We start from the raw sequence: 55,523 nt of genomic DNA on the forward strand, positions 1-55,523 counted from the left end.
ATGCACATTCACGTTACGTGACAATTGGGCGCGGGTTTCGAAAACGCGGCCCGTGTATTGATGAATTTTGATGCCCATCGCGTCAGAAATAGGAATGTCATCTTGCCAGGTCTTTTGCAGCTCTGCGCACCAGTCGGGGCGGTAAATAATACGGTTGTAGTCGTTAAATGACTTGCGCAACTGGTGCTCAGCCATGGGGTTGTTAACGGTATCCGCTTCCTCGACAATGTCGTACCCACACTTTCGATAAAACCCAATGGTATTATCGCGCGAATTAATCACAACATGGGTGGCGCCTTCCTGACGCGCCGCTATTTCCAGTGCGTAAATAATGGCAACGCCGTGGCCTTCGCCCCGATACTCTGGCGCAACGGCCATGAAGCGAATTTGTGCTTCCTCAGGACTGTTAAAGTGTAGCCGTCCTACCGCGACAGCCTCGTCGGCTTCGTTAACCACCATGCGGTGATGACCGACTTGATCGTACTCGTCCTGTTCAGAGCCTAAGGGGCGTTGAAAGGGCTCGCGCAGTACTCGCCAGCGTAGGTAAAAGTAGCGCTCCAGCTCGGTTTCATTCTGTGGTGTGATCACGCGGTACATAACTTTACACCCTTAATTCAAACGTAACAGGACCGTTATTGACCAGTTCCACTTGCATGTCGGCAGCAAACTGACCGGTTTCGACCGGCAAACCGAGCTTTTTCATAGCGTCGCAGAAGTGTAAATAGAGCGCTTTCGCCTGCTCTGGTGTTGCGGCCGATGAAAAGCTGGGACGGCGGCCTTTTCGGGTGTCTGCTGCTAATGTGAACTGCGACACCACCAATACAGAGCCTGACTCGTCGATAACGCTGTTATTCATCTTGCCTTCGCTGTCGGTGAAAACGCGATAATTGGCAATGCGTTGAGCAAGTTTCTCAGCCGCTGCTTCGTCATCTGCGTGTTCGACACCCAACAAAACAAGCAGCCCCTTGTCTATAGAGCCAACGCTTTGGTTGTCGACGGTGACTTGTGCACGAGATACCCGCTGAATCAGTCCTATCATGTTAACCCGAGTTTGTTTAAACGAACCTGTTATGGTCTTTTAAAAACAGCCGCAGGTCAATCAGAAGTCGGCTCTTCCGGTAATTGCTGGTATTCCTCGAGGCTGACCGTTAACACAGCACCTGTGAGGACAATCATCCACGACAGGTAAACCCAAATAATCAGAATGGGTACGGTGGCCAACGCCCCGTAAATGGCTTGATAGGTCGGAAATGAAGTGATGTATAACGAAAAAAGTTGCTTGCTTAGCTCAAATAAAATGGCCGCAATAACGGCGCCAAAGGCAGCGTACCGAAGTTTTACCTGGCGGTTTGGGACCAATTGATACATTAACGTGAAAAATATAAACGACGTAGCGACCGGCACCATCCATAAGGTAAAACTGCGGGCGCCGGAAATATACTCATCAGCGAACTGGCTGAGTGAAATGAGATAAGACGTTGCGGCAAGTCCTGAACCAATCAGTAACGGCCCCAGAGTTAATAGCATCCAGTACACTGCGAAAGAGACCAGCCAGTGGCGCTTGTTGACGTCGCGCCAGATATTATTTAATGCCTTATCAATGGCCGACATGAGGGTAATGGCAACAATAAACAAAAAGCCGACACCCACCGCCGTCATTTTTGACGCATTGGCGACAAATTCATTGATGTATTCCTGCAGCTGTTCGCCAGAGGTTGGCAATAAATTCGCGAACAACGCTTGTTCCAAATTACCTTTTAGCTCTTCAAAAACCGGAAACGCTGAAAAAATGGTAAACATGACAACCAGCAGCGGCACTAGTGAGAGTAGGCTAACATAGGTTAAATGCCCTGCCGTCACGTTGATGCTGTCGCTGTTAAACCGGCGCCCGAAATAGGTTAAAAATCGCCAAGTCTCACCCGCGTAATGTTTCCAGTCTGTTTGTTTCATGCGATTGAGCCGCTTACCTTTCTTTTGCGTAGTCATTAAAGACTATCATGATTGAGGACACGTTAAATGGCAATGGTGATATTGGGTGCTGGCGGCGGGCTTGGAAAAGCCCTGACAAATGCTCTCACCGCCGAATACCCTGAAGAAACCATCGTTACTGTATCGAGACAGGCATTGGAAACGCCGGGTGAACGTATACAACGGATACAAGTAAGGGATTACAGCGAAGACGCTTTGAATACCCTTGTTGATGACTTCCAAAGCCAGGGGCTCAAGTTGGCCGGGCTTATTTCAACGATAGGTATGCTGCACGACGACGATACGTTTCCGGAAAAGAAATTGGGCGACTTAAAGGAAGACAATTTACGCAAGCTTTTCGATGTTAATGCCATTCAGCCAATTTTGGCATTAAAGTCATTCAGTTCAGTTTTAGACAGAAAGCACACGAAGTTCTGGGTGCAGCTGTCGGCGAAAGTCGGCAGCATTGAAGACAACTATTTGGGCGGTTGGTACGCCTACAGAGCGAGTAAAGCCGCGTTAAATATGTTGCTGAAAACAGCATCTATAGAGCTCAAACGAACCCATAAGCGCTTAGTCGTTGCAGCCATTCACCCTGGCACCACAGATACAGTCCTCTCAAAACCGTTCCAAAGCAGGATACCTGATGAAAAATTGTATACACCGGAATTGTCTGCTAAAAGAATTATTAAGGTTATCAAAGAGATTCAGCCAGAGAATACCGGTAAATTATGGCATTGGGATGGAACAGAGTTGCCTTATTAATCGCCTGAGGGGTTGATCTGGTTTCGTTACTTTTCGGTAAGAAACGGTAATAGTTATTTGCTTTTACACTGAGAATATCGGTTAATTGATAGCAAGGCCTTTCAGTGTAAGGAGTTTTTATGCTTTATATATTAGCCATTTTATTTCCGCCGTTGGCTATTTTGTTCACGGGGAAAATATTCCAGGCCATTTTCAATTTAATTATAGCGGTAGTGGGTGTGGTGTTGTTCATTGTGTCAATTGGCGCCTTGGGCATTGTCTATTTAATTGCGATTATTCACGCCATTATTGCGGTACATGACTATCGTCAACGCAAGCGCGATGAACGGTTAATTAAAGCGGCAAGAGGACAAGATAAATGAAACAGTGGATAGTTCCGGTAGCAGCAGTCCTCGCTCTTTCTGCCTGCCAAAGTGCGTATTATGGCACCATGGAAAAGTTTGGTGTTGAGAAGCGTGACATTCTCGTGGAGCGCGTTGACGATGCCCGCGATTCGCAAGCTGATGCTCAGGAAGAATTTCGTTCGGCTTTCGAACGCCTTGACGAAATGTTGAACATTGAAGGCGGCGAACTGGAAGAAACCTACAACGCGCTTAATGACGATTACGAAGACAGCAAAGCGGCAGCCGAGGATGTGAGAGATCGCATCGATGCGGTTGATGATGTCGCCCAGGATTTATTCGACGAATGGAGCGAAGAGCTTGGTGAGTACAGCAATGACAACATGCGTCGCCAAAGTGAACGCCAGCTCCGTGAAACAGAACGTCGTTATGGGGAGCTCCTGCGAGTTATGGAACGGGCTGCCGACAAAATGCAGCCAGTGCTGGATAAAATGCAGGATAACGTGCTTTATCTGAAGCACAATTTAAACGCCAAAGCGATAGATGCCATTCGAGGTGAATTTAACAATCTGCAAAATGACATTTCGTCGTTAATTGCAGAGATGGAAGCATCTATTGAAGAGTCAAATCGCTTTATTGAGTCAATGAAGCAGTAATCAGTTAGGAGACAGTATGACGGTATTATTTATCGGGGGCAGCCGCCGCAAAGAGTCGCTGAATACGAAACTAAAACACCGACTGGTGGAGGTGGCAGAAAAGCATGGTATACAACACAAACTGCTGGATGCTGACGCTTTGGATGCGCCGATTTATCATGGGGATCTGGAAGAAGCTGAAGGTGTGCCTGAGTCAATGCAGGCGTTGGCGAAAGCCATTGATGCTGCCGACAAAGTGGTGCTAGTCAGTCCGGAATATAATTCGTCGGTATCTCCTTTGATTAAAAATGCGATTGACTGGGTTTCACGCCTTGATATGCAGGCATGGAGTGGAAAAACCGTCTTGCTGGCGGCCGCGTCACCGGGCGGTTTAGGCGGTTTACGCGCGGTCAGTCATCTGCGCGATATACTGGCCAATGTAAAGGCATGGACGGCGCCAATGTGTGCGAGTTGCCCCAATGCCAGTGACAGCGCTATTGCGTCAATGGACGAAGAGTTTTTAATTAATTTCCTGCGTCAGGGAGACAACGGTTAGTGATAGATTGGCAATTGGTTCAGGAGTTAGGACCTTATTCCTGGGAAGGCATAGGCACAGCGCTTTTGTGTGGTGCCATTGTTGGTATAGAACGGCAGGTTCGCGGAAAGCCCGTCGGCATTAGAACGTCAGCTCTTATTACTATCGGTACGTATCTATTTTTGGCGGGTGGCTCGTCGGTATTGTCAGAAACGGGCGATCCATCACGCATCATCGGCCAGATTATCACTGGTGTTGGCTTTCTTGGCGCGGGAGTGATGCTGGCGCGTGATGGTGTTGTTGTCGGTGTCACATCAGCCGCTACGATTTGGGCATTAGCGGCTATCGGTATTGCTGTTGGGCTTGGTATGTATGGTGTCGGTATCGTACTTTCTTTAGTTATTGTGGGTGTATTGCTTGGCGTTGACTTACTAGAAGATACCTTTCAGTCACTGACCAAAGGCGTGCACCGAAAGTACAGTGGCTGGCGCCGGCGACGCGGCGACAGCAACGAGCCTTAGTGGTGTTTAACGCGGCAATCCTTTGACATAAGTGTCTATAGCGGTATTACCGTACTCAACCAGAGGGAAGAAGTCGGGCGCCAGTAACCAGTTGTAAATGAGCCCGTCAACCAAGGAAAATAAACCAATAACAGCCATTCTTGCCTCAATAGTTGGGGCAATTTCGCCAGCATCGATTGCTTTCTGGAAGAGGTTTTCAACATCATCAATACACTCATTCCGGCCGCTGACATGTCGAAGTTTTATTGGATTCACTTCGTCGATATACTCGCATTTATGAAGCAGTATGCTTGCAAGCGATTGAACTTGAGGCTCGTTCTGAACTCTTGCCAAAAACTCCTTTGAGCGAGCTTTAATTTCTTCGAGAATTCCAAACTCACTGGTCTCTGAAATTTGCTCGCGCATTTCGTCAATAGGCAACTTAACGCGCCCCATCAACGACTCAATGAGATCCATTTTATTTTCAAAATGGTGGTATATCGCACCGCGAGTCACACCGGCTTTTTCTGCCACGTGCATCATTGACGTATGGGTCACGCCCTTTTCACTGAACAACGCCTCAGCGGCGTCCAGTAATTTAGAGCGAGTTTCCATGGCGTCTTCTTTAGTGCGTCTAACCATTGTGAACTCCAATTACTTAACATTCGTTCATTATTATAACGGATTCTAATTAATCATGCACATGTGTATGTAAAAACTTAGGCAACTAAATTCAAACATTTGTTCCAAATCGGTTGTCGAAATGGTTTTAGACCCCAATAATAAAGGTATACATTTAACAAGAAGAGGTGCGGCATGAAAAACGAGCTAGACACAAAATTAATGCTTGATGCTTATGAAAAAATTCAGACCCACGGCGAAGCGCGTCAGGGACGCCATTATTTAGACGGCATAGAAGCTTATACCGATCATGACGGCTATACCGTTTTTTTAGAAGGTTACGGAGTCACGCTGACGCTTCAATTTCATAGTTCTTACCACTTGAATTATGAGAACGAATCACAAGTCGATAAATTTATTCGAGCGGTAAAAAATATTGCGGACGGTTACGAGACACCAGGGTACGAGCGATGAGCCAGCATAAAGCCTACACGGCGATGGAAGAAGTCGCGCATGCGCTGACCCACGGTATTGGGGCGGCGTTAAGCATTGCGGCTTTAGTCGTCATGATACTCTGGTCTGTCGCCTATGGCGACGCCTGGCACGTCGTTGCGGCAAGCGTTTACGGGGCGAGCCTTATTTTGCTCTACACGGCGTCAACGCTCTACCATGCTTTTCCCTGGCCGAATATAAAAGCGGTGTTTCAGCAGCTTGATCATGCGGCTATTTATATTCTGATTGCCGGTACTTACACCCCATTTGCACTGATTAATTTGCGCGGTGTCTGGGGCTGGACGTTACTGGGGATTGTCTGGGGTATTGCCATTGTCGGAGTGGTGCTTGAGCTGGCCATGACCAAACGTATTAAATGGCTGTCACTGAGCTTATATTTAGGTCTGGGCTGGATGGCGCTTATTGCAATAAAACCCATGATAGATAATGTCGATTTCGGTGGCTTAATGCTACTGGTAGCAGGCGGGCTGGCTTATACGTTTGGGGTCATTTTTTATGTGTGGAAGTCACTGCCGTACCATCATGCTATTTGGCATTTATTCGTGTTAACGGGCAGTATTTTTCATTTCTTCTCTATTTTCTATTTTGTTCTGCCGCAACCGGAGCTTGTCGCTGCCAGCTAAACATCGTTGCGGCAATTTCCAGACACATACAAAAAGCCCCGCCGTTAAGCGGGGCTTTATTCATAGTGGCTAAAAGCACAAGTTAGCCTTTTGATTCGCGACCCAGTCGCTTACGCTCATTCTCGGTCAGCGCACGCTTACGAATACGGATCGATTCAGGCGTAACCTCAACCAGCTCGTCATCGTTGATGAACTCAAGCGCTTGCTCAAGAGTGTACTTAATTGGTGGACTCAGCGTTTGAGCGTCGTCAGTACCTGAAGCACGAACGTTCGTCAGCTGTTTACCTTTAAGACAGTTAACGGTTAAGTCGTTAGAGCGGTTATGAATACCAATAACCTGGCCCTCATAGACTTCGTCGCCGTGTGCTGCGAATAATTTACCGCGCTCTTGCAGGTTAAATAGTGCGTAAGTCAGTGCTTTACCCTGCGCGTTCGAAATGAGTACACCGTTCACGCGCTGACCAATAGTGCCGCCTTTGTGCGGACCGTAGTGGTCAAAAGTGTGGTACATCAATCCAGTACCCGATGTCAGTGTCATGAACTCGGTCTGGAAGCCAATTAAGCCACGGCTTGGTACTTCGAAGTCAACACGGACACGACCTTTACCGTCAGGTGTCATATTGGTCATCTCGGCCTTACGTAAGCCCAGTTTTTCCATGACCGAACCCTGGTGCTGCTCTTCGATATCAACAGTCAAAGACTCATACGGTTCCATTTTCTTACCGTCTTCTTCTTTGATGATAACTTCCGGGCGAGACACAGCGAGCTCGAAACCTTCGCGGCGCATGTTTTCGATTAATACACCTAAGTGTAATTCACCACGGCCTGATACGCGGAATTTATCCGGGTTGTCCGTTTCTTCAACGCGAAGCGCTACGTTGTGAACCAGCTCTTGCTGTAAACGCTCAAGAATTTGACGTGAAGTAACGAACTTACCTTCTTTACCCGCAAACGGAGAGGTGTTGACCTGGAACGTCATGGTCACTGTTGGCTCGTCAACGCTTAGCGGCTTCATTGCCTCAGCTGCGCCAACCGCACAAACGGTATCTGAAATCTTCAGTTCGCCCAAACCGGTTATCGCACAAATGTCGCCTGCATGCGCTGATTCGGCGTCAATGCGGTCAAGGCCCAGATAATTAAAGACTTTACCAATTTTACCGCTACGCTCTTTGCCGTCAGCACCCACAATGGTTACCTGTTGGTTGACTTTCACGCTACCGCGAGTCACACGACCAATACCGATAACACCAAGGTAGCTTGAGTAATCCAGCTGTGAAATTTGCATCTGTAAGTCAGCGTCTGGGTCGGCGTCTGGGTGGCTAACTTCATTGACGATAGTTTCGAACAACGGTGTCATGTTCTCGCCAACCGTGTCCTCTTCGCGAGTCGCCCAACCGTTCAATGCCGACGCGTAAACCACTGGGAAGTCTAACTGTTCGTCGGTGGCACCTAAGTTATCGAATAAGTCGAAGACCTGATCCATGACCCAGTCAGGACGAGCGCCCGGGCGGTCGATTTTGTTGATAACAAGAATTGGGTTTAAACCGTGCTCGAATGCTTTCTGTGTGACGAAACGCGTTTGTGGCATAGGACCGTCAACAGCGTCGACCACCAGTAATACAGAGTCTGCCATAGAAAGAACGCGTTCAACTTCACCGCCAAAGTCAGCGTGCCCTGGAGTATCCAGAATGTTGATGCGGTAGTCCTGCCAGTTAACGGCTGTGTTTTTGGCCAAAATAGTAATGCCGCGTTCTTTTTCCAGATCGTTAGAGTCCATGATGCGCTCTTCAAGCTCACCACGACTTTCGAGTGTACCGGATTGCTGGAGCAACTTATCTACGAGTGTCGTCTTACCATGGTCTACGTGCGCAATAATCGCAATGTTGCGAAGCTTATTGATATCAAATGCCTGAGTTGTCATTAAGAAAGCCTGTGTTTGTCGGTAGTGAGTGTAAACCCAACCCTTCCGACGGGGGTTTATGAAAAATAGCGGCGTATTCTACCTGCTTAGACGATATTAAAAAAGACCTGATTGTTTTTTGTTCGTTATTTTTGTCGAATAAACCGCCACTCATTCTGTTCCGAATTTGTGACTGCCGGTGATCGAATGCACCCTAATGGTGCGTAATGAGCGGTAATGGTGCGCAAGTAAGTTTGCACAAAAATGACACTGAAGTAACTGATTGATTTTTAATAAAAAGTAAATTGGCACAGGCTTTGCTATACTGTGGCTGTTACTTTTTAAAGACGCTGTCTACTGGAGGACAACATGTCAGCTGATAAGATTTTCGATACCATTAAAGAAAACGACGTAAAATTCGTCGACCTACGCTTTACCGATACTAAGGGTAAAGAACAACACGTCACTATTCCGGTGTCGCAAATCGATGAAGACTTCTTCGAAGAAGGTAAAATGTTTGACGGCTCGTCAATTGCAGGCTGGAAAGGTATTAACGAATCGGACATGGTGTTAATGCCTGACAATGATTCAGCCGTACTGGATCCGTTCACTGATGAAATGACGTTAAACATTCGTTGCGACATTTTAGAGCCTGAAACACTGCAAGGTTACAGCCGTGACCCACGCTCTATCGCCAAACGTGCGGAAGAGTTCCTGCGCAGTTCTGGCATTGCCGATGAAGCTTACTTTGGTCCGGAGCCAGAGTTTTTCCTTTTCAACGATGTTCGTTTCCGTACTGATATGAGCGGCTCGTTCTATAAAATTGATGCGGATGAAGCAGAGTGGAACTCAGGTCGTGAGTACTCGGAAGGCAACATGGCTCACCGTCCGGGCGTAAAAGGCGGTTACTTCCCGGTACCACCGGTCGACTCAGCTCACGACATTCGTGGCACCATGAGTTTGGTTATGGAAGACATGGGCTTAGTGGTTGAGGCGCACCACCATGAGGTGGCGACAGCTGGTCAGAACGAGGTAGCGACCCGTTTCAACACCTTGACAACCAAAGCCGACGAGCTGCAGATTTACAAATATGTTGTGCACAATGTTGCTCATTCTTATGGCATGACAGCCACCTTTATGCCTAAGCCTTTAGTGGGCGATAACGGCTCAGGTATGCACGTACATATGTCACTGAATAAAGGCGGCGAAAACCTGTTCGCAGGCGACCAATATGCTGGCTTAAGCGAAACGGCGCTTTATTACATTGGCGGTATTGTGAAACACGCTCGTGCGATTAATGCCTTCGCTAACGCATCAACGAACTCTTATAAGCGTTTGGTGCCAGGCTTTGAAGCACCGGTGATGCTGGCTTACTCAGCGCGTAACCGTTCTGCATCCATTCGCATTCCGCTGGTGTCGAGTGCTAAAGCGCGTCGTATTGAAGTGCGTTTCCCTGACCCAAGTGCGAACCCTTACCTGTGTTTCACTGCACTGCTTATGGCTGGTCTTGACGGTATTCGTAACAAGATTCACCCGGGTGATGCAATGGACAAGGATTTATACAACTTGCCGCCAGAAGAAGCGAAAGACATTCCAACCGTTTGTCATTCGTTAGAAATGGCGCTGGAAGCATTAGATAAAGACCGTGACTTCCTGAAGCAAGGCGGTGTTATGGACGATGACATGATCGACGCTTATATTGGCCTTAAATACAACGAAGTAGAGACATTGAAGAAGACTACCCACCCGGTAGAGTTCGATATGTACTACAGCGTTTAACAACCTTTAAAGGGCGGTTTATACCGCCCTTTTTAATTGCACCAATTTGGTGCGTACGCTATTCTCTCCTTGTGAATACAAATACCTTAATCAATCAGCTTCTGACCGGGATACTCGTTTTAGACGAGAATTTCACCATACGCTATGTCAATTCAGCGGCGGAGTCGTTGCTTGATCACAGCGCTAAGCGACTGCTCGGCGAGCCCTTTTCGACGGCATTTTTTCAATGCTCGCTGGCCAGTGAGACCATTGCAAACTGCTTTCAATATGAGCAGCGAGTGTTAAATACCGATGTGGAATTCACCTTACATTCCGGGCATCGAATTACCGTTGATGTGTGCATTCAGACGATACAGGACAGCGGTCAAACGCAATTGCTGATGGAACTTCGTAAGGCGGATCAGTTGCGTCGCATTAATCAGGAAGACCAACAGCGTAACCAGCTGTATGCAACTCAGCATTTACTGCGTGGTATGGCGCATGAAATTAAAAACCCGTTAGGTGGATTGCGCGGCGCGGCACAGTTGCTTGCCCGTGAGTTAAATGATGACTACCTGAAAGAATACACGGACTTAATTATCAGTCAGTCTGACCGGCTACGGTTTTTGGTTGACCGTCTGTTAGGTCCGATGAAACCCGGTAAACGGGGGTGGGTAAATATTCATGAAATAACCGAGCGTGTCGCAAAGACCCTGTCTTATGAATATGGCGATACGCTAACGATCACGCGTGACTATGACCCATCGCTGCCGGACATCATGATTGTTGAAGAAAGCTGCGAACAGGTGTTTTTGAACATCGCACAAAATGCGGCGCAGGCAATGAATGGTAACGGGAAGCTGACGGTAAGAACGCGGGTCGAGCATCAGCAGACACTGTTCGGTGAGCGTTATCGGCAATGTGCCGTGGTGCATTTTATTGATACCGGCCCGGGTATTTCGGACGCATTGCGGGACACGCTATTTTATCCGTTAGTCAGTGGCCGGGCGGAAGGCACCGGGTTGGGGTTGTCGCTGGCGCAAACCATCGTGCATCAGCACAAAGGCAAAATTGAGGTGAACTCAGAACCTGGGCGCACTCAATTTTCTGTCTATTTACCTTATGTAAGTGAGGGCTCTGGGAATGACTGACGCGAGTTTATGGATTATCGATGACGATGACTCCATTCGTTGGGTACTGGAAAAAGCGTTCGCAAACAGCCGTTATCAAGTGCGCGCGTTTTCCGACAGCGATTCGTTTTTTAACGCGCTTGAACAGCACCAACCCAGCGTCGTCATGACGGATATTCGCATGCCCGGCGATGACGGACTGGCTGTGCTGGAAAAACTAAAAGAGAACTACCCCGGTATGCCGGTCGTGGTCATGACGGCGCATTCTGACTTAGATACGACCGTCAAAGCCTTTCAGGGTGGGGCTTTTGAGTATTTACCGAAGCCATTTGATATTGATGAAGCGTTGACGACAGTAGACCGGGCTTTACGACACCTGGCTGAAAATAGACAACGTTCGCAGCAGCCGAAAACGGCCAAAGTGCCTGAAATTATTGGTGATGCACCGGCCATGCAGGATGTTTTCCGTGCCATTGGGCGACTGTCGTCATCGAGTGTGAGTGTATTGCTCACTGGTGAAACGGGTACAGGTAAAGAGTTAGTCGCTCGTGCACTACATAAGCACAGTCCGAGAGCTGAGGAGCCTTTCATTGCTCTGAATATGGCTGCTATTCCGGCTGATCTCATCGAGTCAGAACTGTTTGGGCATGAGCGTGGTGCTTTTACCGGGGCGGACAAAAAACGCATTGGTCGTTTTCAGCAAGCCAATGGCGGTACGCTGTTTTTGGATGAAATAGGCGATATGCCGTTGCCGGTCCAAACCCGGCTGCTGCGTGTATTAGCCGAAGGGCAGTTTTATCCGGTGGGGGCGCATCAACCGGTAGAGGTGGATGTTCGGGTTATTGCTGCGACACACCGGTCGCTGGAAACATTGGTGGAAAAGGGGCTGTTTCGAGACGACCTTTATCATCGCCTGAATGTGATTCGACTGAAGTTACCGCCGTTAAGAAAACGCCAGAATGATATTCCCACGTTAGCTGAACACTTTTTGGAAACTGCTTCCGAAGAACTTGGTGTTGCAGTGAAAAAACTGTCTAAAGACGCGTTAAGTGTTCTAAAAGCGTATGAGTGGCCGGGCAACGTGCGCCAACTTGAAAATACCTGTCGCTGGTTGACGGTTATGGCGCCGGGCCAGCGGGTGGGTATCGATGACTTACCGGATGATATTGTTCACCGGGAAAACGATAAAAGGGAGCGATTAAAAACTCCCCGCGAGCGCAGCGAAAGTGAACCTTTTGACGACTGGTTAGGTCTATTAGTCGGTGAACTTAAAAGGCTGCCCGATGATAGCGAAGCAGTATTAGAGAGCTATCAAAAAGAGTTTGAAAAAGCCGCGCTTGAGCACGCATTAAACCGGTTTCACGGACATAAACAGAAAGCCGCACTGTGGCTGGGGTGGGGCCGGAACACGCTGACCCGAAAACGGAAAAATCTGCTAAAGTAAAAGTTCTGTAAATTGGGTCGTATATTGAGCGGTCATTTTGGATCATGGATTTATTTCTGGAGAGAACAACAAGTTATGAGACATTCAGTACTACTCATTGATGATGATAGCGAAATGTCCGTCATGCTGACGGAGTTGTTTAAGCGTGAATCTGTCGATCTGACGACCGCTGAAGACGGCGTGAAAGGACTTGATGAAGCATTAAACGGTGACTATGAACTGATTCTACTGGACGTTATGTTGCCGGGAATTGACGGTATGCAGTTGCTGCAACGCCTTCGTCAACAACACCGTGACACCGCCGTGTTAATGCTGACCGCGCGTGGTGACGACGACGACCGGGTTATGGGACTTGAATTAGGTGCAGACGACTACCTGCCAAAACCTTTTAACCCCAGAGAACTGATTGCGCGCGTTAAAGCGCTGCTACGCCGTACGCCAAACACGACTATGCAGAGTGAACGCCTGTCGGTATGTGGCATTAATTTAGATCCTGCCACAACCGAAGTGCATTGTGATGGCTCTGAACTGATTTTAACGCCCACTGAGTTCGATATTTTACGTTGTTTAATGCAGCAGGCTGGGCACATGGTCAGTAAAGATCAGCTGTCGGTAGCGGCGCTAGGCCGAAAAATGGAGCCTTTTGATCGCAGTTTAGATGTCCACATCAGTAATATTCGTAAAAAATTACCGACCAAACCTGATCGTATTCAAACCATTCGTGGTCGTGGGTATCGCTTACTTGCGAGTTTATGAAAACACGACGCACGCGGTGGTATCGGTCATTAACGTTAAGGTTGCTGCTGGTTTTCTGGGCGCTGCTGTCAGTGACTGCCGCCAGCGGCTACCTTTTGGCTATTTGGAACAAACCTAAGGCGGAGCTTTCTCCGCTTAAACCTGAAATATACCAAACCTTGCAACCGCTTTTGAGCGACGCGCTAACCTTTCACTCCCTGCAGCCCGGACGCCTCATTGCCGGTGATTACCGAGTCGCTGCGCAATTGTCGAATACCGGTAGCGAAAAACTCCTGATGGATGAACTGTTGCGCATTAAACACGGTTCAACGTTATTGCGAATGTTAGGTCAGGAACAACCGCAGCAAATTCCCCTCGACGAACGATTGTTGATGGGTCCCTTCGAGCTTAATGGCAATAAAATACTGGTGACACGACCATTAGGCCCAGAGGAATACGTCGATAAAGAGCAACTTGAACAAGAGTCGATGCAGGCGCGGGCACTGACCGTCATTATCGGCAGTGGCGTGTTGGCTATTTTGTTAGGTATTTGGCTTATTCGCCCTATTCGCCGAATGATATTAGGTATGCGCGAAGTGGCAAAAGGCAGTGCGAAGCCTGATTTAAAGCGACTACCAAAGCGCAGCGACGAAGTGGGTGAGCTGGCACGGGCGTTGTCTCAAACTGCATTGGATTTGGCAAAATCGAGAGACGCTCAACGCCGACTTTTAAGCGATGTGTCACACGAACTGCGTTCGCCAATGGCGCGTATGCAGGTTGCTCTGGACTTAACCGAAACCGACGTAAGTCAGGAAGACCCGAACTGGCAGCAACTGCGCAGAGACACGGAGCGGCTGAGCGTCATTATAGAGCGTATTTTGTCGCTATCTCGTTTGGAAAACGGCTTAATAGAACTGAACAAAGAGGCTCTGGACAGTGGCGAACTGGTACAGCAGTTGATAAACGATATGTGCTATCAGAAGCCTGAGGTTGAAGAACGTTTAGTGAAACTCGGTGATGCCTGGCCAGAAGTGGAAACCGATGCGGAGCTATTCCGTTTGGTACTTGAGAATATTGTACGTAATGCGCTGCATTACACTGAGAATAACGTTGAGCTCGCTTGTGAAGTGGGCCGTGACAATATTTGTGTGATAATTCGAGATCACGGTCCGGGCGTGGAGGAGTCAACGCTTGAGAAACTGTTTGAACCCTTCTACCGGGGCGATCCGGCTCGCCATCATAAAGCGGGGGTCGGACTTGGCTTGGCTCTCAGTCAAAGAGCAGCGGTTGTACTTGGCGGGAGCTTGACCGCCAGAAACCACCCTGAAGGCGGACTGGAAGTCGTGCTAGAATTGCCAAAACGGTAATTTGAGCAACACGCATGTCGCTAAACGACCTTGTAAAACAAAAACCTTCCGATGATTCGCCTAATTGGCGAGCATTTTTTGATGAGACTATTGTGCCTTTCTGGGACACAGAGGTTCAGTCGGCGTACTTTAAAACTGAAGATGGACTCACCCTACATTATGCGTTTTATAAACACAGCGCAGATGCACCTTTGGTTGTTATTAGTCCGGGTCGTATTGAGTCGGCGTTAAAATACCAGGAGCTGTTTTGGGAATTAGCACAATACGGGCTGTCCGTCGCAGCTATCGATCATCGTGGTCAAGGGTTGTCGGATCGTTTAACGAGTAATCCACATCAAGGACATGTCGACGACTTTAATGACTTCGTTCGTGACTTTGCTATTTTTTCTTCTGAACTTCAGAAGCTCTTTGGGGATGCGCCTAAAACGCTATTCTCGCACTCAATGGGCGGAACCATAGCGACTTTGTATTGCGCAAATTACCAACACAGTTATCGCTCGCTTATTTTGTCAGCGCCTATGTTCTCAATTGAAACTGGCGGTGTGCCATATTGGTTAGCGAAGCTGGTTGTTTGTGTGGGGGCTCGGGTGAACCGATGGTTTGCCCGACCTTGGTACTTTTTGGGCATGAAAAATTATCAGCGCCTTGCGTTTGAAGACAATGTGCTGACACAAAGCCCGGCGCGGTATGATGCTTTTCGTGATGGTTATGACGCTCAGCCGGAGTTGAAGCTTGGAGGCCCGACGTTTAATTGGCTGTTTGAAGCAATAAAAGCCTCAGAAGTGGCTCAGAACGTGGTCAATAAAATTGGTATTCCGGTGACATTATTCCGTGCTGGTTCTGATCAGGTTGTTTCTAAAACGGGGCAGCTGGCGGTCGCCGCAAAGGCCACAGAAGAACGCTTCACCTTAAGAACAATAGAGGGGGCGTATCACGAGCTAATGATGGAAAAAGACGAGTACCGTGCACCCGTACTGCGCGCTATCGTTGAGCAGACCCTTCCACTATTGCAACAATCTCAGGATCCATGTGAACAATAATGTCGGCTCCCGGAAAAGCTTTCATTAATTCGGTCTCAACGTTATCGGCAATAGCATGGGCTCTCAATAGTGACAAACGGTTGTCAAGCTCAATATGGAGCTGGATAAAACGAACGGGTCCGGCCTCGCGAGTTCTTAAACCGTGAAACCCTTTAACCCCGTCAACAGACAGCGTGATTTCCGAAATCTGCTTTTGATGCTCTTCTGAGAGTTCGCGATCCATGAGTGACTGAAAGGCATCCCAGCCAATTTTTATTGCACCAACAATTAGATATAGTGCTATGCCAATGGCAAAAACGCTGTCTGCCCAGAACCACCCCATGCTGGTCAGTAGCAGCGCAACAATGACCGCCAGGTTCAGCAAAATATCGGACTGGTAATGCAGGTTATCGGCCTGGATGGCTTGTGACTGGGTTTGTCTTATAGCAATACGTTGAATCACTATCAGCACTGCCGTAATCACAATGGCGATAATAGAAACGATAATGCCATAACCCGCCTTAGGCACACCCCCACCTTGCAACAATTGCTGCACACTGTGAAAGACTAATAACATACTGGAGCCTGCAATAAAGGCACTTTGCGCCATAGCTGCCAGAGATTCAGCCTTACCGTGACCAAAGCGATGTTCCTCATCTGCCGGCTGAAGTGCATAGCGAATGGCAAAAAAGCTGAAAATAGACGCGCCGCTATCAAGAATTGAATCCGTTAAGGAAGCCAGCATACTCGCAGATTCGGTTTGTAACCAAGCAAACAGCTTTATTGCAATGAGGGTGGCTGCCACTATAACCGACGAAGCGCTGGCTAAGCGAACCCAGAAAGCGTAGTTTTGCTGATAATTTTTCTGCTTTGGCACGATGTGGACACACATTAAAAAAGAATATTCTGCTATTCTACCGTTTTTCTATAAATGATGAAAATTAGCCATGCTGCATTTAGTTTTATTTGAGCCGGAAATACCGCCTAACACCGGCAATGTCATACGTTTGTCCGCGAACACGGGCATGCGACTGCATTTAATAGAGCCGTTAGGTTTTGAGCTGGATGAAAAGAAAGTACGGCGTGCGGGACTGGATTACCACGACTTGGCAGCTGTGAGCATTCATGAGAGCTGGCAGGCGTTTTTGTCTAACGTTGAATACAATCGCATTTTCGCCTGTACGACAAAGGGCGAGACGCGCTATACCGACGTTCAATATCAGCCAAATGATGTGTTGTTGTTTGGGCCGGAGACTCGAGGTCTGCCAATGACGGTGCTGGAAACGTTTTCGTCGGAAAACTGGTTGCGCTTGCCAATGGCTGATACCAGCCGCAGCTTAAATTTATCGAACTCAGTGGCAATTTTTGCTTATGAAGCGTGGCGTCAGCTTAACTTTGCGGGGGCTCGCTAACGTTATTAAAGACATAATTGTCGAATGCACGCTTTAACGAGCGACCGCGCTGTGTATCGGGAAATGCAACGAAAAGTGGACTCGGCTCCGCAATTAATTCTTGCTTATAGGGCTTTTCAGTCCAGTCAGGTAAGTTGCTTCGGTAATCAACAACAGCGTTGACCCGGCCCATGTCTAATAATGCAAAACAGTCGAGAGAGCTGTCTGCTCGGTAAAACGGCCGTTGCGTATCGACCAGATCTTCAATGAATCGTGGCCCCGATAGGCAAATAGGTCCTTCATTTTGTTCGTCCAGACTAAACAGATAAAGACTGTCGTCATAGCCAACGTGATACTTTGACAAAATGGTATTGGGAATGCGTTGGTTGGCTCGAACGCCTAACAGGGCATCGGCACGAGCCTCCTGAATCATTTGCTTAGCCCGCTGCCAGCTGGTAACAACCGGATGCAACTCTGCCATTTCTGGAAAGACGCGCTTTGCAAATGCCCACAATCTGCCTGTACCGTCTGCGTTAGTTAATCCTTTTTGAACAGGTCCCAAAACAACCACAGGCTTCGATGGGTCAAGTGGCTGTGCGGGAGGCGCTGTATGAACACCATAGGCCTTTTGCAGCTCTTCAATACGGCCACTTTCTTTCAGTTTTTGCAGCTGGTACGTCAGTTGAGGAATAAGCCGGGCGTGCTCTTCGTTTAGGTAATGAAAGCCTTGTTCGATAGAGAGTCGGTGAGTAATAAAGTTAGGGTTTTTGCTCAGCACAGACCCCTGATACTGGAAGTCCGCTATAAAGGCGGCGTCTACTCGACCAGCCTCAACCAGTTTTACTACTTGCTCTAAATCGGTTGGCGTGACAACAGAGGGCGGTTTCGAAAGCTGTTTGACGACGGCAGTAATTGAATCCATGCCGTTAACGTACGCCAGGCTGTCATAGTGCCCCGGGCGACAATAACCGCACTGACGTCGGTCGGTGACTGCCAGGATGTCAAACGTGAATAGTGGAAAAGGAACGCGTCGTAGTTCGTGCCGCTTGTTTTCTAAAGCAGTTGTTCTGCCGAGCTCCCCGGCAATGGTTCCCTCGGCGGCTAACTGCTCACCTCGCACCCGCGGCAGGTCTATATAGTTAAGTTGAATACCAAGTTCACGGTACGCTTCTTCGAGCACAGCGGTAACATAATTGGTAAAGGCACTCTCGTCCGGCGCACGGAAAGTGAGCTTTTCCTGGGCCATTGAAAGGCCCGAAAATAAGGTAGCCAGTAGTGCTACTGATACGACTCGCACGATGAGCTTCATACGTTAAAAATAACCCGAACACGAACAACAGTGAGCTAGTATAACAGCGAACACTCACTATAATAAATGGAGTATTTACGAACGTTTGTTGACACGCATAGTCAGAATCTCTAGCGTTTCACGCGTTGTCACCCAATCGGAGTTTGTTATGGTCAAAAGGTTGTTGTTTTTAGGGACATCTTGTTTATTAGCGTTAGGTACGGCTCAGGCTAACGAGGAGAGTTACCGTCATGTCATGCTGGCAGGCGGGGGGATGTCGGTGTGTTCCAGTATGGCTTCTGATAAATGCGATGACGCGGACTGGATCGATAATGACACCATGCGAACAGACCGTTACCTAAACATTTCTAAGAAGTTTCGCTCAAAAGTAACGGCAGAAGCTGTTTGGCCAACGTATCGTGAAGAGACTCGAAAAGAAGTCATTGATGCATTAGCGCTTATTTATGATCGAATAAAAGAAGATATTGTGCCGGAGCGAGTGTTTCTAAGGGAGTTTACACGGCGGGCGACTCAGCAGCTGTACAACAACTTATCTGACGCAGAGTGGAACCGTATCATTGATTTATTGGAAATGCCGGTGCCGGCCAATATGGAGGAAACGGTTAACCTAGATGATAACTTATCCGGAGAGTCGCGAGCTATTTACCGTCAGTTTGTTGGGATGGCAGAGACTGCCTCTGACGACAAACAGCCAACTATCTACTTCTTAACATCGTCGGCTCGAGACCCTTACGCTGAAATTGACTTTTACACTAGCGTCTTTGAACAGCTTGGCGCAAAAGCAAAGTGGCTTCCCTTGGACTCTGCCGTTATTGAAGCACGCCGAGAAGGGCGTTGTGACGAGTTGGCTGATGTACAGCAGGAAATATTAGGCGCCTACGAGCGAGATCGTGTTTACCGTGCAGATTATGCTAAACAGGTTGAGTTTTGTAAGTCGCCAGAAATGACAAAGGCAATGCTGTCAGATGCCGATGGGTTGTTTATTAACGATGGTAACGCTAACTATACACGCTCAACATTCGTAAAAAGCAACAACCAGATATCGGATGAACTGAAAGAAATAGTGGCGTTAGTGCAGCAAAAAGAGCTGGTCGTTGGCGGTGTCGGTGCTGGCGCCGCAGTTATGACGGCTAAGCCGATGGTGTCCAACGGAACAACGGCAGCTGCTGTGCAGTCGGGAGCCCTTGCTTCTGACCCACCGTTGCACGGCTGTGACTTAGACACCACTTGCCCGCCAAATACTGGCCCAGATACGCTGACCTATCATCCATTAGGTGGTATAAGCTTGTTTCATTTCGCGACGGTCGACTGGGCATTATCGGGGAATGGTCGCCACGGACGCTTGTTGAGATTAGCAGCTGAAACCTCTACTCCTTTGTCGCTGGGTGTTGATGAAGAGACGGCAATGACCATTAATCTCGAATCCGGCGCTTTTGATGTGCATGGCGAGCGCGGTGTGTTCTTTGTCGAAAATGCTCAGTCGACTGATAGCGCTGTTGCCGGAACTTTTCATTATTTAGTGGCCGGTGCTTCAGGCGTGATTTCACCCTTTGGTCTGCAAACGGCTGAATTTGCAGAAAGTGACGACGTTGTGCAAACGGCTCCAACGACAAACTTCCTGACGGATCGTGGCTTAATCGACTCTATGCGTATTTTATGTGGTGAGCGAAACCAAGTCAGCTTGCTGAATAAGAGTTATCGACTGGTCGCGCAAAAGGGTGAGTCGAGCCGTGTTCAAGCCGCCGGCGGCGAATGCCAAATTGTGAACGGTAGCATTGGCATCGCCTACCAGCTGGAAGAGAAGTTATGATGTAGCCTGACGTTATTACGTCAGGTCACATCTTTAATTCAGCAACTATGCCTAAATAACAAATGGGTGTTTGCGGTGTTCAGCATTGCACCTGATGCAATAGCATCAGGCTACGCCGAACTCGCTGCGATAAGCTTGAACTTTGGGTAAATACTCTTTGAACGTGTCGTCATCTTTCAAAAAGGTGATGACATCGTTCAGACTGACAATGCTAACCACTTTTGCTCCGAAGTCGCGCTCAACTTCCTGAATAGCCGACAGCTCGCCTTTTCCTTTTTCCTGACGGTCTAAAGCAATCAATACACCGGACAGCTCAGCACCGTTAGCTTGAACAATGTCCATGGCCTCGCGAATAGCGGTGCCAGCGGTAATAACGTCATCCACCAACATGACCTTACCCTCTAGCGCAGAACCCACCAGGTTGCCGCCTTCGCCGTGATCTTTCTTTTCTTTACGGTTAAAGCAGTAAGGTGTGTCTTGGTTGTGCTGGTCGTAAAGTGCAACAGCGGTTGCCGTGGCAATAGGAATGCCCTTATAAGCCGGGCCAAATAAAACGTCAAAGTCGATACCTGAGTCGACCAAGGCCTCTGCGTAAAAGCGACCTAAGCGAGCCAAGTCTGAACCTTTATTAAAAAGTCCGGCGTTAAAGAAGTATGGGCTGGTGCGACCCGACTTCAATGTAAACTCGCCAAACTTAAGAACACCACGCTCAATCGCAAATTCAATAAACTCTTTTTGATACGCTTTCATTCGTTAACTTCCTGAACTATTACTGACACTAGGCTAAAGCTTTTTTCTGAATATCGATAAGCTCGCGGATGCTATGGCGCGCCATATCGACCAGACTGTTCATTTCGTCGAAACTGAAGGCTTCGCCTTCCGCAGTGCCCTGAATTTCGATGAATTTGCCGGCTTCAGTCATAACAATATTCATGTCGGTGTCGGCTTTTGAGTCTTCGACGTACTCTAAGTCGCTTACTGGGTCGCCATCTAAAATGCCCACCGAAATAGCCGCAACCATTTCTTTGAGTGGGTTCACCTTAACCATGCCTTGCGCGCGCATCCAGTTCAGCGCGTCAACTAAGGCGACACAAGCGCCGGTGATAGAGGCCGTGCGTGTACCACCGTCTGCCTGAATAACGTCGCAGTCGACAGTAATCGTATTCTCGCCCAGCGCTGCCAAGTCGACACAGGTGCGTAGTGAGCGACCAATAAGACGTTGGATTTCCAAGGTGCGTCCGCCTTGTTTGCCGCGGGACGCCTCACGTTGCGAACGTGTGTGGGTGGCTCGCGGTAACATGCTGTATTCGGCTGTGACCCAACCCTGACCTTTGCCTTTTAAAAAGCGCGGAACGCCTTTTTCAACAGATGCGTTACAAAGTACTTTGGTTTCGCCAAACTCAATTAGCACTGAGCCTTCAGCGTGCTTGGTAAAGTTGCGGGTAATGGTTACTGGTCGAATTTGTTGTGCCGTACGGCCACTTGGACGCATGTCATCTCCTTGTTGAGTGAATGTCGCTGTGTAAGAAATTGAACGCAATTGTAGCAGAATTGCACGATTAATGGATCGCGATTCCGCGAACAACGTATTACACTAGAACGAGCAAAAGAATATGAGCGGGAGGCAGTATGTCGCGTTCAGATGATGAAGAATTTGAGCTGTTTCGTCAGGAAATGACGGACGTAACGCCGCTGGCGGGCGAAGAAGTAGCGGATATTAAGCAGGCTTTTGAACCAACGCTGGCGCAAAAAGAACGGCGCCGCGCGGCCGAAGCAGAGGAAGAAGAAAATGCCAACTTCCTGTCGACTGAGTATGTGGACTTGGTCGAGCCGGATGAAGCCATAGAGTTTCATCGCGACGGTGTTCAGGCCGGTGTGTTTAAGCGGCTGAAGCAAGGTCGCTATACTATGGAAGCAAGCCTGAACTTGCACCATCACTCGTTAGCGGAAGCGCGCACAGCATTATTTAATTTTGTGCAGGACTGCCATGCGGCGGGTGTAAGAACGGCTCTGGTGATTCACGGTATGGGTAAGCATTCAAAACCACACCCGGCGCTGATAAAAAGTTATGTGAATAAATGGCTGCGTGAATTGCCGCCAGTGCTTGCGTTTCATAGCGCGCAACGGCCGCATGGCGGCCGCGGTGCCGTGTACATTATGATGAAGAAGAACGCCGAACAGAAACAGAAAAATCGCGAAAAGCATGCGAAAAAATAAGGAAATATAATGATTCAAAGTATGACGGGCTACGCTCGCTACGAACATAAAGCCGACTGGGGCACCGCAACATGGGAAGTCCGCTCAGTAAACCAGCGTTATTTAGAGACCTTCTTCCGTTTGCCGGAAAACTTTCGCTCGCTGGAAAACGCACTGCGCGATAAATTTCGGAAAAATCTGCAGCGTGGCAAAGTAGAGTGCAAACTCTATGTGCACATGGATGAGGCACGCCAAAGTGAGCTGTCAATTAATGAAGAGCTAGCGAAAAGCGTTATTGCCAGCGCTAAGTGGGTGAGTCAGCATTCGGCGGCAGGCCAGTTGAACCCAATTGATGTGCTGAAGTGGCCGGGCGTGGTTAACGCCGACGAGCAAGGTACTGATGCACTGCAAAAAGAAGTACTGAAAGCACTTGATGCAACTATCGCTGAGTTCATAGAGAACCGTAAAAGCGAAGGTTCAGCTATTGATAGAATGCTGCAAGAGCGCCTGGATGGCGTCAGTAAACAGGTTGCTTTTGTCCGTGAACGTATGCCGGAAGTGATGCAATGGCAGCGTGAGCGCTTACTAACCCGTTTTGAAGAAGCGAAAATCGAACTTGACCCTCAGCGCGTTGAACAAGAAATGATTATGCTGGCGCAAAAAGTCGATGTAGCCGAAGAGCTCGATCGCCTGGACGCACACGTAGAAGAAGCTCGCAAAATCCTCAAAAAAGGCGGCCCCTGCGGACGTCGTTTGGACTTTATGATGCAAGAGTTCAACCGCGAAGCGAACACACTAGCCTCCAAATCAATTAACGCAGATATCACCGCTGCTGCGGTGGAGCTAAAGGTGTTAATTGAGCAGATGAGAGAGCAGATCCAAAACATCGAGTAAATTTCCTTACCCTATCTGATATTTTCCTAATGCTTCCAAAGCCCTTTTAAATAAAGGGCTTTTTGTTTTCAGAGCTTCCTGATTTTTCCGTTACGTAGCAGTTTTGTGGTGAGTGCGGCGGTGAGTATGAAACAGTTGTGAAAAACTAGAATGGTGAGTACTTTCTTGTAAAGAGTTTAAGAGAGGTACGCAACCATGGCTACGTTAACCGCAACGAAAATCGCATCATTGGACAGAAATAAACAACACGGGAAATATGCCGATGGCCTCGGTTTGTATTTTGTGGTCCCAAAGAAAGGGCATTCTTACTGGTCTTATCGTTACACTGTCCATGGCAAGCGCCGTGAAATGACGTTAGGCAAATATCCATTTATGGGGTTGGCCGACGCTCGCGGTGAACTATTACTGAAAAAGCGTGAGTTACTCAATGGGCTTGACCCTTTGGTAGCCAGGAAGAGGGAGGCTTGGTCGGGCATTGAAACCATGGACCATTTGTTCGAGGACTGGTTTACGAATGACATTCAACCAAGATTGAAACATCCGAACATTCCTGCTCGATTGTACCGAAAGGAGATGAAGCCGGTAATTGGCGATATGCGAATTGAGCAGGTTACTGCTAGGGATGTTCGAGAAGTGTTACAACGGGTGAAGTTAAGCGGACGGCCAAGCATTGCGAATGACGTTTTGATGTATATGAAGCAGCTGTTTCGTTATGCGGTGAAGCTTGATTTAACCCTGAATAACCCGGCAGCAGCATTTGGTACCAATGATGCCGGGGGCATAGAGAAATCTCGAGATCGCGCGCTTTCTCTCGTAGAAATCAAAGAGGCAACTAAGATTTTCCGGAAGCATATGGACCGCTTCGGTATGGATAACTACATCGCCGTTTGTTTATATCTGGTGCTTGGCGTCCGTAAAACTGAACTGACTGAAGCACCTTGGAGTGAGCTGGATTTAGTTAAAGCAGAATGGGAAATACCGGATGAACGGGTGAAGAAAGGCAAAGGTATTGTGATACCACTGCCAAGCCAAGCGGTTGAATGGTTTCACATGCTGAAAGCGCGTTCATTTGGTTCAGACTATGTTCTACCGGCACGAAGAGGTTCGAATAGACCTTTCATTGGTGGCGACACCATTAATCGTGCAATCAACAAAATGTTTGGTATCGAACAAGGTCGCAAACGCCCTGGGCCTAACTTGATGGGAGATATAGAGCATTTTACCGTACACGATTTACGCCGAACCTTTCGCAGCCAAGTGTCAGCACTAGGCTTCAGTGGTGCTGTTGGTGAGCGAGCTATAAACCATAGTCTGAAAGGCGTTGAAGGCATTTATGACCGTTACGATTACTACGAAGAGCGTCGGCAGGCGCATCAGAAGGTTGCAGATGTAATTGAGCCGCTGGTTTGGGTGGGAATGAATTAAACATACCCCAAAAGGAAACTTGCTAAACTTTTGAATGTCACATACATTGATAGAAGCAGTGTGTAATTTAATGTATAATTTCGTCCCGCTGCTGACCAAACAATAAGGATTATTGGTGTGACTGACTATAAAAAGCTTGAGAACCAGCCGCTTAAGCTGGTACTTGCCGAGTTTCGGTTTTCCCAAATTCTGCAAATTGAGCAATACATTCCGGAGCTCCAAGAAATGCTTCGGAAACAGTACCCTACATTCCGTAAAAGTGCAGAACAGTCCGTTCACGTGAAACCTGATGGTTTAGAACTCACCTCTATTAGCCGGTGGTCATTTGCATCAAGTGATAAAAAGCATGCTTTTGATATCAGTCAAGATCGACTAATTTACTTTACTAATGCATATCCGCGGTTCGAGGGCTTCGCTGAAGCTTGTAGAAACGTTCTTGATAAGGTTATTGAAATCATAGAGCCCTCATTACTATTAAGAGTAGGGTTAAGGTATTGTGATTTAATTACTGCTGATAATGAAGATGATTTCACTCGGTTAGTTGATAGAAAGTTTATTCCTACAGCAACGACGGCAGGAATAGGGAGAACGCGACACCTGAAAACAGAGAACTATGTTGAAACACGACATGGGACGCTATCTATTCGCTCCTGGTTTGGTGAGATGCCTCTAACCTGTCCACCCGATATTGATAATGTTCCGGTGCAAATTAAGCGTGATGACTCACCGTCATTAAGGTTAATTCTTGACTTCGATCATATTTGGGAAGCGGGTGACGAATCAGTGTCTTTTAACTGTGATGAGGTCCTTAAAAGACTTTCTGATCTACACGACGCTTCACGAGCAGCGTTTTGGGAAGTCACTACAGATTTTGCGAGGGACGAAAAATGGAATTAGCTGCCCCAGACTTCAATTTAGCAACTCAAGATCTTCAAGGGTACATTTATAGTAAACGGGCATCGCAACCAGCTATAACGCTGACATGTAAGGACTTAGAGTCGCCTATCCCTGGAGTAGTTCATGGTTCCGGGGGAAAGTTCACCGTGACTCTAGCGCAATCTCATAGCGGAGCAGGAATTTCTTTCGTAGTTCAAACAGGGAACTCAATAGCTATTGCGGTAGAAAAAATCTGTGGAACTTTCGGACTAACGAAAGAACAGCTTGCTGAGGTTTTAGGAACTACCAGGAAAACGATATATAACTGGATTGAGGGTGTTGCCCCACGTTCTAATACGCTGGTTCATATTCATGAGCTCCAAATGACTGCAAATGAATGGGTGAAAAGCGGTTTACCATTTCCAGGTGAGCAACTGCGTGAACCGGTAATTGAAGAGCTATCTCTTTTCGATCTTATTAAAAAGGGTGAAAAGGACTTAATTTTATTTGCTGGCAACAGATTAATGTTGCGTGGAGCAAAGAACAAACCACTGTCAGATCCATTTGCTTAAAGGTTACGAGTTATGATGGGAAGCAAACTCGAAGAAAATGGATGGCGGCAAGGTTCAATTCTTAGAGATGAGGACGCGGCAGAGCTTGCAAACCTGTGCGGGCTAGAGCCTAAATTTGAGTACTATGCCGTTGTATCCTCGCAGTCTTGTGATATCGCGAACGACAATTTAGCGCTTGAACCGAATGTTGAGGTTTATTTTGTGCAAGGCGGCTTGGATAGTTTAAATGGCAATTATCGGCATAACAAAAATGCTCGAATACTACATACGAGGTTCATTCAAAGAGTTGGTAGCAATACTCTATCGGAAGAAAAACTCATAGAAATTAAAGCCTTTGATAAACAATTCATAGCTAAAGCTTGGTTTTCAGAACGCTCTCCGGATGATGCTAGGTTATTTGAAGACTACGACTTGCGACATTTTTCTGATTGGCTTGCCGCTAGGTACTCGCGTCCAGCTTTACCTAGTGAGTTCAATAGGCGGATTGATAAAGCGGACCGTAAAGGTAAGCTCAGGCAAAAGGCAAAGAAAGCAACTAATGAGCTGTCTGGAATGTACGTTGAAATCCATCCTTTTGATGAAATTGCCGATGGTGAGCAGTACCGAGTAAATCTCTTAGGTACTGTCCCTGTAGATTTTGACGGTGATAGTAGCGCTGCCGAATCAGCACTTGAAAAACATGCAGAGGTCTTACGCGCTGCACATATGGATGTCACCATTCGACTGGCCAGAGAAGACGAAATTTCTATTGCTGTTATCCGCAGATTTAAGCGTTTTTATTATGATGATCTTTCTTATAGCACCGGCACAGCTCTACCTGTAGAAGTAATGAAATAATATTATTCTAGAATTCTTATAGTGCACTATCTGGAACTGTAAGCTCGATCAAATAAGGTCATAGTCAAACTCTTATTGGGTTTTAATTTGGTTCAAAAAGGCGACGAGTTTACCGCTATTCAAAGGGGGAGCCTCTACGTCTAGTCGGTTCCAGTGTTCAACAATTTTATTTTCGTGAGTGTTCAATGGGCGCCCGCCGCCTCCCGAGTTATTGCAGGTTCCAGCGCTTAGGCATAAGTTGATATCACCATACTCGATTAGTACTCTCACGCAGACAGGTTCCCCTGCTTTTTGTAACTCTTTTATAGTGCCGTTGAGCCAACCTGCTTGGCTGCTATCCCAAATTCGGTCTTGCTCGTTGATTATGACTTTAATCATTGCCCTTCCTTGTATTAGATTTGCTATTTCATGGGGTTAAGGAAGGGGCGACTGCAAACTGCCCCTGATAACGTTAGTTCGGCGTCGAGCGATAGTGTTCAGGAACCTTTGTGCCATCTTTCTTGGTGTGCGCAGGAACGTGAACCTTCTTTTTGCCGCTTGTCGTCTTAGCCATGCGATCATCCTCATGGAAATTTAGACTAAAGGTCTCAGCAAGGTACGAGCCAGCTCCTTGCCTTAAACTAATAAGTGGGGGTGGGTGGTCAAAATTTCAACAAGAGATTGGCAGTGAGAGCTCTACCCAGACTTTTCGTAAACTGTCATAGTGAAGTGAACGGGTTCGTTAGTGCTGTTTTGGTAGGTGTGTTCGACGTCCATCTCGGCGGTCATCGAGTCTCCTTTCGATAAGGTATAAATTTCTCCATTCACCAAAACGTCTAAATTACCCTCCTCAACGTGAATGAGTTCAATGGTGCCTTTAGAGTGCGCGTCAGATACAAACTGCTCTTTGGGAAACATAGACCACCGCCATAACTCAATCATGATAGCGCCCTTTGAACCGGCAAGCAGTCGAGCAGAGCCCCCATGATCACCATTCCAAAGTGTCGGAATATCCTGAGGCTGTCGGATCGTTACTTTTGGATCGTCTGACACAGCGACTATATCCGCGACAGAAACGGCTAGTGCATTGGCTAATTTGCATAGAATTCCGATGCTTGGGTTTGCACGCCCTTTCTCTATTTGCACGAGCATTCCCTTGCTAATTTCGGCGCTCTTAGCGAGTTCATCAAGAGACATACCGTACTGCTTGCGAAAGCTGTTGACGCGTTTGGCGATAGCTTCATTAATAGCTGTTTTATTCTTTTCGGTCATTATATTGACTATTTAGTTGTTTATATTAGACTGGCGATATTTTCCATTATCGTTGACTTCAACGATTAGAACAACGCAGGAAGTGATAATGTTTGAGTTTGTCAGCGTATTCGTCATGGGTGCCGTAATTTCTGGTGGATTGATTATCGCGATTGGTAGCCAGAATGCATTTCTGTTAAAAACGGGGCTAACGAATAATCATCCGTTTGCAGCCGCGACAGTTTGCTTTGTAGGAGATATTCTGCTTATTGGCGCGGGTGTATTTGGTGTTGGCGCGCTATTTTCGATTGAAAGCATTTGGGGGCAAATGCTGAGCTTGGCGGGCGCTATTTTCTTAATTTGGTATGGAAGTAACGCGCTAAAGGCTGCAATAAAAGGTGAAAATCGATTATCGATAGACGAGAGTGAAAGCAAAAGAACATCGCTTAAGAGCGCATTAGTTATGGCGTTTGCAATGACATTTCTAAACCCACACGTTTATATCGACACTGTTGTTCTAGTTGGCGGTGTTACGGCAGGACTTGAGCAAGCCAATAGACCGTGGTTTGTGGCCGGGGCTTTATGTGCTTCTGCAACTTGGTTTTATACACTGGTATTCGTTGCAAAAAAACTTGCTAGCAAACTGAATAAACCAAAAACTTGGCGTATTATCAATGCATTAATCAGTGCGGTAATGTTTTTAATTGCGGGTCGTTTATTAGTAGATGTGATTCCGTATTGGCTTTAGAGGCTCAAGGGTACGAATAGAAGGTTTACATGGTTGACTTCTCTTGGACAGCAATAGGTTTTGGTGTGTTTGCGATTGTGATGTTGTCGGTGTGTGGACTGTTATATGCGAACGCCGATCGGTTGGAAGCGACGCTTAAACGCTGTTTTCATAAATAAAGTTCGTTGGCTCGAAAGATTCAGTCAGTGGCTGACGCAATAACATCAAGCCACTGACTGTGTATCTAAGTTTGTCCGGTTAGAACTGTTGCAAGCTTGCTTGTAATGCTCTATAGCGCTGAATGAGCTTTAGCAACTGAGCTTGGTGCTTGTACAGAGAGTTAAGGCTGTTGATAACTCGTTCGTAAACCAGGCGCTCCCAGTCTGGGATGTCGGCAAAACGGTTTTGGCTAATTTCGTGGTAGTCGACTCGCTTGGGTGACTTTCTGCCACCATAGAAAATAGCTCGGTGCCAACTATGGTTGATGCCGCTTCGGCGGACACAAACCTGAAGCGCGTATTCAAACGGATAATCTACTTCCATTTCAGCAGCCGCAGCGCGGTGACATTCAGTGAATGCATCAACAACTTCATCCGCGAAGCTGGCAAGTCTGTCCCGTTGCGACTCTATCCATTTTTCAACATCGCTTAACTCACTTGGCGCTGGCTCAAAGCCCCCGAATACTAGTACCCGCTGTAAACTAAGAAACTGGTAATTACTGCTCATTACGGGGCCCCTTCAATTCATTTAGGTGCCGCTCTAATGATTCCAGCAAGCGAATGTTCATTAGCGTTTTACGCCGAATAGTCATGAGGTTTTGATTGATACGACGGCACAGACTGAAAGCGAACTCGGTGTCCAAAATGATGGGTAGTTCCCAATCGTGTGCTTTGTTGAAACGATTAGCGAAGTAGCCGTGTTGCCCTTCTTTGGGCAGATAATGGCTTATCACGTTGTGTTTGCCGCTGCCGTCGTTTTTCTTTTTAAACTCGTTGTAATACCAACTGAGTTCGAATTTCGGCGCCGCTAGCCGAACTCGGCAACCATAGTGGCCGGGATAACCATCGCTAGCGGTCGTTCGGTGGGCTCGATTATGAATCCAAAAGTGATCAGCGGCACGGTTGGCTATATAAGCTAATCGAACCTGGTCAACACGGCACATATCATGGGTGTGTTTGGCAAAATCGTGGCTATTGGCAAATGCCTGATTAACCAAGTTTGTATCGGCAGTACGCATCTTTGCTTGCCACGCTTGAATTAGGTCTTCAAACTTCATGTTTTTCTCCTGTACGTATGAACGTTGAAAATCCTAATGTGAGCGACTGCGGAAGCGCGCACCGCTAATTGCCTGTTTTGGTCAGTTCTAGCCGATTGCTATGAATTAATTTCCCAAGAGTTCAACCGAGTATGAAGGGGAACTCTCCAATTCCTTTCCAGTAACCTATCTGATGTGGGAAGTTAGCAGCCCGCTCCAGGCAGCCACGCGACAACGTCAGGCGGAAATAGAGTACCGTCTGCCAGACTAATGTGGGAAATGGGTATCCTGCCCATAACAATCTTTTCCAATAGAAATTACCTATCGAAAATCGTCGTACAAATCGTGAAGTGGATGGGTGTGGTTAAATATTGGGTCGAAATGGAAGTCATCAAACGAATTGTCCGGGTTATTTGGGTTGAGAGGATCATCAGAGGCGCTATGTGAATTCTTTCGATGGCTTTTAGAAGCGTTAGATTGAAAGTCACTTGCAACAAGCAAGGGTTTATAGTTGATCGGAAAAAAAAGTTTCCGCAAACCGCGAAAGAAGGTTGCAAGTCCTTTAATCACCAACGCAACCGCACTGTTCATCGTCGCTAATACCCAAGCGGACGGAATATAACTAAAGCCAGATAGCCAAGCTTCAATGCTACCTAGTATTAATAATCCGGCCGATGTCCAAATCCAGTATTTTTTCAGCACTGCTCGTCCTCCCCTAGCTTCACAATCAGCATATCAGAGCGCTCAAAAATGCAACGTTTCAGTCAACGAGCAGTGCCAAAACTTTCACATGTGAAAGTTCCCAAGGATTGGAAAGTGCTAAGTAATCAATAGAAAAAATCTGATGCTAGAGGGCTGTAATCGCCCAAATTGGACACGAACACAGACGTAGCTACTTCCAAAGCTGATCAACAATAACCGTCTTCAAACATTAATCATGAGATACGATGTCGGGGTAATGAACTTGGGTCGGAGTGGAAATAACAGTAGAAAACTTGAACGGATAGTTAAGCTACTTAACGTGCAAAACGGCGAGCCCGAAATTGTGTATTACCCGAGCCTGTTCTGCCAGCTGTCACTGCCGATGACGAGCACAGAGCAAAAGCTGTTTCTCCGAGACTCTGGCAAAGTAGCGATGCAATTGAGTACAACAGGCCATCTACCTTATGGCACTATCACTAGACGCATTCTTTTCTACATCGCCAATCACATCTCTCGCAGTGGAATGATCAATATCCCGAAATCTCAGGCTTCTTTACTGAGAGCATTAGGCCTTGGTACCAGTGGAGCAGACGTAAAGCGTTTGAAAGTTCAGTTGCAGGCTTTCTCTGATATCACATTGACGGTGTCACGTGACCAAGAAACGGTTATAAGCTACGCTCCCTTATTTGAGCAGTCCGGCGTGCGGTACCTAAATGGAATTTTGCCGCAGCTTTCAGAACCGGCTAAACAGCAGATATTCCAGCCACTAACACCGTTGAACAAGAGTGCTGTTGAAGCGCTGATTCACACACCTTTCGCATTCGATCTGTATACGTGGCTGGCTTGGAGAGCTGTATCGTTAAAAAAGCCGGTTACTCGTGTTAGTTGGCTTCAGCTACACAGGCAGTTTGCGAGTAATCAAAACTTAGCAGCATTTAAACAGCATTTTAAACGACAATTGGCACTTGTAACGCTGGCATACCCAGCGATAACCGATAAAGTTATATGCGAGTCAGAAGTCTTGGTGTTAAAACGCTATCAGCCGCATGTAATGCCTCGTCCCACCGCCACAAAGCTTTCCACAGCTAGTGTTGAATAAGCCATTTTATCCACGTGTTTCCGCCTGCAAAGTCAATTATCTAACCGTGAATACCTGCAAGTACTGAACTGACTGTTGATTAAGTCGTTAAAATAACCAAAGGTGGCGCGTGCGTTTACCTATTGTGTACGTACTCTTATTCATAAAACACGTGCATGCACCTATCATAATAAGGCTTTTAACTCGCGCACGCCCAATGTTCTCGAACGTTGCAGCTAAGTGACGTTCTTACGCCAATTAAATCAATTAAAAATACAAATATACAATTATTAGCTGCGCTGAGTTGTGAACAAAAAAATCGGGGTAAACAGCTCTAACTGCCCAAAATGGGAAACTTGGGACCGGTGGTATAAGGGTGAGCAACGGTAAGCTAACGGCATTAATCGAAAAGCACGACGCGCGAGGAGAATGCCGATGTCGCCAGAACTAAAGCTAATTAGCCAGGCAATGACAGAGTTGAAGAAAGTACAGTTGGTAACTAAAGAGTACATGACAGCGGAGGAATGCGCTAAATATTTGGGGCTATCTCGATCTGCCATTTACAAGCTCACGCACCGAAAAGAAATTCCCCACTTCAAACCCAGTAAGCGTGTCATGTTTAAACGCTCTGAAGTTGATGCATGGATTCAGAAAAGCTATGTCCCAACAAAGTAAAAAACGAACGCAAGCGTCACTATCAGCGCCGTTTGATAAATATATTGATGAAAAGCTGCGTGCGGAAATAACCGGCATAAGCCGGACAACGTGGTGGCGGTTGGAGCGTCAGGGCAAAACGCCACCGGTTTATCGTATTGGGCAGATGAAGCGGTGGTTGCTTTCGGAAATTTTAGAGTACTTTACGGACTAGTAATTTAGTTATTTACACACATAAGGTTAATCTTGATTTAATCGATAGCTATAGGGTAGTCTCAAAAGTTAAGATTAAACATTCATTTGTGAGCGGGTGCCCGGTAGGCTCCTAGCAGTTTACTCTACACTAACATTTGTAAAATTCACATTTAGGGGAAGATATGAGTGCGATTGAGTTTGATCGAAATATTGACAAGGTTTTTGCTCAAGCGGATGAATTAGGGGTTTGGATTAATTGTGGCTGGACAGTCGGCATACCTAAGGACGTTGCAGTTGACTATGTTAATTCTCGAAACACAAATCCAAATGCTGGTTTTTTTGACCATCAAGGTAACGTAATTCTCAGTCACAACGGTGGTAAAATCACTTTTACTCAACAGGAAGGTGAGGCACTTATCGATCTTATAAAAACAGCCTATCTATGAATTTCGGCCGATGTATTGGGGTTTCAATTAAATTGGGCGCGATGAAAACGTTGATTTTTAATGGCATAATATCTCAAGTGAATCACGTTAATGAATATTGACTACAATGTCATTGCTACGGGTCTGCTTGCTCCCGTAGCAGTATTAGCTATAAAAACACTACTCGACTTTAGCCTCGCACATATTTTTGTAAAATATTTTTGGTGGTTGCCAGTGCGAGGATTATTTCGTGAAAAACCTCCGAAAATTTCGGGGCGATGGATACAAGAATGGGATGCTTCGACAAGCAAGAACTTTATTACAGCCACAGACACTCAGAGTGCTACAACTATTAAACAATTTGGTAGCTATTGCCTAGCCGAGTATAATTCAAAAAACGTGAAATATCGGTTATTTGGAAAAATAAAAAATTCATATTTGGTGGGTGAGTGGTACGACGTAAAGCAGAAAACTGCTTACTTCGGGAGCTTTCAACTGAGGATCTTAGATTTATCTACTCTTGAAGGTAAATATATTGGTCATTCTCGCCAAACCTGTGCAGTAGAGGAGGGGGATTGGAGTTGGCGACGAGAGTGAATAATAGATTCGTGAATGATCTCATGTTAATTCGATACTCGTAAATACACTTAATCTGAAAATTTAAACTTCTGAGCAACGTACTTAGCGGTGTTCTCGATGTTAGGGAAAACGGTGCTCTCATTGATATTAAGCTGATCTAACTCGCGTAGAATGCGTAATTTATCGCCTACTCGAATTCGAGAAAACTTAATATCATGATTCGTCTCTTCATCAAAAATTGCATCTTCGCCGAACAATAGGAATGCTCCTGCCTGCGAAGTTATTCGGTTGTTATTCCGCTTACCTTTTACGCAAATGATGCGTCGCAGATCTTCCGCTTTTATTTCGTTTCGAAAATGCGGCTTTTCCTGCTTTATGAAGTCAAGAAGCTTTTGTACCGCCGGTTGGTCGTTGAAGTCCTTTTTATCGAAATCGATCTGTCGTTTATCGGCCTCCGTCAATCTGGCCAGGTTGGCAATACAGCTGGTAAGATCTGAGTCAAAGTACCTTATTTCATCGCGCTTGACATTAAATACGATGACTTCACCTTCCTCTGATTGCATTTCTTTACAGGCAAAAAATAGAGCTATTAGTGGGTTAGTGGTGATATCCAACAATCGCGTCGGCAAAGAGTAATGCTGCATTCTGACTAATCGATCAAGAGTACCGCTATCGTTTTGAAATTGATCTGAGTTAGCCACGAGTAACTCTTGGTAAAGGCGTTGCTCTTCCTGTCGATAGAGAAAGTCACCTTGTTTGTTTGTGCGAAAAACGGATGGTTCTAGTTTGAAACTTTTTGACGCGTGACCTCTAAAGAAAACCTCATAGCCTTGCTCAGTCTGGGCCCCTAAAACCGATTCAATAAAGCCTTGTAACGAACGCTTAGCGGCCAATGATTTGTTAATCGTACTAACTGAACTCTTTTTAACCTTTGGTTCGCCGCAGTGCGCCGGAATCAGTTCTTTTTTTGCTAACCTTGGTAGCAGCTCATCATCCTTGATTGCCCAGTGAGTTCTATTCATTTCCCAGTCACGTATATCAAGAGAAGTCCGTAAAGGTTCTATCTGATCAAACGGAATGGGAGGGACATCACCTAAAAATTCAAACTCTATATAAATCTGACGACCTTGCTCTCGAACTAGCGTTAAATAACCGATTCGAACGGGTTCGTCGCCCTCATAAGCAAAAATTGTTGGATAGCTTTTTAAGGCCTCAATAACATCGGAGGTAAGGTGTTTGTGCCTGGCAGCCACCGAGTCGGTGGTGTACTCAAGAAAACGGCTTTTATCGAACGTATAACCGTTGTTATCGTTCTCCCAAGCATTATTAGAACTGGTGACCAATAGGTTATACATTTACTTGCAGACTCCCGTTATTTTCTCGGCGGATTTCTTACCAAGTCCAGGAACTTTACATAGTTCACTTATTGATGATGCTTTAATTTGTTCAACACTTTTGAAGCCATTTTCATAGAGAGCCTGTGCCGTCTTCAAGCCAACACCGGGTAATGCAGTGAACTGGGCGTAACAGTAGGAATGTGGAAAATCGTCGTAGCGGCTAGTGAGCTTCTGCCAAATAGTTTTGAAGTCCTTAGAGCGCTCAGACAACTGATATAATTTTTGTATTTGCTCATCATGGTCGAAGCTACTCTCAACAATTGAGCGGAATTCGATGAGAAATGGTAAATAATAAGCGGGTTTTACAGGCCCGATATCGCTGGCATGATTGCTCTCATATGATAATTCTTCATCTTCCAAGTCGGTAGCAAATACCCAGATTCCATCTCTCTGTGAACCGTACTTCGGAGCTTCGCTGGGCGGCCCCACATATATCTCACCGTGATGCTTCAAAACTGACAAAGGGGTTCTAATTTGCAAGGTTGCAGTAAACTGAACACCTTTGATGATATCTTGGTTAGCTCTGAAGGAGTCATCATTTAAACCAAATGCGTCGCTTGTCGGCTCACTCTCATGTTTAGGTGTTATTTTAAATAGCTTTTTCAACCATCGCACTGCTTGCGTCTCCTTGGTTTATTAGCAAGCAACTTTTGCTGTTCAGCCTTTATTTTTTTGAGCAATGACTCGGCAGAATTTTCGCCCGTAATAAGATCAGGGTTTGCGGCGCGCCAATCAGCTGTAAGTTCGCTGCGAAAGGCTTTGGCTAAAATGGATTGAGTTAGGTTATTGACACGTTCTAGTGCCGCATTGACTGTTCCCTCAATGCGGTCGGCAAGGGTGAATAACTCTTTAACACGGCGGACGATTTCGGTTTGTTCTTCTATCGGTGGAAGCTGCAAAGGGTATGTAGCTAAGCTTTTTGCGGATAAATTCGGCTGTGCAGACCCATTGTCAAAGTCACTAATTAATTTTTTTGCTAAAGGGCTGATAAGAAAATAATATGCAAAGTCCCGCTGTATATTGTCTGTAGGTCTAACAATTACGAGAGAGGATGCAATAGCACCAAACTCGTAATGTACACGAGCTGTTTTCCCTATTGTTGCACCGCGAAGGCAATAAACTAGGTCTGTCGATTCAGTTTTTCCACCGCCTAAAGAATCATATTTTTCAGGTGAAATGAAATTCATCCGCTCGTCGGAAAGCGTGCCATCAGGATCAATATGTCCAGTATTAATAAATGGGATCCCCTGCTTCACATACTCGCTTTTATTTGGATAATTTTTTCCTCTATCTCCATTTATTAGGCTAACAACAGATCCAAGTCTCAGCCAAACCCACCCTTCTACAGCTTCAATATAGTATTCATCTTCATATAACTTTGGCAATTTACTATTGTGTTTTACAGCTACACTTTCGAAGTTATTAATCGTCCGCCACTCTTCCGTCAATTTTCCACTCACGGCGGCGGCGAGGACGGATTGGCGGAAGGTTTTTAGGATTTCGGGGATGCGTTCGAGGCTTGCTTTGGTGGTTTCCACCTGAGCAAGGAGATTGTTAAGTTTCTCCGCGATGACTGCTTGTTCCTCAAGCGGTGGCAAAAGAAAGGGCAACGTTTTTGCTGTAGAGCCTGACATTTCCTTAAAAGTTGTCCCGGTGCCCATTCTTTCGGCTACATTTCTAATGCTACGCAGATAGTAATAGGCGTATCTGGAATTAACACCATATGGGAAAACGAAATTCTTAAACCCTTGATTCGTTGAAATGTCATTTTTAGCAATGGCAACATATCCGATTGGGGCGCGGCTACTGAATAGCAAACTACCTTTAGGTAGGAGTTTTGCCGAACTTGAGTCGTAACCTTTTTGGCTTAGATCTCTAGAGCCCAAACCGATATACATTTCTGAGTACCCGCTCAAGTCGGCGGGTGTCAACCAGGGAACTCCAGTACCGGGCTCTTTGAAGTTTTCAGGATCACCTGCTTTGGGAGTTCCTCCAGCAACAACCTCGGCTATATCCCCAATGCTTAATCGAATCCAATAATGTGAATTGACTAAATCCATCAGTTAGCCTCTTTTAATAAGACTAACAACCCATTTAGCTCATTCAGCGCAGCTTCTAGCTCTACTTTCGCTTCCCGCGCCAATACTTCTGGCTCCGGCAAATCAGCGGCGTCAACGCTGTCTTTGTCTATCAGCCAGCTAATATCTAATGAGTCGCCTTTGGCTTCCGCTATCCAATTGCGGTTAAAGCAACGCCAACGAGAGTGAAGTAGTTTGTCATCAACGTTCTTATTTTCTGCTGCGGCCTCTTTATCCACGGCAATCTCTTCAGCACCAAAACTGTACTCGCCTTCGGTGCGTTCACTGGTGCCATCAGCTTTGTCGCCGAAAACAGCTTCAAACGGGGCCAGATGACTATCGCCAAAGGGGGTACGCTTACCAAAACTAGGCATATTGGTACGAAGGTCATAAACCCAAACGTTTTCAGTACAACTTTGCTCTTGGTACTTGTCTTTCGCTGAGCCTTTGGTGAAAAAAAGCACGTTAGTTTTCACGCCTTGAGCATAAAAAATGCCTGTAGGTAGTCGCAAAATCGTGTGCAAGTTACACTTGTTCATTAAGTCGCGACGCACTTCTGTCCCGACACCCGCTTCAAATAAGACGTTGTCAGGTAAAACAACTGCAGCACGACCACCGGGTTTTAAGTTTCGATAAATGTGCTGCAAAAACGCCAGCTGCTTGTTGCTGGTTTTATAAGTTAAATCATCACGAGTATTTGATGCTTCACCACCTTTACTGGTGCCAAACGGCGGATTAGCTAAAATAATGTCTGCTTGTTTTAATGCTTTACCAGCATCACCCAAAGCGTTACCCAAATGCACTACGCCTTCGTCGTCGCCTTCCATGCCATGTAACAGGCAATTCATAAGTGCTAAGCGCCGAGTATTTGGAACCAACTCAACGCCAATAAAAGCGTTGTTCTTTTGAAACTGAGCTTGCTTGGAGGGCAAGTCTATATAATCATCGGTCTGGTCTCGCATGTATTGATCCGCTGCAACCAAAAAGCCTGCCGTGCCTGCTGCTGGATCTTGAATAACTTCACCTATCTGAGGCTTGATGCATCGAACCATACTATTGATAAGAGCGCGAGGCGTAAAATATTGACCTGCGCCAGATTTAGTTTCACTGGCATTCTTCTCGAGTAAGCCTTCATATAAGTCGCCAAGGCCGTCTTTTTGTGCGCTAAACCAATCAATTTGGTCCAGCGTTTTTATCATTTGCTCTAAATGGCGGGGCTCACGTAGACGAGTTTGTGCATCGGAGTAAATAGCACTTATAAGGGGATCTTCATGAACAACGACTTCTTTAGTCTGACCAGGATTTTCCGGATCCGCCTCCATACGCTTACCCGTCGATAACGCGAGCAAAATGGCTTTGTAATCGTTCAGCAAATTAATCCCTGACTTACTATTTAAGTCAGTCCATCGGCACCCTTCTGGTAGCGGATGGCGTTTCAATACCCCTGCTTCGGTATTCTCATGCACCATTTTAATGAACAGTAAAAGTACTAGCTCTGTCACGTAATCAGAATAGTTGATACCGTCGTCACGCAGTACATCACATAAATTCCAAAGCTTTTGAACGATATCGTTGTTTGTCATTGTTGTCCCTGTAAGGTATTAAATCCGATCGCAGTATTATACATATTTTAGGCCGATTTCGGCGGCCAGATGCCTTCGCTAAGTTCATCCAGCACGGTGTCTAATTGGTTACCAAGTATTTTATCCAGACGCTTTGCTCCGCCATTGTCAGCGAACCGGTCATTCACGAATGCTTTATCAATGATGACTTCGTGAACCAATTGCTTGCCTAAACGTTCTAGCCATTTTCGTTGAGCTGGCGTCCACTGATGGCTTTGGTAAATACGTTGCATGGCCTGTGCCACACGCTGCTCAAATGGAATGAGTGGTTCACCAATGGCTGCCCGTCGAATATGACCGACAATACTGGCCGCAATGTCTTGGTTGGTTTGATTGCGCACAGCTGTTTGCAATTTCGCTTCATTGTAACCAGCACTATCCAGCATTAATTTGATTTCTTTAAGCTGTTCGCGCGTTAAGTCTCTCGGCTTATTAACGACGACTGATAACGCGGCGTTTTTATTCAGTTGATCTTTAATGAACTGGTTAAAACTGTCCAAGTAATCTTCCGGACGTTTATGAGGGCCATACGTTTGCTCTCGTTCACGCAGCTCGTCCTCATGCTCGGAAATAATAGGTTGGCGCTCACTGCCCAATAATTCATTTACTTCAGCAAGCTGGTTGATAAGCCCGGTGTGCTTCTTAATAAATTCAGAAGCTTGCTTAGGGCCTAATTGGCGTAAATGAGTGTGTAATGACTTCGGCTCAACGCCCCACAGGTCGTTCAACTCCCCAAGCTTTTCCTTTAATGCCGGTTTGGATTCGGAGCGCTTTTCGGCCTTACGCAAAACACGCATTACCTTTTGACTTAGCTGACTGAGAATAACGTCCGCATGCGTTTCATCAGATTGCTCGCCAGGAACATTGAGTGCGCGCTCCAGGGTTTCGTCATCAGTCAGTTCTTCCACCAGCTGCTCAATGCTGATGTTTGGGTCGCGTACCAGTGGCTTCATGGTGTTCACATCATTCAAGGCTGCATAGATATCAACCGGGTCATAGATGCGAAATACAGTTTTACCGATTTCATCACATCGACGCGTAGCTCGGCCAATCATTTGCTCGTAAAGAATGCGCGATTTAACGCGTCGCATGAATACAAGATTACAAATCTTAGGAACGTCGATACCTGTGGTTAATAGGTCTACGGTTACTGCGATATTCGGATAGCGCTCGTTTTTATACTGACGAATAAGCTGATCAACTTTGTCACTTTTGCCGGTGATTTTGGCAACCGCGGCCTGATTGTACTCACCGTTGTAGATCTCTTTAAACGCATCATCTAATAAGCGCTTTACCATGTCCGCATGCAGATCGGTGGCGCAGAAGATCATGGTCTTTTCATCACCGAACGGATCAAGCTCTTGCACTAATTGTTCGCATATTACACGGTTAAAATTCTCGTTAATGACTCGGCGGTTGAATGTATCAACTTCGAAATTGAGCTCGTCTTCAAGCTCCGCTGACTCGACTTCTCCGGTTTGCGTATTTATAGCGCTAACTTGCTCACCTTTTGAGAAGTTAATGCCGTTTTGGGTGAGAAGTGTCTCGTAGCGAATAGGAGGCTCGTGATCGATAAGCCAGTCATCGGCAACTGCCTCTCGGTATGAGTAGGTGTAAACAGGCTTGCCGAAAATATCGCTGGTATGTTTTGCTGGAGTTGCTGTTAAACCCACCTTTACAGCGTCAAAGTAATCCAGTACTCGGCGATAGCTAGAAATATATTGGCTTGCATCACGGGTTGCGAGTTCACCTTCTGTCATTTCTTGATCGAGTGTGTATCCGCGATGAGCTTCATCCACGATAATACAGTCAAATTGATCTATTGTTGGTGGGTTTTCGTCTTTAAAAACACGGTAAACCATCGCCTGAACAGTAGCTACCTGGATCCGTGTTTCGGCCTCGGCAGCCATGTCGCCTAATTCCGCTACATTGTATATTTGGGATAGTGTTAAATTACCTTCCAATGGCACGTCGTTGAATGCATCTATTGCTTGACCACCAAGCGATCTTCGGTCTACCAAAAATAGTATTCTTTTAAATCGTTCAGTTTTCAGAAAGCGATACATTAACCCAATGGCTGTACGTGTTTTACCAGTACCTGTCGCCATTGCCAGTAATGCACACCGTGCTTCCTCCGAAAGTGCATTTTCAACTGCTCTAATGGCCTTTTGATGGTAACCTCGAAGATCTAGGTAGCCAAAAGGTTCACGCTTCAACTTTTGCTCTGCTTCCTCTCTGTTGCGAGACAACAGGTCTAACAATCCTTCCGGCGAGTGGAATGCTTGAAGTGCGTGCTTTGTATTTGATGGTCTTCGAACATCTCTAAACCAAGTTCCTGAATGTTCTGCTAGTTGTGGTACGTAAGGTCGACCATTGCATGAATAAACAAACGGCACTTGATAGAAACGAGCATCTCCATCCGACCAAGGCTTATCACGCCCTTCGAGTTCCCACGCAGCTCTCATTGAAGCATCAACCTGAAGCCCGTAACTGTATCGCTCTGCTTGTTTTATTTTTCCAGCGACGTTCTCATTTTCTTTCTTGGCTTCAACGACAGCGACAGGGGTGAGACCAGCAAACAAAACATAATCGGCTCGGCCGCCTTTGCTTTCATGTTTGGTTGGCCATTCAGCAATTGCCTTATTCTTGCTTTTTTCTGGACGCACACCGCTCTTGTAGGTGATGTCTTGGCTATCAGCTTCCCAACCGGCTTCGGTTAGCTGTTGGTCAATCAGAATCCGAGTAAGTTCTTCGTTCAGAACAATGTGTTGGCTTGCTATTTTGGTTCTTTGAGTAACAGCAGAACGCTCTTTACTTTTGGCCGACTCGTCTTGCTGCGCAATTTGACGTTGTAATAATTGGAGTTTACTTTCGTACGCTTCGCGTTGACGATTCAGCGCTTGTTCATGAGTTAGTGCTTCCGCAGTTTTGGAACGCGATTCTTGATCCATTTCATGAGCCAAAGCCTCGTACTCATCTTTCTCTTTAGCTAGTAAGTCCTGAAGTTGCTGGCTGTTGTCCAACTCCATATTGGCTTGCTGCAAATCGGTTTTTAATTTGTCGATTTCAGCTTGCAGGTGGCGAAGGTTTGAGCTTGGATCTGATGGGGCTATAAACGGACCAGGATTGAATTTAGTTCCTGACTTGCCAAATGAGCGGTGAAACCAGACAGCTAACGAACGTGCAATTTTGAGCCCATTTAAGGCTTCTTTATGCTGGGTGCGAAACTGGTGGGTTGCTTTGTTACCTTCAATTCGAAGCGTGTGAAATAACTCCCGAACGACGGGCTCTAAGCTTATTTCTCGATTTAGGCGGTAAAGTAAATCGGCCTGACTTGTTTGTTCATCAAATTCAAGACCTGAGAGAGCGGCTATATGTTGCGCCAGAGCTTCACCGAGCTGACGTAGTTTGATAAGAGTTGTATTGGGGTCGCTCGAAAACGCGCGTTCAGCTGCCGATGCCAGCTCGACGAACAATTCATCGTGCTCCGCTAAAAAAGCGAAATTAGCTGACCCATGTTGCCCCACTGCATTCATCTTAATTCCTTTTTCGCCGATTCCTGATTGTTCCTATGAAACAAATCTAGCAATCAAGATACCAGTTTGTTAATTATTGGCAAAGGGCTCATGGTCCCTAGCAATTAAAAGAATAGAGGAACGAGACTAATCAGCACTAGAAGCAATGATGATTGGATGATGCATCAAGGAGTAGTTTGACCGTCGATTGAAAAAGGCCTAACTTAATTTCAACAGTTACTGCACTCAAATATAAAACAGGGAGAATCTTATGGGAAGTACTGGTTCAGGGAGCTTTACTGATTACTCAGGCACACCGCCATCGGAATCAGGAAACGGAATGGCTGGTGGCGCCAGTGGCACTGATCGCTGTTTGCAGGCTTTTACTGTTGGACTGGAAGAAGTTGCTCAGAGTGAATATTACGACAAACTAAGAAGATTACCGAATAAAGGTGAAACACTAAAAATCATTCTGGACGGGCGACTTTTTGCTGTTAATGAACAAGGAATGAAAGTGGGGGCACTACCAACTTCGCACAACTACCTAGCAGGGTGTCTCAAAGATGGTTTTACATATTCAGGAATAATCACAATGGCTACAGAACAGCCTGTACCAAGAGTTTCAGCCGACTTTGTAGCTGATGATGCGTGAGGTTTCTGATAAGCCGCTGCTGATCGGTGAAGTCTACGTCGACTATACCCTGCCTAAAATAGGGGGTGATCAAAAAGTTCGTCTTGGAGGATTGGTTCATGCCGCCCGCGGTCTTTGGGCAGCTGATATAGCCTATGCTGTAGCTGCCATTTGTCCAGCTTACCTTAGAACCGAAACTGAGAATTATCTGAAGTCACATGGTTGCACTGAAGTCATATGGCTAGGTGCAGTTTTCGATGCCCCAAACGTGATGATTATAGGGGACCCAACTGAGACATCAGACCAGGGCTATGATGATTTAATGAGGCAAGTAAAAAGGATAGTTTTCGAAGATGTCGATAGTACTTTAGACAGATTCAGACAGGTTGTTATTTTCCCCGGAAAATTTGAGCTTGGTTACTTAGCGAAAGTTTTGCATCTAGATGCTACCGTCTTCCTAGATATCGCTTATGACGTTGGCTCCTTAGCAGAATTAAACTGTTTCGTTGGCCGAATTCATGGTTTGTTTATTTCAACTTCATCAGGACTTTTTCTAAATAATTGGTCTAGCGACATAACAGGTCTAATCGAAGGCTCCCGCTCATTAGGTGCCAGCCACTTGATTTTAAAGGAAAATAGAGGAGGTAGCCGTTTATTCGACCTCAAAAATAGTAAAGTCATTGAGTTACCGGCTTCTTTGTCCTCAACAGTTAACTCGGTCGGTGTAGGAGACGCGTATACTGCCGTTGCGTCTGCTTTAGTCCCAACATTAGGATGGCATGAAGCTATCGTCCGAGGTGTGCAGGTTGCGACTGCTTATACTCAAACAACTTTTCCTGACGACCTCAAGTTAGATGTGACGCGACAATTCAATCTTGATGATGCAACTTTCATGAATCTTGGGGGGTGTAGGCTACCTTGGCATGAAAGGCCGAAGTATAAAATTTATATGGCGGGGCCGGACTTCACTTACATAAACAAGCCCGAATTTGATAGTGCGCTAGATTCATTAAATTATCATAACTTTAACGTCAGGCGACCTGTAAAAGAAAACGGAGAGTTGAAAAGAGATGCTGCGCTTTCGGAGCTATTAAGTGTGTACTCCAGTGATTATCAACTCTTAGTTGAGTGCGATTTATTATTTGCTGTCCCGCTTGAACGTGACCCTGGCACTTTGGTTGAGGTCGGATTGGCTATTGCTATGGGGATTCCAGTGATAACTTTTGACCCAAGACACGAAAACCAAAACACCATGGTTATAGGTGGAAGTGCGGCTTATAGTGATAGTTTGGATGAATGTATCAATGCCGTGTTTTCTCAAATTTCAAACATGCGAGCTGAAACGTCATGAAACAAGCAATGTTAATAGCTTCTGGAGGGCTAGACTCAACTACGGTGGCTTATGAACTCGTCAATCAGGGTGTTGTGGTAAAGCCAGTCTTTTTCGATTATGGACAACATTGTGTGGAAACTGAGTGGAAAAGGCTAAACGAGGTCCTACCTAACGGCGTAGAGCCTCCTGAACGAATAGACATCAGTGGAATATTCAAAGGTTCTAACTCCCGTTTGGTCTTGGAGGCAAACCTCTGGAAGGACCCAGTTAAAGATGATGATCTATACATTCCTTACAGGACAATGCTATTCTTCGCCGCCGCAGCGGCTCGAGCTCAAACCCTGGGTATTTTTGACGTTTTTACTGGGTTCATAAATAGTAATCACGCTAAAGAAATCGATTGTAGTGCATCTTTTCTGAATGGTTTGGATGAGCTAGCAGAAAATGTAGGGGTAGTTCGATTCCACTCACCATTTAGGTATTCATCAAAGCGTGACGTACTAGAAAAGGCGCTAGAGCTAAAGGTTCCGGTCGGGCGAACATTTTCTTGTCAAGCTGCATCATTGTTCCCCTGCGGGGCCTGTCCTAACTGCGTTGAAAGGTTAAATGCATTGCACGAATTAAATTTAATATGATGAACGTAAAGCAAGCTTCGACAATAGACTTATTAACTGCTGCAAGAAAAATAGCAGATTATTCCTCTAGAGAATTTGGGGAAAACCTTGCTTTGAGTAATAGAAGAGCGGCTTTTAATCACATGGGCGCTGTGTTGGCAGATTCAGTTCTCCAAGCAGGGCTCAACTACGCCACAGTCGTTCGCCCTCGGGTTGAATATATTATAGAGCAATTCCCTACTACTAATACTGTTAGTAATCTATTGACGCTAATTAATGAGGGGCAGACAGCATCTATACTGCAGTGGAAACATCATCTTAAGATAATGAGATTTGAGCTTCTCGTTAATTTTTTATATGAAGAGAATGTAGAAGCTACAGATGACTTGCGGATTAGGCTTACAGACGAAAACTTCAAGTCTGGCTTACTATCAATTAATGGAATCGGGCCTAAAACTGTTGATTATATGGCATGCTTAGTAGGGATTGAATCGATAGCAGTTGATCGACATGTACGAGCATATGCGAAAAAAGTTGGTATTGTTAATGACGACTACTACTTTCTTCAACGCGCATTTTCTTACGCAGCGGATTTAATGAATACCTCTCGTAGGGAATTTGACTCTTGGTTATGGCAAGTGAGCTCATTAAAGCTGAAACCTCAGTTAGAACTGAGTATTTAATTTTCTTAGATTGACTAAGAAAGCCATAAACCGGTGAGTATTGCGGTTAGCCTAATTCGATAAGCATGACGAATAAACCGTAATGCATTGATTTAATTGGATTTAAAATGAAGTTCAACAAGCAGATCCAGAACATCGAATAATGTCAATGTAGCCTGCGGTTATTACCGCAGTTGCGATCTCATAACTCAGTAAACCTCAGCAATCGAGCAATATTTAATGCATCATCAATACCGCGATGGTGTGTTCCTTCAAACGACAAACAGTGATATTTCAGGGCATTGGCTAAACCAGCGCTACGACTATTCACTTTGCCCTGTCGCCACTGTTGTTTGATGTTAATGTGCGGCAGCGAGAAAAACTCTGGGACTAGGCTATGACGCCTTTGTTCTGCGCTAATCTGGTTTTTGTCGTAATTACCCCATGAGCCCCAGGCCGCTAAATCATAATTCGCCAACCACTGGTTTATCTCAGGCACTACGTCTTGATAAACCGGGGCTGAGTCAACATCCCTCTGTGTAATACTGGTTAATTGAGTACAAAAATCGCTGAGCTTTGGATGTACCTGTGGACGAACCATAAACGAACGGGAATCCACCACGGCTCCGTCTAATTGCGCGATGGCACAACCGAATTCAATGATCTCCATGTCATCGACTGTTTGCTGACGATTCAAACCTTCAACATTGCCGTCCCAGCAAGTGGCTTCAAGGTCGATGATCAGAATGAGCTTTTGTGAGTTCAATAGAATGAATTACCTCATTTTAGTCAAAACAACTAATCATTAATTTCATTCACTAACCAATAAAACACAGTTTTTATAACTCATTGATTATAAAAAGATAAAATATGGCATGCTATTTGTATTATTTTCTGGTTATTACATTAAGCATTCAACGCGCTATTTCAATATTACTGAATTATAAAGTAGAGGGGTAGCGCGTAAAGTACATACAAGAAAGGCATGACACAGAGAGAACTGAAAATGAAAAAGTGCTTATCATTAGTCATAATATTACTTTGCTTAGCTCCTTTATACACGTTTAAAGTCAGCGCGGCTGAACTGGCAGAGACCATGGTTAAACAAGACAAAAATGTTGGTCACTTCAATAAAGTTGTTTTCTCCGGGGGAGGAGATCTAATTGTTGCACCCTCACCAAGGGCAACCATGGAAGTCGTTGGTCATGCATCCTGCTTAGATTTATTAACTACTGAGAACAAGTCCGGCACACTCATCATTAGCAGAAAGCGTAACCAACCTAATGATTGCAAGCTGTCTATCTATATTAGCCTACCGAAGTTGCTCGAAATTGAACAACGTGGTGGAGGTCAGGTATTGATAGAGCCTGGCTTTGACCCCGTTGACACATTTAAGTATTCCATACATGGCGGTGGAGCGGCTGACCTGCAGAACTTTAAGGTAAATAGCTTTTATGCCTCGATAAAAGGCGGCGGGAAATTGTCCGTTTATGCTGAAAAACGCCTTAATATCAATATAAATGGCGGCGGGTTAGTTTTATATCGGGGTGCAGCGGAGGTGAGTGATTATATATCAGGTGGCGGCACGATAGAGAAACTGAAAAGTGATAAAGCGATTGAATCAGGCCAGTTCACCGATGTAAGAGATAACCGTACTTACAAAACCGTAAAAATAGGTGAGCAAGAATGGATGGCGGAGAACTTTGCCTATTTACCTTATGTTTGCAAGTCGATTGAGCCTCATTGCGGTGTTTGGGTTTATGGTTACTCAGGTGACGGCATTGCTGGCGCCAAGGAAAGCGCTGAGTATAAAGAATATGGTGCGTTATACAGTTGGAGTGCTGCCAAAAAGTTAGCGCCAGATGGATGGCGCTTGCCGAGTGACGAAGATTGGCAAGTGCTTGAGAGATATATTGGTATCGAAGCGTCAGATATTAGAGCGAAAGAATGGCGTGGTAACAATAGCGAAGCGGATAAGTTAAAAGTCAACGGTTCGACCGGGTTGAATGTGGTATTCGGTGGGTGGATGACAGATTACGGCAAGTTTAATTTTATCGAAGAGCATGCAAACTTTTGGTGTTCAAATGAAGTTGATGAAGAGCGCGCCTGTGAGCGAATGATTGGCGTTAATAATGGCAAAATCGGTCGTGCTGCGGGCATGAAAGGTTGTGGTTTTAGTGTTCGTTATATAAGAGATACTCCTATTTCGGTAGCGCAAGCAAATACGCATTAGTTTGACGGTCAACTGACTTCAAAGAATCATTCTTTATACGCGACGACGAAAAGTGATTCGCGTGAGCTTTCCCACTCGAGTTCAATTTTAAACCCGGTATGCTCCAGTATCCTTATAAGCTCAGCCTTCGACAGCATTGAGACGGGAGGAGCAAGGTTTAATTTCTGCATTAGCCTAATGAGTATCCGGAATAATGGGTTAACTTCTCTTAACAACGATGTGCTCGTTATAAAAACGCCCCGTGTTTTGAGTCGGCTAGAGACTGTTTTTACGGAAGCCCCTACGTCATCGAGGAGGTGTAATACGTTAAGAGCCAGAACTGCGTCAAATTTGGTTGCCGAGTGGGGTAATTCTTCAACAGAGGCACACAGAAATTCTATATTATTGAGCCCTTCTTTTTCTGCGGCCGTTACCCCGTGTTGTACCATGAGTTCCGAAATATCGGTGGCCACAACGCGTTTCACTTTTCTTGCATGGTAGATTGCCGTTGCACCGCTGCCGCAGCCAACTTCAAGAATAACATCGGTTGGTCGTAAGTACTTTGAGGTGATTTCTAGCTTCTTCCGGTATGTTTCCTGATCCTTTATTGGCCTTTTTATATATTTCTTTGCCGTTTTATTCCAGAAAGCTCTAGAAGTAAGCATAATGTTGATCCATGGATTCAAAGTGTTCTTTCACTGAGTGCAAACTCAGTGTTAGTTAACTGCCGGCAGAATGTATTCTTCCAAAAGCCCAAAGGCTTGTTCCATTTCCGGAAATTGTCCGTAGTACTCGCCGGTAAATACTGCGACTAATTCTAACTTCGGGAAAATCATAATGAACTGGCCGCCGTTCCCCCAGGCTTCAATAGAGTGAATGGTTTGACCATTGATGTTTCGGTTTCGCATTCTCCAAAGGTAACCAAAGTCTTCACCCTTAAAGTTACTGGTTGCGTGCTTTTGGGTTGATTCGTTTATCCAGCTTTCAGAAACCAGCTGACCTCCTTTCCACTGCCCTTGGTTCAAAATCAGCTGCCCAATTTTGGCCATATCCCGAGGGCGCATATTGAGACCTCCACCGGTCATTGCGAGTCCCTGGTTGTTGAGTGAGTTCGTTATTGGCCAGCGGACGTCATCAATACCCATCGGTTCAAACAGAAATTTATCGGCAAATTCTGGAATGCTCATGCCCGAGGCTCGGCTAATAATATTCCCCAGGGTAACAACACCACTTGTAGCGTAGGAAAACGAGCTCCCGGGATCTGCTACTAAAGGCTGATCCAGGTAAAATTTAATCCAGTCATCGGTTGGGTACATTGCATCTTCATTGCCTTTAACTCCTGAGGTCATGCTTAATACATGAGCAATTGAAATGTCATTTTTTCGTGGATCCCAATGCTCAATCTTTCCGTTGTATTCAGGGAAGTAGGCAAAAACAGACTCGTTTACTGACTTGATGTATCCTTTGTCTATAGCAATCCCGATGAGCAGAGAGGTGATGACTTTGCTGGCGGAGCGCGTTGAATGCAGCTTGTCTTTATCAAAGTTATTAAAATAAGTTTCGAATACCAACTTATTATTGCGCACAAGAAGCACGCTACTAATGCCCGGATAGTTATCGGTGAGCAGCTTGCGGTGCATATCTTTAATTAAACTGGCCTTGATGTTCTGTTTTTCGAGCTCTGAAACTTCCCATTCATGCTGGCTCGTGTCTGAATTATAGTTTTGCTGTGATTGACTAAAGCAAGCTACTAGAATTAGGCAACAAAGCATCAGCAGGGATAGGCGTGTCAAATTCATAGCGATGCTCCGTTGTGGTTCAGATAATCAACAATATCTTTCGCCAAATTCGACGAAAAAAGCTTGTCAGAATTGCTAAAAATAACGACACCGTTGCGACTTGCGGGGTCGAACTCCACATAAGCAAGAAAATCACCGTTATTGCCTGAGTGATAATATTTTAGTCGCCCATCAACTTGTTTGGCAGCAAAGCCTAAAGCTCGATGAAGCTTTCCTTTTTCATGAGGAACATCTGTCTGAAGCTCGAGTAATGCTTCAACAACCTTCTGCTTTTTAGCCGTGGCAGGCACTAAAATATCTGTGATAAATTTGGCATAGTCGCCAGCCGTGGTTATTAGGCTGTATGAGGCACCAAAATTGTGGTCATGCTTATCGTTATCGGTGGGTTTTCCATTGCGGTGTCCAAACGCCTTTTGTTCGGGTATGCGTTCATCCCAGACATACTTCATGAAGCCTGCGTCAATTTCATTCGTTATTTGTTCGTCAATCAAGGCCTGCAATCCACTATCATCAACCTTCCGTTGTTTCTGCAGAACCTGCCTTAAATATTCATAACCTTCGCTCGAGTATTGAAAGCTCGTTCCTGGCTTGAATAAAAGTGATAACTGGCCTCCGGTATCAGATCGCCAGTTAGGTAGTCCCGAAGTGTGAGTTAACACCATCCGGGCGGTGATTAACTTATGCCATTCATTTTCCGCGAGATCGGGATGGGGTAAATAGGTATAAAGCGGTTGGTCGAGTTCAATTACGCCCTTTTCTGCCTGAAGCAACGTAAAGTAAGCAAAAAGTGGCTTGGATAAAGAGGCTGCTTCAAATAGCGTTTGCGATGTAATTTCAGTGCCTGTATCCGAGTTAGCCACACCAACCCCCTGGTTAAAGGCTATTTCACCGCTCTGAATGATCGAAACGGCAAGCCCTTCGACGTTGGCTTCATTCATGCTCTTTTCAATAAAGTGTGTCAGTGTTTGTTGTCTCGGCTGGTCATAGTTGTAGCCGCTTTCCAGTGTTACTCGAACCCAATTCACCTCGCCTGTTTTGCTGGGTAAAAACTCAAACGTCGTATTTGATGCCGGGTCGATAAATTTATAGTTATCGACGGCAACGAGCGGAGCGGTGCCACCATCAACATTCGAGATTAAATGCAATTGTTTACCCTTCACTGCAAAAACGTGCTGTACTTCGTTGCCCGATGGTTTACCAAACGTCCCGGCTAAACTGGGCAGCTGCTTAGAGTCAATGTTGTATCGTTGGTAAACGTTGGGTTGAATGGGTTCCCAGCCATACTGCTGTGCGACAGTTCTGGCGATAGCGGCCATCAAGTTAAAGCCGTTATCACTGTTGGTCATAATAACCAGCGCTTGTCGGTTCTGTACTGAGCCAACCATGTAGCTTGTAAAGCCCGGAATACTGCCCCAGTGGTCAAAGATGATATCTTCTGAGCCGTCTACATAGTGCTTTTTGAACCCCAATCGGACTGGGTTTCGAGCAAACATTTGCTTGGCTATTTCTTGCGAAACCAATCGACTACGCCCGGAGTGGTAATCATCAATGAGCGTCATAGTAAAAGTGGCTAAGTCAGTAGGTGTCGTCCATACACCGCCTGCTCCTTTGAAGGGAAAAAGCTGGTAAGGGTATGGAGTAACGTCTGCGTTATAACCGGTTGCACGATGAGCCATAAGGCTTTTAGGAATAGGCTGCTTGAAAGAACTACTTTCCATGTCCAGTGGATCGAATATCGCGTTCTGAACTGCAGTTTCAAAGCTTGTTTCGGTCACATCTTCAATAAGCTGTTGAATTATCGTATAGCCCGGGTTGGAATACTGATACTTCTCGCCAGGTGTTGTAAAAAGCGTAATCTCAGGGCCGGTAAATGGCGATTTTCCGGCGAGCATCTGAGTCACCGTAGGCGTTTTTTCATCGACCGCGTAAGGTGCCGGAACATGATTACTGACACCGGCGCGGTGGCCGATAAGATGCCGAAGCGTGACTTTTTGAGTCTCGGTGAATTCATTAGCAGGGAGCTGCCACGAGGTTAAATAACGATTGATATCGTCATCAAGATTGACTTTACCCGCGTCGACCAGTTGCATTGCTGTCACTGCGGTCAGCGGCTTACTGAGGGAGGCGCCGGCGAATACGGTCTGAGGTGTAACTAGCGAGAGCTTACTGAGTTCTGCATAGCCGTAGGTTCGCCGCCAGGAAATTTCCCCGTTATCGATAAAGGCCATACTGACACCCGGAACATTATCGTGCAGCATGACCTGGGCAATTGACTTGGTTTCTAAGTGTCCCTCTAAGTATTGATTTGGCAACAACCGTTGCTCAATAGCTTGCACTCGTTCTATCGGCTGAGCCAAAGTCGAGCTTATGGCGCTGGTTAAAAGAAACAGTGCTATTAGAATTTGCTTCTTCATGGTCATGGCTCCTAATTTAAGCGCACCATCGTAAATGCTTGGTCGTCAAATCGTAATGTCGCATGAGCCTTATGCGTAGCGCTTTCAAATGAAATAACGACGGGTATATCAGTTAATTCAAAGGTTTTTTCGTCAATAGCGTGGAGTGGCGTTTGTCGAACGGTGTCACCTTCAGGAGTGAATTCATGATAAATCAGGCGGTTATCCATAATACTCAGTTTAATTTTGTTACCGCCCTCATCTTCTTTTAGTCGATAGTTGCCCACATACAACGAAAGTGTTTTCTCAGGCAATTGCTGGTGGGGACGGTGTTCAAAGCTTGGCAAGTCCAATCTGGGGTCGATTAAATGAAGTGCGATATCCTGAAGGGCATCGTCAGAAGCTGAATTACTGAGCAAAACAACACCGACGTTATTATCCGGACGGAACGCAATAAACGACTGATGTCCGTTGCTGTCTCCTCCATGGTAAAAGGCATCAAAGGTTTCATTTTGATAGTGCTTCCAGCCCAAATGCTTGGTTTGTTGCATTTCGTGTTTTAAGAAACGCACCAGATCGTTTGCAGTGGAGTAAAGGCCGCCAGCTCCGTAAGCAACTTCCGGGACTTCTGCCGGCGACTTTATAGGAATAGTGGTTTGATGGCGGGTGGCGAGAATTTCCGCGTGAGGAGTAAAACCCGTGTTGGTTAGCTTAAGTGGCGTCAGGATTTCTTTGTTCAGTTGGTCGCTAAAACTCGAATCAGTAATCCTGCCCAGTGACAGCCCGAGAATCGCCATGCCAACGCTGGAATATGAGTTATCGGCAGGTAGTTCAGTTTCACGTGATAGGGTTGCGAGCAAATACTCGGTACTGTTTTGGGATAATGTTTCGTGTGATAGATCTCGGGGCAATGCCGCGGTGTGATTCACCAGATATGCTAGGCGGGTATTGGCGTTATCTTCAACATCTGGCCAAATATCAGTGAGCAATGTTTGTTGTGATAAAACGTTCTTTGAGTCGAGTGTTTCTAAAAGCTCTGCGGTAAAAAGTTTCGTCAATGAACCAATCGCAAATTGCGATTGTTGTGATAACGGCTTTTCGCTATTAGTCTGTGAGACACCGTAACTGTAGAAATAGGTGCCGTTGGGATTCACAAGCGCAATGACGACACCAGGGCGGTGCTGGTTATTTACCGCAGTATGAATGCTTTGCTTAACGTCTGACGGGATTTCTGTGAGCTTGGCAGGATCGTAATTTTGGCAGGCTGAAAGTAACAAGCATAGCCATAGTAAAGAGAGCCGTTTCATGATTCATCCTCTTTGTATTCAAGTAAATCACCCGGTTGGCATTGCAGTACCTCACACAGCTTCTCTAAGGTATTAAAACGGATGCCACGAACATGACTGTTTTTTAACAGCGACAAATTGGTTTGTGAGATACCAATCTCATCGGCAAGATCTTTCATCTTCATTTTCCGACGAGCCATCACCACATCCAGATTTACAATAATTGGCATTAGATAATCTCGTCGTTTTCGGTTTGTAAGGACAATCCCAAAGTGAAGGCTTTTGAGATAGCTAAAAGAAATAAACCAGCAATAACCAAACCCCAGTAGAACGAGCTAAAGATGTAAAAGCTTTCGCTATTGGCGGGCGATACCTTGATGTGTGTGATATAGAAATCAGCAATATTTAAGGCGTCCGGCATAAAAAGATAAAAACGAGCGATAACTTCAATATAGAGCAGTGCTGCGAGAGCGATAAGCGAAATGGCGACCTGCTTCAGCAGCTTGGGTGTAGAGACTTTGAATGGCCTGTCCGTTAGCAAGTCACTTACGAACAGCCGTAAACCGCACAAAGCGTAACCAATCAGTCCACCAATTAATAGAATGGTGAGCGCCCGGCTAGCCGCAAATCCGAACCCCTCTGTCTGAATATACAAAGTGCCTTGGTTTCCTTCGAGCCCCCACTCCCCTGCAGGAAGAACCTCATGGTATGAGGTTTCTGCGTTAGCGAACGTAACTTGCCAAGTGGTCAGTAAATGTTCGTCAAAAATCGGCAGAGCTATCGCAACAAGAGCTAAGCTTATGGTCGCGAGCACGGTAACAATGAGAGCGAAGTTGACGAGTCTGTATAAGTTTGTTGCTGTCATAACCAGTTAAAATTGAAGAATAATGATTAAAAAGTAAACCATAAAATAATCTTTAGCAATAAAAAATTTATGTAAAACATAAAGTATGTCAGGGTTAGCAAATATTTACCTTTGACTACAACAATGATTTGGATTTACTTATGTTCTGGTAACTAAGTTGTCTATATACTCAGGTAAAAGGTTTGCCGTATGCGAAAAAGTGACAGAAAAATAGAGCGCGAAATCATCCGCGAGCTGACTAAGGTGTGTGAGGAAGCTAAGTTTGATCATGACGGCTTTATTTGGCTGACGCACGAAGTGGATTACCAGCATTTTCCGAAAAGTTTAAAGGTAACGCTGGTTTTTAATGAACAGGTAGATGAAACCGTTATGCTGTCAGAGTTTAGCCTTTTGATTCCTAAGGTGCAGGAAGCGCTGGAGCCTGTCATTGGTGTTATATTGCCAGCTAAACAAATTGAGGCGTGCCGCGAGCACACAATGCACTGACGGAGTCAGGAGTTCCTATGCGCTTTTTAAATGGTTGTTTAGTCCTTTTCTGCTTAGTTTTATCTGTACCAAGTTTCGCGGACTCGAATCGAGTTCAACAAGTTGAACAGTTTGTCGCTGCGTTTAATGCCCATGATGCAGAGCGAATGGCACAATATGTTACTAAAGACGTGCAGTGGCTATTCGTAAGTGGCGACGAGATCACGGTTGAGACCAGTGGTAAAGATAATCTGGTTGCCGCTATGAGCGGTTACTTTGAGTCTTGTCCTTCGTGCCAAAGCCAATTAGCAAACTTTACCGTTTTAGGTCGTCGCCTCAGCGTTGTGGAAGAAGCCAGCTGGCGCCAGAACGGCAAGCCTCGTTCGCAGAAAAGCCTGACCGTTTATGAGTTTTTCGATAACTTAATTCACCGCGTTTATTATTTCCCTACTGAATAAGTCGATTGACCTTAGTAACTGACCTCACCACCGCGCATACATTGACATCCTGCGCTGCAACCGTTATCAAGTTAAGCACAACAACAGGAGAACACACACATGTTTGAATATAAGAAAATTGCGCTGGCGGTATCGCTGGTGTTAATGACAACTGCATGCTCTGACGCTTCTAAAGAAGAAGCGG

Annotated in this window: 62 protein-coding genes (2 of these 62 cut by a window edge); 36 read left to right on the plus strand and 26 right to left on the minus strand. The window is 45.9% G+C overall.

Translation table 11 applies throughout. The annotated features are described in order from the left end of the window. The 3 genes in view from EST55_RS11220 to EST55_RS11230 are tightly spaced (at most 56 nt apart) and all read right to left on the minus strand, a layout consistent with a single transcriptional unit that may run on beyond the window. On the minus strand, positions 1 to 597 hold the 5' portion of the coding sequence (locus EST55_RS11220; protein WP_088767243.1) for a bifunctional GNAT family N-acetyltransferase/hotdog fold thioesterase. Its footprint begins 306 nt before the window's first position; 597 of the gene's 903 nt are visible here — the first part of the coding sequence; its start codon is at positions 595 to 597; the stop codon falls past the left edge of the window. Between the two features lie 4 nt (positions 598 to 601). After that, positions 602 to 1,039, minus strand: a complete 438-nt coding sequence (gene dtd, locus EST55_RS11225) for a D-aminoacyl-tRNA deacylase (RefSeq protein ID WP_129497535.1) — start codon at positions 1,037 to 1,039, stop codon at positions 602 to 604. 56 nt (positions 1,040 to 1,095) lie between these two features. Beyond that, positions 1,096 to 1,950, minus strand: a complete 855-nt coding sequence (locus EST55_RS11230) for a virulence factor BrkB family protein (RefSeq protein WP_088767245.1) — start codon at positions 1,948 to 1,950, stop codon at positions 1,096 to 1,098. A gap of 66 nt (positions 1,951 to 2,016) precedes the next feature. Between EST55_RS11230 and EST55_RS11235 the strand changes: the two genes are divergently transcribed. The 5 genes from EST55_RS11235 to EST55_RS11255 all read left to right on the plus strand — a co-directional run bounded on the left by EST55_RS11235 (position 2,017) and on the right by EST55_RS11255 (position 4,765). Next, a complete protein-coding gene (locus EST55_RS11235) occupies positions 2,017 to 2,733 on the plus strand; it encodes an SDR family NAD(P)-dependent oxidoreductase (RefSeq protein WP_129497536.1) in 717 nt (238 codons plus the stop codon). Positions 2,734 to 2,852: 119 nt separating this feature from the next. After that, complete coding sequence (locus tag EST55_RS11240; protein WP_088767247.1) at positions 2,853 to 3,095, plus strand: YqaE/Pmp3 family membrane protein; 243 nt, start codon at positions 2,853 to 2,855, stop codon at positions 3,093 to 3,095. Then, on the plus strand, positions 3,092 to 3,730 hold the full coding sequence (locus tag EST55_RS11245; protein WP_129497537.1) for a DUF2959 domain-containing protein: 639 nt from the start codon (positions 3,092 to 3,094) through the stop codon (positions 3,728 to 3,730). The genes EST55_RS11240 and EST55_RS11245 overlap by 4 nt, the downstream gene beginning before the upstream one ends. 16 nt (positions 3,731 to 3,746) lie before the next feature. Further along, complete coding sequence (locus tag EST55_RS11250; RefSeq protein ID WP_088767249.1) at positions 3,747 to 4,265, plus strand: NAD(P)H-dependent oxidoreductase; 519 nt, start codon at positions 3,747 to 3,749, stop codon at positions 4,263 to 4,265. Next, the gene (locus EST55_RS11255) at positions 4,265 to 4,765 is read left to right on the plus strand and encodes an MgtC/SapB family protein (RefSeq protein WP_088767250.1); all 501 of its coding nucleotides are present in this window, start codon (positions 4,265 to 4,267) and stop codon (positions 4,763 to 4,765) included. The genes EST55_RS11250 and EST55_RS11255 overlap by 1 nt, the downstream gene beginning before the upstream one ends. A gap of 6 nt (positions 4,766 to 4,771) precedes the next feature. Here EST55_RS11255 and EST55_RS11260 read toward each other — a convergent pair whose 3' ends face one another. After that, positions 4,772 to 5,386 (minus strand): TetR family transcriptional regulator, encoded by a 615-nt coding sequence (locus EST55_RS11260; protein ID WP_129497538.1) that lies wholly within the window; start codon positions 5,384 to 5,386, stop codon positions 4,772 to 4,774. Between the two features lie 174 nt (positions 5,387 to 5,560). Here EST55_RS11260 and EST55_RS11265 point away from each other — a divergent pair, with 174 nt between their 5' ends. Both EST55_RS11265 and EST55_RS11270 read left to right on the plus strand, forming a co-directional pair. After that, the gene (locus EST55_RS11265; RefSeq protein WP_088767252.1) at positions 5,561 to 5,839 is read left to right on the plus strand and encodes a DUF3081 domain-containing protein; all 279 of its coding nucleotides are present in this window, start codon (positions 5,561 to 5,563) and stop codon (positions 5,837 to 5,839) included. Then, positions 5,836 to 6,501: a hemolysin III family protein gene (locus EST55_RS11270; RefSeq protein WP_129497539.1), complete on the plus strand. Its 666-nt coding sequence runs from the start codon at positions 5,836 to 5,838 to the stop codon at positions 6,499 to 6,501. The genes EST55_RS11265 and EST55_RS11270 overlap by 4 nt, the downstream gene beginning before the upstream one ends. A gap of 82 nt (positions 6,502 to 6,583) precedes the next feature. On the opposite strand, the gene typA is transcribed toward EST55_RS11270, so the two are convergent. Beyond that, on the minus strand, positions 6,584 to 8,422 hold the full coding sequence (gene typA, locus EST55_RS11275; RefSeq protein WP_129497540.1) for a translational GTPase TypA: 1,839 nt from the start codon (positions 8,420 to 8,422) through the stop codon (positions 6,584 to 6,586). 348 nt (positions 8,423 to 8,770) lie between these two features. Between typA and glnA the strand changes: the two genes are divergently transcribed. The 6 genes from glnA to EST55_RS11305 all read left to right on the plus strand — a co-directional run bounded on the left by glnA (position 8,771) and on the right by EST55_RS11305 (position 15,875). Next, positions 8,771 to 10,180 (plus strand): glutamate--ammonia ligase, encoded by a 1,410-nt coding sequence (gene glnA / locus EST55_RS11280; RefSeq protein ID WP_088767255.1) that lies wholly within the window; start codon positions 8,771 to 8,773, stop codon positions 10,178 to 10,180. A 71-nt stretch (positions 10,181 to 10,251) separates the two neighbouring features. Next, positions 10,252 to 11,310: a nitrogen regulation protein NR(II) gene (glnL, locus tag EST55_RS11285; protein WP_088767256.1), complete on the plus strand. Its 1,059-nt coding sequence runs from the start codon at positions 10,252 to 10,254 to the stop codon at positions 11,308 to 11,310. Continuing rightward, positions 11,303 to 12,733, plus strand: coding sequence for a nitrogen regulation protein NR(I) (ntrC, locus tag EST55_RS11290; protein ID WP_100691282.1), 1,431 nt, complete (start codon positions 11,303 to 11,305; stop codon positions 12,731 to 12,733). The genes glnL and ntrC overlap by 8 nt, the downstream gene beginning before the upstream one ends. 75 nt (positions 12,734 to 12,808) lie before the next feature. Continuing rightward, positions 12,809 to 13,489, plus strand: a complete 681-nt coding sequence (locus EST55_RS11295) for a response regulator transcription factor (RefSeq protein ID WP_088767258.1) — start codon at positions 12,809 to 12,811, stop codon at positions 13,487 to 13,489. After that, positions 13,486 to 14,835, plus strand: coding sequence for a HAMP domain-containing sensor histidine kinase (locus tag EST55_RS11300; RefSeq protein WP_100691283.1), 1,350 nt, complete (start codon positions 13,486 to 13,488; stop codon positions 14,833 to 14,835). The genes EST55_RS11295 and EST55_RS11300 overlap by 4 nt, the downstream gene beginning before the upstream one ends. 14 nt (positions 14,836 to 14,849) lie before the next feature. After that, complete coding sequence (locus EST55_RS11305) at positions 14,850 to 15,875, plus strand: alpha/beta hydrolase (protein WP_129497541.1); 1,026 nt, start codon at positions 14,850 to 14,852, stop codon at positions 15,873 to 15,875. Here the strand turns inward: EST55_RS11305 and EST55_RS11310 are convergent. Beyond that, positions 15,817 to 16,731 (minus strand): cation diffusion facilitator family transporter, encoded by a 915-nt coding sequence (locus EST55_RS11310; RefSeq protein WP_232709762.1) that lies wholly within the window; start codon positions 16,729 to 16,731, stop codon positions 15,817 to 15,819. The two genes, EST55_RS11305 and EST55_RS11310, sit on opposite strands and share 59 nt — an antisense overlap. 70 nt (positions 16,732 to 16,801) lie before the next feature. On the opposite strand from EST55_RS11310, the gene trmL reads away from it, so the two are divergent. Next, on the plus strand, positions 16,802 to 17,266 hold the full coding sequence (trmL, locus tag EST55_RS11315; protein WP_100691286.1) for a tRNA (uridine(34)/cytosine(34)/5-carboxymethylaminomethyluridine(34)-2'-O)-methyltransferase TrmL: 465 nt from the start codon (positions 16,802 to 16,804) through the stop codon (positions 17,264 to 17,266). Here the strand turns inward: trmL and EST55_RS11320 are convergent. Further along, positions 17,244 to 18,554, minus strand: coding sequence for an ABC transporter substrate-binding protein (locus EST55_RS11320; RefSeq protein WP_129497542.1), 1,311 nt, complete (start codon positions 18,552 to 18,554; stop codon positions 17,244 to 17,246). The genes trmL and EST55_RS11320 overlap by 23 nt on opposite strands. 148 nt (positions 18,555 to 18,702) lie before the next feature. Between EST55_RS11320 and EST55_RS11325 the strand changes: the two genes are divergently transcribed. After that, a complete protein-coding gene (locus EST55_RS11325) occupies positions 18,703 to 20,364 on the plus strand; it encodes a cyanophycinase (RefSeq protein ID WP_205702590.1) in 1,662 nt (553 codons plus the stop codon). Positions 20,365 to 20,469: 105 nt separating this feature from the next. On the opposite strand, the gene pyrE is transcribed toward EST55_RS11325, so the two are convergent. Together pyrE and rph are read right to left on the minus strand one after the other, a co-directional pair. Beyond that, on the minus strand, positions 20,470 to 21,114 hold the full coding sequence (gene pyrE / locus EST55_RS11330; RefSeq protein WP_129497543.1) for an orotate phosphoribosyltransferase: 645 nt from the start codon (positions 21,112 to 21,114) through the stop codon (positions 20,470 to 20,472). 28 nt (positions 21,115 to 21,142) lie between these two features. Then, on the minus strand, positions 21,143 to 21,856 hold the full coding sequence (gene rph, locus EST55_RS11335) for a ribonuclease PH (RefSeq protein ID WP_053953357.1): 714 nt from the start codon (positions 21,854 to 21,856) through the stop codon (positions 21,143 to 21,145). Positions 21,857 to 21,993: 137 nt separating this feature from the next. On the opposite strand from rph, the gene smrA reads away from it, so the two are divergent. The 6 genes from smrA to EST55_RS11365 all read left to right on the plus strand — a co-directional run bounded on the left by smrA (position 21,994) and on the right by EST55_RS11365 (position 27,164). After that, the gene (smrA, locus tag EST55_RS11340) at positions 21,994 to 22,581 is read left to right on the plus strand and encodes a DNA endonuclease SmrA (protein ID WP_088767268.1); all 588 of its coding nucleotides are present in this window, start codon (positions 21,994 to 21,996) and stop codon (positions 22,579 to 22,581) included. 9 nt (positions 22,582 to 22,590) lie between these two features. Then, the gene (locus tag EST55_RS11345; RefSeq protein WP_129497544.1) at positions 22,591 to 23,454 is read left to right on the plus strand and encodes a YicC/YloC family endoribonuclease; all 864 of its coding nucleotides are present in this window, start codon (positions 22,591 to 22,593) and stop codon (positions 23,452 to 23,454) included. A gap of 195 nt (positions 23,455 to 23,649) precedes the next feature. After that, positions 23,650 to 24,879 (plus strand): site-specific integrase, encoded by a 1,230-nt coding sequence (locus tag EST55_RS11350; protein ID WP_129497545.1) that lies wholly within the window; start codon positions 23,650 to 23,652, stop codon positions 24,877 to 24,879. Between the two features lie 117 nt (positions 24,880 to 24,996). Further along, positions 24,997 to 25,776 carry a TIGR04255 family protein gene (locus tag EST55_RS11355; RefSeq protein ID WP_129497546.1) on the plus strand — a complete coding sequence of 260 codons (780 nt, stop codon included), beginning with the start codon at positions 24,997 to 24,999 and terminating at the stop codon, positions 25,774 to 25,776. Then, complete coding sequence (locus EST55_RS11360) at positions 25,767 to 26,327, plus strand: helix-turn-helix domain-containing protein (RefSeq protein WP_129497547.1); 561 nt, start codon at positions 25,767 to 25,769, stop codon at positions 26,325 to 26,327. The genes EST55_RS11355 and EST55_RS11360 overlap by 10 nt, the downstream gene beginning before the upstream one ends. Before the next feature lie 12 nt (positions 26,328 to 26,339). Next, entirely contained in the window at positions 26,340 to 27,164 is an 825-nt protein-coding gene (locus EST55_RS11365; protein ID WP_129497548.1) for a hypothetical protein, read from the plus strand. 72 nt (positions 27,165 to 27,236) lie between these two features. On the opposite strand, the gene EST55_RS11370 is transcribed toward EST55_RS11365, so the two are convergent. Together EST55_RS11370 and EST55_RS11375 are read right to left on the minus strand one after the other, a co-directional pair. Next, a complete protein-coding gene (locus EST55_RS11370) occupies positions 27,237 to 27,542 on the minus strand; it encodes a hypothetical protein (RefSeq protein ID WP_129497549.1) in 306 nt (101 codons plus the stop codon). Positions 27,543 to 27,839: 297 nt separating this feature from the next. After that, on the minus strand, positions 27,840 to 28,415 hold the full coding sequence (locus EST55_RS11375; RefSeq protein ID WP_129497550.1) for an XRE family transcriptional regulator: 576 nt from the start codon (positions 28,413 to 28,415) through the stop codon (positions 27,840 to 27,842). Between the two features lie 88 nt (positions 28,416 to 28,503). Here EST55_RS11375 and EST55_RS11380 point away from each other — a divergent pair, with 88 nt between their 5' ends. Both EST55_RS11380 and EST55_RS12415 read left to right on the plus strand, forming a co-directional pair. Further along, positions 28,504 to 29,142 carry a LysE/ArgO family amino acid transporter gene (locus EST55_RS11380; RefSeq protein WP_129497551.1) on the plus strand — a complete coding sequence of 213 codons (639 nt, stop codon included), beginning with the start codon at positions 28,504 to 28,506 and terminating at the stop codon, positions 29,140 to 29,142. A gap of 29 nt (positions 29,143 to 29,171) precedes the next feature. After that, positions 29,172 to 29,300, plus strand: coding sequence for a hypothetical protein (locus EST55_RS12415; protein WP_276318904.1), 129 nt, complete (start codon positions 29,172 to 29,174; stop codon positions 29,298 to 29,300). A gap of 79 nt (positions 29,301 to 29,379) precedes the next feature. Here the strand turns inward: EST55_RS12415 and EST55_RS11385 are convergent, their stop codons facing one another. The 3 genes from EST55_RS11385 to EST55_RS11395 form a co-directional block, all read right to left on the minus strand. Next, positions 29,380 to 29,847 (minus strand): hypothetical protein, encoded by a 468-nt coding sequence (locus EST55_RS11385; RefSeq protein WP_129497552.1) that lies wholly within the window; start codon positions 29,845 to 29,847, stop codon positions 29,380 to 29,382. Further along, positions 29,837 to 30,397 carry a conjugative transfer protein MobI(A/C) gene (mobI, locus tag EST55_RS11390; RefSeq protein ID WP_129497553.1) on the minus strand — a complete coding sequence of 187 codons (561 nt, stop codon included), beginning with the start codon at positions 30,395 to 30,397 and terminating at the stop codon, positions 29,837 to 29,839. The genes EST55_RS11385 and mobI overlap by 11 nt, the downstream gene beginning before the upstream one ends. Before the next feature lie 300 nt (positions 30,398 to 30,697). Then, on the minus strand, positions 30,698 to 31,078 hold the full coding sequence (locus EST55_RS11395; protein WP_129497554.1) for a hypothetical protein: 381 nt from the start codon (positions 31,076 to 31,078) through the stop codon (positions 30,698 to 30,700). Positions 31,079 to 31,397: 319 nt separating this feature from the next. Here EST55_RS11395 and EST55_RS11400 point away from each other — a divergent pair, with 319 nt between their 5' ends. The 5 genes from EST55_RS11400 (at position 31,398) to EST55_RS11420 (ending at position 34,027) form a co-directional block, all read left to right on the plus strand. Beyond that, positions 31,398 to 32,177, plus strand: a complete 780-nt coding sequence (locus EST55_RS11400; RefSeq protein WP_164976541.1) for a replication protein RepA — start codon at positions 31,398 to 31,400, stop codon at positions 32,175 to 32,177. Between the two features lie 414 nt (positions 32,178 to 32,591). Beyond that, on the plus strand, positions 32,592 to 32,831 hold the full coding sequence (locus EST55_RS11405) for a helix-turn-helix domain-containing protein (protein ID WP_240665306.1): 240 nt from the start codon (positions 32,592 to 32,594) through the stop codon (positions 32,829 to 32,831). Further along, a complete protein-coding gene (locus EST55_RS11410) occupies positions 32,815 to 33,024 on the plus strand; it encodes a hypothetical protein (RefSeq protein ID WP_129497556.1) in 210 nt (69 codons plus the stop codon). The genes EST55_RS11405 and EST55_RS11410 overlap by 17 nt, the downstream gene beginning before the upstream one ends. 163 nt (positions 33,025 to 33,187) lie before the next feature. Beyond that, on the plus strand, positions 33,188 to 33,451 hold the full coding sequence (locus EST55_RS11415; protein WP_129497557.1) for a hypothetical protein: 264 nt from the start codon (positions 33,188 to 33,190) through the stop codon (positions 33,449 to 33,451). 90 nt (positions 33,452 to 33,541) lie between these two features. After that, positions 33,542 to 34,027, plus strand: a complete 486-nt coding sequence (locus EST55_RS11420; protein ID WP_129497558.1) for a hypothetical protein — start codon at positions 33,542 to 33,544, stop codon at positions 34,025 to 34,027. A 50-nt stretch (positions 34,028 to 34,077) separates the two neighbouring features. Here EST55_RS11420 and EST55_RS11425 read toward each other — a convergent pair whose 3' ends face one another. From EST55_RS11425 to hsdR, 5 genes are read right to left on the minus strand one after another with little or no spacing between them, the layout of a single operon-like run. Beyond that, positions 34,078 to 35,364 (minus strand): FRG domain-containing protein, encoded by a 1,287-nt coding sequence (locus EST55_RS11425; protein ID WP_129497559.1) that lies wholly within the window; start codon positions 35,362 to 35,364, stop codon positions 34,078 to 34,080. After that, positions 35,365 to 36,021: a helix-hairpin-helix domain-containing protein gene (locus EST55_RS11430; protein WP_129497560.1), complete on the minus strand. Its 657-nt coding sequence runs from the start codon at positions 36,019 to 36,021 to the stop codon at positions 35,365 to 35,367. Further along, complete coding sequence (locus EST55_RS11435; RefSeq protein WP_129497561.1) at positions 36,009 to 37,466, minus strand: restriction endonuclease subunit S; 1,458 nt, start codon at positions 37,464 to 37,466, stop codon at positions 36,009 to 36,011. Before EST55_RS11435 ends, EST55_RS11430 begins: the two co-directional genes overlap by 13 nt. Next, the gene (locus EST55_RS11440; protein ID WP_129497562.1) at positions 37,466 to 39,067 is read right to left on the minus strand and encodes an N-6 DNA methylase; all 1,602 of its coding nucleotides are present in this window, start codon (positions 39,065 to 39,067) and stop codon (positions 37,466 to 37,468) included. Before EST55_RS11440 ends, EST55_RS11435 begins: the two co-directional genes overlap by 1 nt. A gap of 47 nt (positions 39,068 to 39,114) precedes the next feature. Then, positions 39,115 to 42,642: a type I restriction-modification system endonuclease gene (gene hsdR / locus EST55_RS11445; protein WP_129497563.1), complete on the minus strand. Its 3,528-nt coding sequence runs from the start codon at positions 42,640 to 42,642 to the stop codon at positions 39,115 to 39,117. A 250-nt stretch (positions 42,643 to 42,892) separates the two neighbouring features. Here hsdR and EST55_RS11450 point away from each other — a divergent pair, with 250 nt between their 5' ends. Genes EST55_RS11450 through EST55_RS11465 form a run of 4 tightly spaced genes read left to right on the plus strand, consistent with a single transcriptional unit; the run spans position 42,893 to position 45,882 of the window. After that, a complete protein-coding gene (locus tag EST55_RS11450) occupies positions 42,893 to 43,273 on the plus strand; it encodes a hypothetical protein (protein WP_205702591.1) in 381 nt (126 codons plus the stop codon). After that, entirely contained in the window at positions 43,263 to 44,603 is a 1,341-nt protein-coding gene (locus tag EST55_RS11455) for a nucleoside 2-deoxyribosyltransferase (protein WP_205702592.1), read from the plus strand. Before EST55_RS11450 ends, EST55_RS11455 begins: the two co-directional genes overlap by 11 nt. Continuing rightward, positions 44,600 to 45,220: a 7-cyano-7-deazaguanine synthase gene (locus tag EST55_RS11460; protein WP_129497564.1), complete on the plus strand. Its 621-nt coding sequence runs from the start codon at positions 44,600 to 44,602 to the stop codon at positions 45,218 to 45,220. Before EST55_RS11455 ends, EST55_RS11460 begins: the two co-directional genes overlap by 4 nt. Further along, positions 45,217 to 45,882 (plus strand): hypothetical protein, encoded by a 666-nt coding sequence (locus tag EST55_RS11465; RefSeq protein WP_129497565.1) that lies wholly within the window; start codon positions 45,217 to 45,219, stop codon positions 45,880 to 45,882. The genes EST55_RS11460 and EST55_RS11465 overlap by 4 nt, the downstream gene beginning before the upstream one ends. A 181-nt stretch (positions 45,883 to 46,063) precedes the next feature. Here EST55_RS11465 and EST55_RS11470 read toward each other — a convergent pair whose 3' ends face one another. After that, the gene (locus EST55_RS11470; RefSeq protein ID WP_129497566.1) at positions 46,064 to 46,627 is read right to left on the minus strand and encodes a 3'-5' exonuclease; all 564 of its coding nucleotides are present in this window, start codon (positions 46,625 to 46,627) and stop codon (positions 46,064 to 46,066) included. Positions 46,628 to 46,867: 240 nt separating this feature from the next. Between EST55_RS11470 and EST55_RS11475 the strand changes: the two genes are divergently transcribed. Further along, entirely contained in the window at positions 46,868 to 48,094 is a 1,227-nt protein-coding gene (locus EST55_RS11475) for an FISUMP domain-containing protein (RefSeq protein ID WP_164976542.1), read from the plus strand. A 26-nt stretch (positions 48,095 to 48,120) separates the two neighbouring features. Here the strand turns inward: EST55_RS11475 and EST55_RS11480 are convergent, their stop codons facing one another. The 6 genes from EST55_RS11480 to EST55_RS11505 are packed head-to-tail and all read right to left on the minus strand — an operon-like array spanning position 48,121 to position 54,416. Then, entirely contained in the window at positions 48,121 to 48,738 is a 618-nt protein-coding gene (locus tag EST55_RS11480) for a class I SAM-dependent methyltransferase (RefSeq protein ID WP_129497568.1), read from the minus strand. Between the two features lie 51 nt (positions 48,739 to 48,789). Further along, positions 48,790 to 49,872, minus strand: coding sequence for a serine hydrolase (locus EST55_RS11485; protein ID WP_129497569.1), 1,083 nt, complete (start codon positions 49,870 to 49,872; stop codon positions 48,790 to 48,792). After that, positions 49,869 to 52,286, minus strand: a complete 2,418-nt coding sequence (locus EST55_RS11490; RefSeq protein ID WP_164976543.1) for a serine hydrolase domain-containing protein — start codon at positions 52,284 to 52,286, stop codon at positions 49,869 to 49,871. Before EST55_RS11490 ends, EST55_RS11485 begins: the two co-directional genes overlap by 4 nt. An 11-nt stretch (positions 52,287 to 52,297) precedes the next feature. After that, on the minus strand, positions 52,298 to 53,572 hold the full coding sequence (locus EST55_RS11495; protein WP_129497571.1) for a serine hydrolase domain-containing protein: 1,275 nt from the start codon (positions 53,570 to 53,572) through the stop codon (positions 52,298 to 52,300). Next, on the minus strand, positions 53,569 to 53,781 hold the full coding sequence (locus EST55_RS11500; RefSeq protein ID WP_129497572.1) for a helix-turn-helix transcriptional regulator: 213 nt from the start codon (positions 53,779 to 53,781) through the stop codon (positions 53,569 to 53,571). Before EST55_RS11500 ends, EST55_RS11495 begins: the two co-directional genes overlap by 4 nt. After that, positions 53,781 to 54,416 (minus strand): hypothetical protein, encoded by a 636-nt coding sequence (locus EST55_RS11505; protein ID WP_129497573.1) that lies wholly within the window; start codon positions 54,414 to 54,416, stop codon positions 53,781 to 53,783. Before EST55_RS11505 ends, EST55_RS11500 begins: the two co-directional genes overlap by 1 nt. A gap of 189 nt (positions 54,417 to 54,605) precedes the next feature. Between EST55_RS11505 and EST55_RS11510 the strand changes: the two genes are divergently transcribed. The 3 genes from EST55_RS11510 to EST55_RS11520 form a co-directional block, all read left to right on the plus strand. After that, positions 54,606 to 54,902, plus strand: coding sequence for a hypothetical protein (locus EST55_RS11510; protein WP_129497574.1), 297 nt, complete (start codon positions 54,606 to 54,608; stop codon positions 54,900 to 54,902). A gap of 17 nt (positions 54,903 to 54,919) precedes the next feature. Then, a complete protein-coding gene (locus tag EST55_RS11515) occupies positions 54,920 to 55,339 on the plus strand; it encodes a nuclear transport factor 2 family protein (protein ID WP_129497575.1) in 420 nt (139 codons plus the stop codon). Between the two features lie 99 nt (positions 55,340 to 55,438). Next, on the plus strand, positions 55,439 to 55,523 hold the 5' end (the start) of the coding sequence (locus EST55_RS11520) for a DUF885 domain-containing protein (protein ID WP_129497576.1). The gene runs 1,784 nt beyond the window's last position; only the first 85 of its 1,869 coding nucleotides appear in the window; the start codon lies at positions 55,439 to 55,441; its stop codon lies off the right edge, out of view.

This window comes from Idiomarina sp. 29L (assembly GCF_004123135.1).
Lineage (GTDB): Bacteria > Pseudomonadota > Gammaproteobacteria > Enterobacterales > Alteromonadaceae > Idiomarina.

Excerpts from the sequence above, each read along its gene's own strand:
- EST55_RS11420 (WP_129497558.1), top strand. The coding sequence starts at position 33,542 with ATGAATATTGACTACAATGTCATTGCTACGGGTCTGCTTGCTCCCGTA.
- EST55_RS11490 (WP_164976543.1), bottom strand. The coding sequence starts at position 52,286 with ATGAAGAAGCAAATTCTAATAGCACTGTTTCTTTTAACCAGCGCCATA.
- EST55_RS11235 (WP_129497536.1), top strand. The coding sequence starts at position 2,017 with ATGGCAATGGTGATATTGGGTGCTGGCGGCGGGCTTGGAAAAGCCCTG.
- EST55_RS11345 (WP_129497544.1), top strand. The coding sequence starts at position 22,591 with ATGATTCAAAGTATGACGGGCTACGCTCGCTACGAACATAAAGCCGAC.
- EST55_RS11240 (WP_088767247.1), top strand. The coding sequence starts at position 2,853 with ATGCTTTATATATTAGCCATTTTATTTCCGCCGTTGGCTATTTTGTTC.
- trmL (WP_100691286.1), top strand. The coding sequence starts at position 16,802 with ATGCTGCATTTAGTTTTATTTGAGCCGGAAATACCGCCTAACACCGGC.
- EST55_RS11370 (WP_129497549.1), bottom strand. The coding sequence starts at position 27,542 with ATGATTAAAGTCATAATCAACGAGCAAGACCGAATTTGGGATAGCAGC.
- EST55_RS11510 (WP_129497574.1), top strand. The coding sequence starts at position 54,606 with ATGCGAAAAAGTGACAGAAAAATAGAGCGCGAAATCATCCGCGAGCTG.
- EST55_RS11360 (WP_129497547.1), top strand. The coding sequence starts at position 25,767 with ATGGAATTAGCTGCCCCAGACTTCAATTTAGCAACTCAAGATCTTCAA.
- ntrC (WP_100691282.1), top strand. The coding sequence starts at position 11,303 with ATGACTGACGCGAGTTTATGGATTATCGATGACGATGACTCCATTCGT.
- EST55_RS11385 (WP_129497552.1), bottom strand. The coding sequence starts at position 29,847 with ATGAGCAGTAATTACCAGTTTCTTAGTTTACAGCGGGTACTAGTATTC.
- EST55_RS11405 (WP_240665306.1), top strand. The coding sequence starts at position 32,592 with ATGTCGCCAGAACTAAAGCTAATTAGCCAGGCAATGACAGAGTTGAAG.
- pyrE (WP_129497543.1), bottom strand. The coding sequence starts at position 21,114 with ATGAAAGCGTATCAAAAAGAGTTTATTGAATTTGCGATTGAGCGTGGT.
- EST55_RS11380 (WP_129497551.1), top strand. The coding sequence starts at position 28,504 with ATGTTTGAGTTTGTCAGCGTATTCGTCATGGGTGCCGTAATTTCTGGT.
- EST55_RS11455 (WP_205702592.1), top strand. The coding sequence starts at position 43,263 with ATGATGCGTGAGGTTTCTGATAAGCCGCTGCTGATCGGTGAAGTCTAC.
- EST55_RS11305 (WP_129497541.1), top strand. The coding sequence starts at position 14,850 with ATGTCGCTAAACGACCTTGTAAAACAAAAACCTTCCGATGATTCGCCT.
- EST55_RS11485 (WP_129497569.1), bottom strand. The coding sequence starts at position 49,872 with ATGAATTTGACACGCCTATCCCTGCTGATGCTTTGTTGCCTAATTCTA.
- EST55_RS11500 (WP_129497572.1), bottom strand. The coding sequence starts at position 53,781 with ATGCCAATTATTGTAAATCTGGATGTGGTGATGGCTCGTCGGAAAATG.
- dtd (WP_129497535.1), bottom strand. The coding sequence starts at position 1,039 with ATGATAGGACTGATTCAGCGGGTATCTCGTGCACAAGTCACCGTCGAC.
- EST55_RS11260 (WP_129497538.1), bottom strand. The coding sequence starts at position 5,386 with ATGGTTAGACGCACTAAAGAAGACGCCATGGAAACTCGCTCTAAATTA.
- EST55_RS11375 (WP_129497550.1), bottom strand. The coding sequence starts at position 28,415 with ATGACCGAAAAGAATAAAACAGCTATTAATGAAGCTATCGCCAAACGC.
- EST55_RS11270 (WP_129497539.1), top strand. The coding sequence starts at position 5,836 with ATGAGCCAGCATAAAGCCTACACGGCGATGGAAGAAGTCGCGCATGCG.
- EST55_RS11325 (WP_205702590.1), top strand. The coding sequence starts at position 18,703 with ATGGTCAAAAGGTTGTTGTTTTTAGGGACATCTTGTTTATTAGCGTTA.
- typA (WP_129497540.1), bottom strand. The coding sequence starts at position 8,422 with ATGACAACTCAGGCATTTGATATCAATAAGCTTCGCAACATTGCGATT.
- glnA (WP_088767255.1), top strand. The coding sequence starts at position 8,771 with ATGTCAGCTGATAAGATTTTCGATACCATTAAAGAAAACGACGTAAAA.
- EST55_RS11495 (WP_129497571.1), bottom strand. The coding sequence starts at position 53,572 with ATGAAACGGCTCTCTTTACTATGGCTATGCTTGTTACTTTCAGCCTGC.
- EST55_RS11245 (WP_129497537.1), top strand. The coding sequence starts at position 3,092 with ATGAAACAGTGGATAGTTCCGGTAGCAGCAGTCCTCGCTCTTTCTGCC.
- EST55_RS11515 (WP_129497575.1), top strand. The coding sequence starts at position 54,920 with ATGCGCTTTTTAAATGGTTGTTTAGTCCTTTTCTGCTTAGTTTTATCT.
- EST55_RS11425 (WP_129497559.1), bottom strand. The coding sequence starts at position 35,364 with ATGTATAACCTATTGGTCACCAGTTCTAATAATGCTTGGGAGAACGAT.
- EST55_RS12415 (WP_276318904.1), top strand. The coding sequence starts at position 29,172 with ATGGTTGACTTCTCTTGGACAGCAATAGGTTTTGGTGTGTTTGCGATT.
- EST55_RS11295 (WP_088767258.1), top strand. The coding sequence starts at position 12,809 with ATGAGACATTCAGTACTACTCATTGATGATGATAGCGAAATGTCCGTC.
- rph (WP_053953357.1), bottom strand. The coding sequence starts at position 21,856 with ATGCGTCCAAGTGGCCGTACGGCACAACAAATTCGACCAGTAACCATT.
- EST55_RS11230 (WP_088767245.1), bottom strand. The coding sequence starts at position 1,950 with ATGAAACAAACAGACTGGAAACATTACGCGGGTGAGACTTGGCGATTT.
- EST55_RS11265 (WP_088767252.1), top strand. The coding sequence starts at position 5,561 with ATGAAAAACGAGCTAGACACAAAATTAATGCTTGATGCTTATGAAAAA.
- EST55_RS11410 (WP_129497556.1), top strand. The coding sequence starts at position 32,815 with ATGTCCCAACAAAGTAAAAAACGAACGCAAGCGTCACTATCAGCGCCG.
- EST55_RS11435 (WP_129497561.1), bottom strand. The coding sequence starts at position 37,466 with ATGGATTTAGTCAATTCACATTATTGGATTCGATTAAGCATTGGGGAT.
- EST55_RS11440 (WP_129497562.1), bottom strand. The coding sequence starts at position 39,067 with ATGACAAACAACGATATCGTTCAAAAGCTTTGGAATTTATGTGATGTA.
- EST55_RS11505 (WP_129497573.1), bottom strand. The coding sequence starts at position 54,416 with ATGACAGCAACAAACTTATACAGACTCGTCAACTTCGCTCTCATTGTT.
- EST55_RS11480 (WP_129497568.1), bottom strand. The coding sequence starts at position 48,738 with ATGCTTACTTCTAGAGCTTTCTGGAATAAAACGGCAAAGAAATATATA.
- EST55_RS11320 (WP_129497542.1), bottom strand. The coding sequence starts at position 18,554 with ATGAAGCTCATCGTGCGAGTCGTATCAGTAGCACTACTGGCTACCTTA.
- hsdR (WP_129497563.1), bottom strand. The coding sequence starts at position 42,642 with ATGAATGCAGTGGGGCAACATGGGTCAGCTAATTTCGCTTTTTTAGCG.
- EST55_RS11465 (WP_129497565.1), top strand. The coding sequence starts at position 45,217 with ATGATGAACGTAAAGCAAGCTTCGACAATAGACTTATTAACTGCTGCA.
- EST55_RS11350 (WP_129497545.1), top strand. The coding sequence starts at position 23,650 with ATGGCTACGTTAACCGCAACGAAAATCGCATCATTGGACAGAAATAAA.
- EST55_RS11415 (WP_129497557.1), top strand. The coding sequence starts at position 33,188 with ATGAGTGCGATTGAGTTTGATCGAAATATTGACAAGGTTTTTGCTCAA.
- mobI (WP_129497553.1), bottom strand. The coding sequence starts at position 30,397 with ATGAAGTTTGAAGACCTAATTCAAGCGTGGCAAGCAAAGATGCGTACT.
- smrA (WP_088767268.1), top strand. The coding sequence starts at position 21,994 with ATGTCGCGTTCAGATGATGAAGAATTTGAGCTGTTTCGTCAGGAAATG.
- EST55_RS11300 (WP_100691283.1), top strand. The coding sequence starts at position 13,486 with ATGAAAACACGACGCACGCGGTGGTATCGGTCATTAACGTTAAGGTTG.
- EST55_RS11365 (WP_129497548.1), top strand. The coding sequence starts at position 26,340 with ATGATGGGAAGCAAACTCGAAGAAAATGGATGGCGGCAAGGTTCAATT.
- EST55_RS11475 (WP_164976542.1), top strand. The coding sequence starts at position 46,868 with ATGAAAAAGTGCTTATCATTAGTCATAATATTACTTTGCTTAGCTCCT.
- EST55_RS11460 (WP_129497564.1), top strand. The coding sequence starts at position 44,600 with ATGAAACAAGCAATGTTAATAGCTTCTGGAGGGCTAGACTCAACTACG.
- EST55_RS11250 (WP_088767249.1), top strand. The coding sequence starts at position 3,747 with ATGACGGTATTATTTATCGGGGGCAGCCGCCGCAAAGAGTCGCTGAAT.
- EST55_RS11450 (WP_205702591.1), top strand. The coding sequence starts at position 42,893 with ATGGGAAGTACTGGTTCAGGGAGCTTTACTGATTACTCAGGCACACCG.